Annotated in this window: 58 protein-coding genes (2 of these 58 running past the window's edge); 34 read left to right on the top strand and 24 right to left on the bottom strand. The window is 61.3% G+C overall.

The genetic code is table 11. The annotated features are described in order from the left end of the window. A protein-coding gene (gene amaB, locus ACR0LD_RS15570; protein ID WP_480637858.1) for an L-piperidine-6-carboxylate dehydrogenase crosses the window boundary here: on the top strand, positions 1-543 show its final stretch. 957 nt of this gene lie to the left of the window's left edge; only the last 543 of its 1,500 coding nucleotides appear in the window; its start codon lies off the left edge, out of view; the stop codon is at positions 541-543. A gap of 44 nt (positions 544-587) precedes the next feature. Here the strand turns inward: amaB and ACR0LD_RS15565 are convergent, their stop codons facing one another. Then, entirely contained in the window at positions 588-2,165 is a 1,578-nt protein-coding gene (locus tag ACR0LD_RS15565; RefSeq protein ID WP_170359820.1) for a DUF5928 domain-containing protein, read from the bottom strand. A gap of 143 nt (positions 2,166-2,308) precedes the next feature. Between ACR0LD_RS15565 and ACR0LD_RS15560 the strand changes: the two genes are divergently transcribed. Then, positions 2,309-3,127 (top strand): sulfotransferase family protein, encoded by an 819-nt coding sequence (locus ACR0LD_RS15560; RefSeq protein WP_170359822.1) that lies wholly within the window; start codon positions 2,309-2,311, stop codon positions 3,125-3,127. 199 nt (positions 3,128-3,326) lie between these two features. On the opposite strand, the gene ilvD is transcribed toward ACR0LD_RS15560, so the two are convergent. Continuing rightward, positions 3,327-5,159 (bottom strand): dihydroxy-acid dehydratase, encoded by a 1,833-nt coding sequence (gene ilvD / locus ACR0LD_RS15555; RefSeq protein ID WP_170372521.1) that lies wholly within the window; start codon positions 5,157-5,159, stop codon positions 3,327-3,329. A 105-nt stretch (positions 5,160-5,264) separates the two neighbouring features. On the opposite strand from ilvD, the gene ACR0LD_RS15550 reads away from it, so the two are divergent. The 4 genes from ACR0LD_RS15550 to ACR0LD_RS15535 all read left to right on the top strand — a co-directional run bounded on the left by ACR0LD_RS15550 (position 5,265) and on the right by ACR0LD_RS15535 (position 8,239). Then, positions 5,265-5,828 (top strand): helix-turn-helix domain-containing protein, encoded by a 564-nt coding sequence (locus ACR0LD_RS15550; RefSeq protein WP_480633911.1) that lies wholly within the window; start codon positions 5,265-5,267, stop codon positions 5,826-5,828. A 22-nt stretch (positions 5,829-5,850) separates the two neighbouring features. Further along, a complete protein-coding gene (locus tag ACR0LD_RS15545; protein ID WP_170510287.1) occupies positions 5,851-6,120 on the top strand; it encodes a CBU_0592 family membrane protein in 270 nt (89 codons plus the stop codon). 80 nt (positions 6,121-6,200) lie between these two features. After that, positions 6,201-7,055: a 3-mercaptopyruvate sulfurtransferase gene (gene sseA / locus ACR0LD_RS15540; RefSeq protein WP_170365657.1), complete on the top strand. Its 855-nt coding sequence runs from the start codon at positions 6,201-6,203 to the stop codon at positions 7,053-7,055. Continuing rightward, positions 7,055-8,239 carry an amino acid aminotransferase gene (locus ACR0LD_RS15535; protein ID WP_480637814.1) on the top strand — a complete coding sequence of 395 codons (1,185 nt, stop codon included), beginning with the start codon at positions 7,055-7,057 and terminating at the stop codon, positions 8,237-8,239. Before sseA ends, ACR0LD_RS15535 begins: the two co-directional genes overlap by 1 nt. Positions 8,240-8,308: 69 nt before the next feature. On the opposite strand, the gene ACR0LD_RS15530 is transcribed toward ACR0LD_RS15535, so the two are convergent. Then, on the bottom strand, positions 8,309-9,637 hold the full coding sequence (locus tag ACR0LD_RS15530) for an ammonium transporter (protein WP_170359834.1): 1,329 nt from the start codon (positions 9,635-9,637) through the stop codon (positions 8,309-8,311). 34 nt (positions 9,638-9,671) lie between these two features. Next, positions 9,672-10,010 carry a P-II family nitrogen regulator gene (locus tag ACR0LD_RS15525; RefSeq protein WP_093963790.1) on the bottom strand — a complete coding sequence of 113 codons (339 nt, stop codon included), beginning with the start codon at positions 10,008-10,010 and terminating at the stop codon, positions 9,672-9,674. A 255-nt stretch (positions 10,011-10,265) separates the two neighbouring features. Between ACR0LD_RS15525 and ACR0LD_RS15520 the strand changes: the two genes are divergently transcribed. After that, positions 10,266-12,452: a transglycosylase domain-containing protein gene (locus ACR0LD_RS15520; protein ID WP_480637811.1), complete on the top strand. Its 2,187-nt coding sequence runs from the start codon at positions 10,266-10,268 to the stop codon at positions 12,450-12,452. 48 nt (positions 12,453-12,500) lie between these two features. Here the strand turns inward: ACR0LD_RS15520 and leuB are convergent, their stop codons facing one another. Beyond that, positions 12,501-13,604 carry a 3-isopropylmalate dehydrogenase gene (leuB, locus tag ACR0LD_RS15515; protein WP_480637809.1) on the bottom strand — a complete coding sequence of 368 codons (1,104 nt, stop codon included), beginning with the start codon at positions 13,602-13,604 and terminating at the stop codon, positions 12,501-12,503. Between the two features lie 143 nt (positions 13,605-13,747). Further along, positions 13,748-14,641, bottom strand: a complete 894-nt coding sequence (locus ACR0LD_RS15510) for a LysR family transcriptional regulator (protein ID WP_480637808.1) — start codon at positions 14,639-14,641, stop codon at positions 13,748-13,750. Between the two features lie 96 nt (positions 14,642-14,737). Here ACR0LD_RS15510 and ACR0LD_RS15505 point away from each other — a divergent pair, with 96 nt between their 5' ends. Further along, positions 14,738-15,649: a Rossmann-fold NAD(P)-binding domain-containing protein gene (locus ACR0LD_RS15505; RefSeq protein WP_480637806.1), complete on the top strand. Its 912-nt coding sequence runs from the start codon at positions 14,738-14,740 to the stop codon at positions 15,647-15,649. Here ACR0LD_RS15505 and ACR0LD_RS15500 read toward each other — a convergent pair. The 5 genes from ACR0LD_RS15500 to leuC all read right to left on the bottom strand — a co-directional run bounded on the left by ACR0LD_RS15500 (position 15,644) and on the right by leuC (position 20,495). After that, positions 15,644-16,690 (bottom strand): endonuclease/exonuclease/phosphatase family protein, encoded by a 1,047-nt coding sequence (locus ACR0LD_RS15500; protein ID WP_480637804.1) that lies wholly within the window; start codon positions 16,688-16,690, stop codon positions 15,644-15,646. The two genes, ACR0LD_RS15505 and ACR0LD_RS15500, sit on opposite strands and share 6 nt — an antisense overlap. Then, positions 16,687-17,517 carry a hypothetical protein gene (locus ACR0LD_RS15495; RefSeq protein ID WP_170359843.1) on the bottom strand — a complete coding sequence of 277 codons (831 nt, stop codon included), beginning with the start codon at positions 17,515-17,517 and terminating at the stop codon, positions 16,687-16,689. Before ACR0LD_RS15495 ends, ACR0LD_RS15500 begins: the two co-directional genes overlap by 4 nt. 332 nt (positions 17,518-17,849) lie before the next feature. Further along, positions 17,850-18,455, bottom strand: coding sequence for a 3-isopropylmalate dehydratase small subunit (leuD, locus tag ACR0LD_RS15490; protein WP_170461225.1), 606 nt, complete (start codon positions 18,453-18,455; stop codon positions 17,850-17,852). Positions 18,456-18,498: 43 nt separating this feature from the next. Then, positions 18,499-19,053, bottom strand: coding sequence for an HdeD family acid-resistance protein (locus ACR0LD_RS15485; protein ID WP_170343176.1), 555 nt, complete (start codon positions 19,051-19,053; stop codon positions 18,499-18,501). Positions 19,054-19,091: 38 nt separating this feature from the next. Continuing rightward, a complete protein-coding gene (gene leuC, locus ACR0LD_RS15480; protein WP_480637802.1) occupies positions 19,092-20,495 on the bottom strand; it encodes a 3-isopropylmalate dehydratase large subunit in 1,404 nt (467 codons plus the stop codon). Positions 20,496-20,761: 266 nt separating this feature from the next. On the opposite strand from leuC, the gene ACR0LD_RS15475 reads away from it, so the two are divergent. From ACR0LD_RS15475 to ACR0LD_RS15460, 4 genes are all read left to right on the top strand, one after another. Further along, complete coding sequence (locus ACR0LD_RS15475; RefSeq protein WP_170510290.1) at positions 20,762-22,123, top strand: mechanosensitive ion channel family protein; 1,362 nt, start codon at positions 20,762-20,764, stop codon at positions 22,121-22,123. 164 nt (positions 22,124-22,287) lie between these two features. Continuing rightward, on the top strand, positions 22,288-22,647 hold the full coding sequence (gene rsfS, locus ACR0LD_RS15470; protein ID WP_093963679.1) for a ribosome silencing factor: 360 nt from the start codon (positions 22,288-22,290) through the stop codon (positions 22,645-22,647). Positions 22,648-22,691: 44 nt separating this feature from the next. Next, the gene (rlmH, locus tag ACR0LD_RS15465; RefSeq protein WP_480637799.1) at positions 22,692-23,162 is read left to right on the top strand and encodes a 23S rRNA (pseudouridine(1915)-N(3))-methyltransferase RlmH; all 471 of its coding nucleotides are present in this window, start codon (positions 22,692-22,694) and stop codon (positions 23,160-23,162) included. A 5-nt stretch (positions 23,163-23,167) separates the two neighbouring features. Next, positions 23,168-23,653 (top strand): flavodoxin family protein, encoded by a 486-nt coding sequence (locus ACR0LD_RS15460; protein WP_480637797.1) that lies wholly within the window; start codon positions 23,168-23,170, stop codon positions 23,651-23,653. Between the two features lie 3 nt (positions 23,654-23,656). Here ACR0LD_RS15460 and ACR0LD_RS15455 read toward each other — a convergent pair whose 3' ends face one another. Together ACR0LD_RS15455 and ACR0LD_RS15450 are read right to left on the bottom strand one after the other, a co-directional pair. Then, entirely contained in the window at positions 23,657-24,004 is a 348-nt protein-coding gene (locus tag ACR0LD_RS15455) for a hypothetical protein (RefSeq protein ID WP_480637796.1), read from the bottom strand. A 35-nt stretch (positions 24,005-24,039) separates the two neighbouring features. Further along, the gene (locus ACR0LD_RS15450) at positions 24,040-24,750 is read right to left on the bottom strand and encodes a DUF599 domain-containing protein (RefSeq protein WP_170421054.1); all 711 of its coding nucleotides are present in this window, start codon (positions 24,748-24,750) and stop codon (positions 24,040-24,042) included. Positions 24,751-24,831: 81 nt separating this feature from the next. Between ACR0LD_RS15450 and ACR0LD_RS15445 the strand changes: the two genes are divergently transcribed. The 6 genes from ACR0LD_RS15445 (at position 24,832) to ACR0LD_RS15420 (ending at position 31,051) form a co-directional block, all read left to right on the top strand. Beyond that, on the top strand, positions 24,832-26,280 hold the full coding sequence (locus ACR0LD_RS15445) for an FAD-linked oxidase C-terminal domain-containing protein (protein WP_480637794.1): 1,449 nt from the start codon (positions 24,832-24,834) through the stop codon (positions 26,278-26,280). A 25-nt stretch (positions 26,281-26,305) separates the two neighbouring features. Further along, the gene (locus ACR0LD_RS15440; protein ID WP_480637792.1) at positions 26,306-27,406 is read left to right on the top strand and encodes an FAD-binding protein; all 1,101 of its coding nucleotides are present in this window, start codon (positions 26,306-26,308) and stop codon (positions 27,404-27,406) included. 4 nt (positions 27,407-27,410) lie between these two features. Continuing rightward, positions 27,411-28,733 carry a glycolate oxidase subunit GlcF gene (gene glcF, locus ACR0LD_RS15435; RefSeq protein WP_480637790.1) on the top strand — a complete coding sequence of 441 codons (1,323 nt, stop codon included), beginning with the start codon at positions 27,411-27,413 and terminating at the stop codon, positions 28,731-28,733. Between the two features lie 119 nt (positions 28,734-28,852). Beyond that, entirely contained in the window at positions 28,853-29,644 is a 792-nt protein-coding gene (locus ACR0LD_RS15430) for a trypsin-like serine peptidase (protein WP_342355391.1), read from the top strand. Beyond that, the gene (locus ACR0LD_RS15425) at positions 29,641-30,459 is read left to right on the top strand and encodes a trypsin-like serine peptidase (protein WP_170359854.1); all 819 of its coding nucleotides are present in this window, start codon (positions 29,641-29,643) and stop codon (positions 30,457-30,459) included. Before ACR0LD_RS15430 ends, ACR0LD_RS15425 begins: the two co-directional genes overlap by 4 nt. A gap of 124 nt (positions 30,460-30,583) precedes the next feature. Continuing rightward, the gene (locus tag ACR0LD_RS15420; protein ID WP_170342492.1) at positions 30,584-31,051 is read left to right on the top strand and encodes an Hsp20 family protein; all 468 of its coding nucleotides are present in this window, start codon (positions 30,584-30,586) and stop codon (positions 31,049-31,051) included. A gap of 141 nt (positions 31,052-31,192) precedes the next feature. On the opposite strand, the gene ACR0LD_RS15415 is transcribed toward ACR0LD_RS15420, so the two are convergent. Then, positions 31,193-32,668 (bottom strand): NAD-dependent succinate-semialdehyde dehydrogenase, encoded by a 1,476-nt coding sequence (locus ACR0LD_RS15415; RefSeq protein ID WP_170367515.1) that lies wholly within the window; start codon positions 32,666-32,668, stop codon positions 31,193-31,195. Between the two features lie 289 nt (positions 32,669-32,957). On the opposite strand from ACR0LD_RS15415, the gene ACR0LD_RS15410 reads away from it, so the two are divergent. From ACR0LD_RS15410 to ACR0LD_RS15380, 7 genes are all read left to right on the top strand, one after another. Then, complete coding sequence (locus ACR0LD_RS15410) at positions 32,958-34,037, top strand: hypothetical protein (protein ID WP_480637787.1); 1,080 nt, start codon at positions 32,958-32,960, stop codon at positions 34,035-34,037. Between the two features lie 251 nt (positions 34,038-34,288). Then, the gene (locus ACR0LD_RS15405) at positions 34,289-35,407 is read left to right on the top strand and encodes a hypothetical protein (RefSeq protein WP_170367517.1); all 1,119 of its coding nucleotides are present in this window, start codon (positions 34,289-34,291) and stop codon (positions 35,405-35,407) included. A gap of 21 nt (positions 35,408-35,428) precedes the next feature. Next, positions 35,429-37,360: an AAA family ATPase gene (locus tag ACR0LD_RS15400; protein WP_480637785.1), complete on the top strand. Its 1,932-nt coding sequence runs from the start codon at positions 35,429-35,431 to the stop codon at positions 37,358-37,360. Continuing rightward, positions 37,357-37,725: a hypothetical protein gene (locus ACR0LD_RS15395; protein ID WP_170367519.1), complete on the top strand. Its 369-nt coding sequence runs from the start codon at positions 37,357-37,359 to the stop codon at positions 37,723-37,725. Before ACR0LD_RS15400 ends, ACR0LD_RS15395 begins: the two co-directional genes overlap by 4 nt. A gap of 55 nt (positions 37,726-37,780) precedes the next feature. Next, positions 37,781-39,118: a DUF6638 family protein gene (locus tag ACR0LD_RS15390; protein WP_480637783.1), complete on the top strand. Its 1,338-nt coding sequence runs from the start codon at positions 37,781-37,783 to the stop codon at positions 39,116-39,118. A 1-nt stretch (position 39,119) separates the two neighbouring features. Further along, a complete protein-coding gene (locus ACR0LD_RS15385; protein ID WP_093963662.1) occupies positions 39,120-39,386 on the top strand; it encodes a hypothetical protein in 267 nt (88 codons plus the stop codon). A 10-nt stretch (positions 39,387-39,396) separates the two neighbouring features. Beyond that, on the top strand, positions 39,397-40,041 hold the full coding sequence (locus tag ACR0LD_RS15380; RefSeq protein ID WP_093963661.1) for a DUF1523 family protein: 645 nt from the start codon (positions 39,397-39,399) through the stop codon (positions 40,039-40,041). Positions 40,042-40,091: 50 nt separating this feature from the next. Here ACR0LD_RS15380 and ACR0LD_RS15375 read toward each other — a convergent pair whose 3' ends face one another. The 6 genes from ACR0LD_RS15375 to ACR0LD_RS15350 all read right to left on the bottom strand — a co-directional run bounded on the left by ACR0LD_RS15375 (position 40,092) and on the right by ACR0LD_RS15350 (position 47,334). After that, positions 40,092-41,186, bottom strand: a complete 1,095-nt coding sequence (locus ACR0LD_RS15375; RefSeq protein WP_093963660.1) for a flagellar basal body P-ring protein FlgI — start codon at positions 41,184-41,186, stop codon at positions 40,092-40,094. After that, on the bottom strand, positions 41,183-42,190 hold the full coding sequence (locus tag ACR0LD_RS15370; RefSeq protein WP_480637780.1) for a flagellin: 1,008 nt from the start codon (positions 42,188-42,190) through the stop codon (positions 41,183-41,185). Before ACR0LD_RS15370 ends, ACR0LD_RS15375 begins: the two co-directional genes overlap by 4 nt. Positions 42,191-42,192: 2 nt before the next feature. Continuing rightward, on the bottom strand, positions 42,193-43,632 hold the full coding sequence (flgK, locus tag ACR0LD_RS15365) for a flagellar hook-associated protein FlgK (RefSeq protein WP_480637778.1): 1,440 nt from the start codon (positions 43,630-43,632) through the stop codon (positions 42,193-42,195). A 38-nt stretch (positions 43,633-43,670) separates the two neighbouring features. After that, positions 43,671-44,966, bottom strand: a complete 1,296-nt coding sequence (locus ACR0LD_RS15360; protein WP_170343156.1) for a flagellar hook protein FlgE — start codon at positions 44,964-44,966, stop codon at positions 43,671-43,673. A 97-nt stretch (positions 44,967-45,063) separates the two neighbouring features. Further along, a complete protein-coding gene (locus ACR0LD_RS15355; RefSeq protein ID WP_170343155.1) occupies positions 45,064-45,903 on the bottom strand; it encodes a flagellar motor protein MotB in 840 nt (279 codons plus the stop codon). A gap of 93 nt (positions 45,904-45,996) precedes the next feature. After that, the gene (locus ACR0LD_RS15350) at positions 45,997-47,334 is read right to left on the bottom strand and encodes a FliI/YscN family ATPase (protein ID WP_475145770.1); all 1,338 of its coding nucleotides are present in this window, start codon (positions 47,332-47,334) and stop codon (positions 45,997-45,999) included. 87 nt (positions 47,335-47,421) lie between these two features. Here ACR0LD_RS15350 and ACR0LD_RS15345 point away from each other — a divergent pair, with 87 nt between their 5' ends. From ACR0LD_RS15345 to ACR0LD_RS15305, 9 genes are read left to right on the top strand one after another with little or no spacing between them, the layout of a single operon-like run. Further along, positions 47,422-47,811 (top strand): FlgB family protein, encoded by a 390-nt coding sequence (locus ACR0LD_RS15345; protein ID WP_170367772.1) that lies wholly within the window; start codon positions 47,422-47,424, stop codon positions 47,809-47,811. Between the two features lie 10 nt (positions 47,812-47,821). Next, entirely contained in the window at positions 47,822-48,208 is a 387-nt protein-coding gene (gene flgC / locus ACR0LD_RS15340; RefSeq protein ID WP_170367525.1) for a flagellar basal body rod protein FlgC, read from the top strand. 12 nt (positions 48,209-48,220) lie between these two features. Then, the gene (fliE, locus tag ACR0LD_RS15335) at positions 48,221-48,511 is read left to right on the top strand and encodes a flagellar hook-basal body complex protein FliE (RefSeq protein WP_170367526.1); all 291 of its coding nucleotides are present in this window, start codon (positions 48,221-48,223) and stop codon (positions 48,509-48,511) included. A 3-nt stretch (positions 48,512-48,514) separates the two neighbouring features. Beyond that, the gene (locus tag ACR0LD_RS15330) at positions 48,515-48,787 is read left to right on the top strand and encodes a flagellar biosynthetic protein FliQ (protein ID WP_093963653.1); all 273 of its coding nucleotides are present in this window, start codon (positions 48,515-48,517) and stop codon (positions 48,785-48,787) included. Continuing rightward, positions 48,787-49,497 (top strand): flagellar hook-basal body complex protein, encoded by a 711-nt coding sequence (locus tag ACR0LD_RS15325; RefSeq protein WP_480637773.1) that lies wholly within the window; start codon positions 48,787-48,789, stop codon positions 49,495-49,497. The genes ACR0LD_RS15330 and ACR0LD_RS15325 overlap by 1 nt, the downstream gene beginning before the upstream one ends. Before the next feature lie 24 nt (positions 49,498-49,521). Continuing rightward, a complete protein-coding gene (gene flgG, locus ACR0LD_RS15320; RefSeq protein ID WP_093963652.1) occupies positions 49,522-50,307 on the top strand; it encodes a flagellar basal-body rod protein FlgG in 786 nt (261 codons plus the stop codon). Continuing rightward, positions 50,307-50,723 (top strand): flagellar basal body P-ring formation chaperone FlgA, encoded by a 417-nt coding sequence (gene flgA / locus ACR0LD_RS15315; protein WP_480637771.1) that lies wholly within the window; start codon positions 50,307-50,309, stop codon positions 50,721-50,723. Before flgG ends, flgA begins: the two co-directional genes overlap by 1 nt. Before the next feature lie 2 nt (positions 50,724-50,725). Then, the gene (flgH, locus tag ACR0LD_RS15310; RefSeq protein WP_170369927.1) at positions 50,726-51,454 is read left to right on the top strand and encodes a flagellar basal body L-ring protein FlgH; all 729 of its coding nucleotides are present in this window, start codon (positions 50,726-50,728) and stop codon (positions 51,452-51,454) included. 9 nt (positions 51,455-51,463) lie between these two features. Beyond that, positions 51,464-51,985 carry a flagellar basal body-associated FliL family protein gene (locus ACR0LD_RS15305; RefSeq protein WP_254437120.1) on the top strand — a complete coding sequence of 174 codons (522 nt, stop codon included), beginning with the start codon at positions 51,464-51,466 and terminating at the stop codon, positions 51,983-51,985. 29 nt (positions 51,986-52,014) lie between these two features. On the opposite strand, the gene ACR0LD_RS15300 is transcribed toward ACR0LD_RS15305, so the two are convergent. The 4 genes in view from ACR0LD_RS15300 to flhA are tightly spaced (each overlapping or abutting the next) and all read right to left on the bottom strand, a layout consistent with a single transcriptional unit that may run on beyond the window. Next, entirely contained in the window at positions 52,015-52,401 is a 387-nt protein-coding gene (locus ACR0LD_RS15300; protein WP_174819821.1) for a hypothetical protein, read from the bottom strand. Beyond that, entirely contained in the window at positions 52,398-53,486 is a 1,089-nt protein-coding gene (flhB, locus tag ACR0LD_RS15295; protein ID WP_480637768.1) for a flagellar type III secretion system protein FlhB, read from the bottom strand. Before flhB ends, ACR0LD_RS15300 begins: the two co-directional genes overlap by 4 nt. Continuing rightward, positions 53,483-54,256 (bottom strand): flagellar biosynthetic protein FliR, encoded by a 774-nt coding sequence (locus ACR0LD_RS15290; protein ID WP_170367529.1) that lies wholly within the window; start codon positions 54,254-54,256, stop codon positions 53,483-53,485. The genes flhB and ACR0LD_RS15290 overlap by 4 nt, the downstream gene beginning before the upstream one ends. Next, positions 54,253-55,243: the 3' end of a flagellar biosynthesis protein FlhA gene (gene flhA / locus ACR0LD_RS15285; protein WP_480637855.1), read on the bottom strand. Its footprint extends 1,037 nt past the window's final position; only the last 991 of its 2,028 coding nucleotides appear in the window; its start codon lies beyond the right edge, outside the window — the gene reads right to left on this strand; it ends in the stop codon at positions 54,253-54,255. The genes ACR0LD_RS15290 and flhA overlap by 4 nt, the downstream gene beginning before the upstream one ends.

The raw sequence follows: 55,243 nt of genomic DNA, 5'->3' as shown, positions 1-55,243 counted from the left end.
CTGGCTGACGGCACGCTGGTCGGGCCGCTGGTGGATGCGGCCTCGGGTCAGGCGATGGAGGCCGCACTGAAGGCGGCAGAGGCCGAGGGCGGCACCGTCTTTGGCGGCAAGCGCGTGATGGACGGCGTGCCCGAGGGCGGTGTCTACATGCAGCCCGCGATCGTCGAAATGCCGGGCCAGACCGAGATCGTAAAGACCGAAACCTTTGCGCCGATCCTCTATGTGATGGGCTATGACGGTTTCGACGAGGCGCTTGAGATGCAGAACGACGTGCCGCAGGGCCTGTCGTCTTGCGTGTTCACGCTGAACATGCGCGAGGCGGAACAGTTCCTGTCGCCCGCCGGGTCCGATTGCGGCATCGCCAACGTGAATATCGGCCCCTCGGGCGCCGAGATCGGTGGCGCGTTCGGCGGTGAGAAGGAAACCGGTGGCGGACGCGAAAGCGGCTCGGATGCCTGGAAGGGCTATATGCGGCGCCAGACGAACACCGTGAACTACTCGGCCGAGTTGCCATTGGCGCAAGGCGTGAAGTTCGACATCTGAAAACCCGGCCCAGCGGCCTAGCGCGGCCGGGCCAACACATGCGTTCAGTCCGTGAACAGGTAATCAAGCTGCATGATCGACTGGGCGGTTTCCTCCGAAACTCCAAGGAACCCCGCGATCGCGGCCACGTTCTCGGCCGGGTCAGCGGTTTCACGCAATCGGAAGAACCTCTCGATCTCGGCACCGCGCAGCTGTTCGTATTCATAGGCCAGATCGCTGCGGATCGTCGGTAACAGGCGTTCGACAGTTGCGGCTGGGCTGTTTTCTCCGGCCAACCCGACCCTGTGGGCGTGGCCGACAAGATACGCGTCCGAATAGGTGCACTCGATTTCAAGAACATGCGTGCGCGCCTTGTCCGAGCAAAAATCCTGTACGATATCCAGACTGGCGGGATCGAGGCAGATCAGCAGCCGGTCGGCGCCGAAGTGATCGTACAGCATCCGGGTGACCGCCCTGCGATGCCGGGATCGTTTGACCAGCGTGGTCTCCAAGCCCCCAAGATCGGGCAGCGGGGCGGTTTCCTCGTTGAACAGGTACTCGATGCAGGGCAGGTTGGTCTCAGAGGCGATCTGGTCGATCAGCCGCTTGGCCACATGCCACTTCTTGCAGACGACCATGTACAGATCGCGATCGGCGCCCAGCGTGTTGGCGGTTTCCCAGAAGCGGGGTGCATACCGGCGTCCCACGCGGCCACGGCCGGTCAGAAATCCGTGCAGATTCCGACCCTCGTTCGAGATCTGGAACGCGACCCCTTCGCTGGCATAGAGCGCACCCAATTTCTGCTTCAGCAACTGCGCCTCGGGGCTGATCTTGCGGGCGAACAGGTAATCTTGGGTCAGCAGCAGGTCGTAGTGATCGTTGTAAAACGTCACCGGCATCCCGTAGTCCGAGAACATCAGGAAAGTCAGCGTACGGTTTTCGATTTCGATTTTCGGGATCAGGTGGCGCACGAGGGTCTGAAAGAACGTCTCGTCCGGAATCCAGGTGGTCGAGAAAAAACGGACCACGTCCCGGCGCTGGCGCAGGAAATCCAGGATCATCTCGATTGTCCGGCGGCGAAGGCACCACCACTGGCTGCCGATCATGATCTGGAGATCCTCCGGGATCTCGCGGGTCAGGCCGAGACGTTTCTGGGCCTCGTAGGCGGCATAGAACAGTTTGCTCTGCGTGCGTTCGTTGAAATAGTGGCGATAGATCAGCCGGTCTTCCTTCATGCCGGTCTTGATCCAGTCGCTTTCGAAAAAGTCGTGGCTTTCGATGAAATCCTTGTCGGTTTCATCCAGAAACCGATGCGCATATTCCGCGGTCTTTATCGCCATGCAGTCGCCCGACAGCATGTAGAAATGGGTCGCTCGCGGGAAGGCCTCGACCGCAGCTTGCACCGCGTTCAGTGTTGCCTGCACCAGCGACCATTCCCCCCAGCCACATTTGATCCGCCTGGCCGCGAAGGTCACATTGGGATTGCTTTTCAGGGCCGTCTGGATCCGGTCAAAGTCTCCTGCGGATGCGCTGGCGTCGAAATGGATGGCCATGCAGTCCCCTGCGGCCGTCAGCCGTTCGGCCTGTGCGATAATCGCGTCAGGGTCTTTGTGACACAGCAGAATGTAGGCGATCTTGGCCATTGGCGTTGCATGAAGTCCGTTACTGCCCGGTTCCAACCGTGATACTGAGGATGAGCGATTGAATAAACAGAATATTTTTGCTTCTCTGGCGTCAAAAGCTGGCGCATCACCTTGAGACTCGGCCGGCTAAGGAGGCATGGCAGATGGGATTTCCCGGTACATGGATGACCGAAAGCGAAAGCATGGTCTATCGCGTCGTGCCCAAATGCGCCTGCTCGACCATCGGGCAGATCATGTATTACTCCGATCACGGTCGGTTCTTTGACGGCGATATCCACGACGCCAAAGACGGGATGCACAAATGGGCGTTTGACCACAGCCAGGATGTGATCTCGGCCAATGTGCGCGGGCACAAGTCGTTCGCCTTCACCTGTGTGCGCAACCCCTACACGCGGATCCTCAGTTCGTTCTTCGACAAGATCTGCGGCATTCAGCGCAACGGGAAACGGTACCGGGGCAATCTGGTGCCGACGCTGATCTACAATTACGGGATCGAGGTCGGGGGCGAGGACGGCAAGGGCGAATTCGACCAGATTGCCAGTTTCCGCCGGTTTCTTCTGTTTGCCCGCGACACGATCCGTTGGCGGCGGCCAATGGACCCGGACATTCACTGGTCGGCCATGTCGGGGCATGTGTCGACCTTCATCGTGAATGGCGGACGCTATGACCGGGTTTTCTGGACCGAGAAATTCAACGACGGGATGCAAGGCGTGCTGGACGCGCTGGAAACCCCGCATCCCGTGACCCTGTCCGAAATTCCGCGCTTCAACGAATCCGAGGGCCACGGCCCCAAACGTGCGCACCCGGTCGAGGACTATTTCGACGACCTGTCGATGCACCTGGTCTATGAGATCTACAAACAGGATTTCGAACTGTTCAAATACGATTTCGAGAACCCGGCCAACAAGATGCCGACAGGTGAAATCGACCTGGATGAGATTCACGCCAAGCTGGGTGATTGATCCCACAGGCAGGGGCGCTCCCGCCCATCGTCGAGGTCTCTGGCGAGACATCTCCTCTGGTTGGGCCGGGCGCCGCGCACAGCGCGGCGCCCGGCCCAAGACTGAAGGAGGCAGCGGCGCAGCCGATGGGTCCTGTCAGGCGCGGGAGCACTTCGGTTTCAGGCAACGGACCGGCCCGCATGACGCGGGCCGTCAGCGTTCAGACCTGACGCACCGCGCCTTTTGCAGCGCTGGTGGCCAGCTTGGCATAGGCCTTCAGTGCTGTGGACACCTTGCGCTTGCGCGGTGCAGCGGGAACCCAGCCTTTTTCGTCCTGGACTTCCCGGCGGGCTGCCAGCTCTTCGTCGGACACGGCCAGGTGGATCGAGCGGTTTGGGATGTCGATTTCGATCGTGTCCCCGTTCTGCACCAGACCGATCTCACCGCCTTCGGCCGCCTCGGGCGAGACGTGCCCGATCGACAGACCCGAAGTGCCGCCCGAGAAGCGACCGTCGGTCAGCAGCGCGCAGGCTTTGCCCAGACCTTTGGATTTCAGGTACGAGGTCGGGTACAGCATCTCTTGCATACCAGGCCCGCCGCGTGGGCCTTCATACCGGATCACGACCACGTCGCCTTCCTTGACCTTGCCAGTCAGGATGTCGTTCACCGCCTGGTCCTGACTTTCGCAGACATAGGCGGTGCCGGTGAATTTCAGGATGTTCTCATCCACACCTGCGGTCTTCACGATGCAGCCGTCGCGCGCGATGTTGCCGAACAGAACGGCCAGACCGCCATCCTGACTGAACGCATGGTCCTTGGATCGGATCACGCCGTTTGCCCGGTCGGTGTCCAGTTCCTTGTAGCGGTTCGACTGGCTGAACGCCTGGGTCGTGCGCACGCCACCGGGGGCGGCCTTGAACAGCTCTTGCGCTTTGGGGTTGTTGGTCACCGTGATGTCCCAGTTGGCGATGGCCTCGGCCATGGTGGCCGAATGCACCGTGCAGCAGTCGTCATGCAGCAGACCGGCGCGGCTCAACTCACCCAGGATCGAGAAGATGCCACCCGCGCGATGCACATCCTCCATGTGGACGTTTTCGGTGTTGGGCGCGACCTTGCACAGGCAGGGCACCTTGCGGCTCAGCCGATCCATGTCGGACATGGTGAAATCCACCCCGCCCTCATGCGCGATGGCCAGCAGGTGCAGCACCGTGTTGGTCGAGCCGCCCATGGCGATGTCCAGGCTCATGGCGTTTTCGAAGGCCTCGAAGGTCGCGATCTCGCGCGGGAGGAAGCCTTTTTCGTTCAGCTCATAGTGGCGCTTGGTGATTTCGACGATGCGGCGGCCGGCCTCCAGGAACAGCTCCTTGCGGTCGGCATGGGTGGCTAGCGTCGAGCCATTGCCCGGCAGCGCCAGACCCAGCGCCTCGGCCAGGCAGTTCATCGAGTTCGCGGTGAACATGCCCGAGCACGATCCGCAGGTGGGGCAGGCGTTTTCTTCGATATGTTTGACCTGCTCGTCGGTGTATTTGTCATCGGCGGCGGCGACCATGGCATCGACTAGGTCGATCTTCTTCACATCCAGATCGGCGATGTCGATCTTGCCGGCCTCCATCGGCCCGCCCGAGACGAAGATGGCCGGGATGTTCAGGCGCATCGCTGCCATCAGCATGCCCGGGGTGATCTTGTCGCAGTTCGAGATGCAGACCATCGCATCGGCACAGTGTGCGTTGACCATGTATTCGACGCTGTCGGCGATGATCTCGCGCGAGGGCAGCGAATACAGCATCCCGTCATGGCCCATGGCGATGCCGTCATCGACGGCGATGGTGTTGAACTCTTTGGCCACGCCGCCGGCGGCCTCGACCTCGCGGGCGACCATCTGACCCAGATCCTTGAGGTGGACGTGCCCCGGCACGAATTGCGTGAACGAGTTGACGATGGCGATGATCGGCTTGCCGAAATCGTCGTCGCCCATCCCGGTGGCGCGCCACAGGCCGCGGGCACCGGCCATGTTGCGGCCATGGGTCGAAGTTCTGGATCGGTACATTGGCATGATGCTGTTTCCCTTTTGCCCGGTTGCAAAACCGGGGGTGCGTGCGTTATAGCGCACGTAGCACATGTGCGTTATAACGCACAAGGTAAATCGCGGGACGTGGCCATGGAATCGGATGACATCACCCTGAAACTCAGAGACGTCCGTGCGGCATCGGGGCTGAGCCTGGCCAAAGCGGCCGAGTTGACCGGAGTCAGCAAGGCCATGCTGGGCCAGATCGAGCGCGGCGAATCAAGCCCCACCATCGCGACGCTGTGGAAGATCGCCAAGGGGTTCCAGATGCCGCTGAGCGCGCTGATCGGCACCAGCGCCCTGCGCGATCCGGCGGATGAGGCCCGGTTCCGCACCGTGACCTTTCCGGGCAGTCTGAAGGTCAAGATCGTCTTTCCTTTCGACCCGGTTCTGGGGGCCGAGACCTTTCACGTCGAACTGGACCGCAACCAATGCCACGAATCCCCCGCCCATGCCGCCGGCGTAACCGAGGAAGTCTTTGTGCTGAGCGGCGCGCTCGAGGTGCTGCGGAACGGCGAATGGGTGCCGCTGAGCGCGGGCCAGGGGTTGCGCTTTCCGGCCGACCTGCCGCATGGCTATCGCGCCGGGCCCGAGGGCGCGGCGTTTCTGAACATGCATCACTACGGACATCGGCCCGCCACCGCCGCGGCCGGTTGATACGGCAGAAGGAGATGACCCGATGACGGACTTCCTGAACGCCCTGACGTTGGCCGATGGCATCGGGTCCTTCGGGGCGCTGATCGTGGTCGCGGCTTATTTCGCCACCCAGATGCGGATGATGAATTCCGACGATCTGGCCTTTCCGGTGGTCAACCTGGTGGGGTCGGTTCTGATCGTCTATTCGCTGCTGCAGAACTTCAACCTGGCCTCGATGCTGATCGAAAGTTTCTGGATCGCCATCAGCTTGATCGGCATCATCCAGCATTTCCGCCTGCGACGGGCGCGATAGGGCCGCAGGGACCCGATCCAGCCTTGAACCAGCACCTTTGCGCGTATAGGGAAATCCCTGCGCGTAAAGGGGAGGCTTTGATGCTGGACGATCCAAAAACCCTGGTTTCCACGGAGTGGCTTGCCGCCCACCTCAAGGACCCGGATCTGAGGATCCTCGACGCCTCGTGGTATCTGCCGCAGCAGGGGCGCGACGCCCGCGCCGAATACGAGGCCGGACATATTCCCGGCGCGCGGTTCTTCGACATCGACGAGATCTCGGACCACCGTTCGGACCTGCCGCACATGGCGCCTCCGGTCGAGAAATTCATGTCGCGCCTGCGGGCCATGGGCGTGGGCGACGGCCATCAGGTCGTGGTCTATGACGGCGCGGGCCTGTTCTCGGCGGCGCGGGTCTGGTGGCTATTCCGCCTGATGGGGCAGGAGAACATCGCCGTTCTGGACGGCGGCCTGCCCAAATGGGTTGCCGAGGGGCGCGAGATCGAGGACCTGCCCCCCGTCATCCGCGATCGCCACATGACCGTGCGAGTGCAGAACCACCTGGTCCGCGACGTGACCCAGGTCTCAGCCGCCGCCAAGCTGGCCGATCACGAAATCATCGATGCCCGCGCCGCCGACCGTTTTGCCGGATCGCAGCCCGAACCGCGCGAGGGGCTGCGGGCGGGGCACATCCCCGGTTCGCGCAACGTGCCCTTCGGACAATTGCTGAATGCCGATGGCACCATGAAATCGCCCGAGGACTGCCGCGCGGTGTTCGAAGCCGCAGGCGTCGATCTGTCGAAACCCGCCATCACCACCTGCGGGTCAGGCGTGACCGCCGCGATCCTCAGCCTTGCGCTCGAGCGCATGGGCAAGAAAGACCATTCGCTTTATGACGGCAGCTGGGCCGAATGGGGCGCCTTCCCGACCCTGCCCGTCGCAACCGGAGACTCCTGATGTTTGAAAACCTCAAGCCGCAGCCAGCCGACAAGATCCTGGCCCTGATGCAGATGTATCGCGAGGACCCGCGCGAGCAGAAGATTGATCTGGGTGTCGGCGTCTACAAAGACGCCAATGGGGTGACCCCAGTGATGCGGGCGGTCAAGGCCGCCGAGCAGCGGATCTGGGAAGAGCAGGACTCAAAGGCCTATACCGGGCTGGCCGGTGATCCGGTCTATGCCGATGCGATGATCAGCCTGATCCTCGGCACCAGCGTGCCGCGCGCCAACATCGCCGCCGTGGCCACCCCGGGCGGCACCGGTGCCTGCCGGCAAGCGTTCGAGTTGATCCGCATGGCCAACCCCTCGGCCCGGGTGTTCGTGTCGAACCCGACCTGGCCGAACCACATCTCGATCCTGAACTACCTGGGCATCGAAACCGTCGCCTACCGCTATTTCGACGAGGAAACCCGTGGCGTCGATTTCGACGGCATGATCGAGGACCTCAAGACTGCCAAGGCGGGCGACGTCGTGCTGCTGCACGGCTGCTGCCACAACCCGACCGGCGCCAACCTGAACATGGTCCAGTGGCAAGAGGTGGTGAACCTGATCAACGACCGTGGTCTAGTGGCGATGATTGACATCGCCTATCAGGGCTTTGGCGACGGTCTGACCGAGGATGCGCAGGCGACCCGGCTTGTCGCTGCGTCGGTCAAGGAATGCCTGATCGCGGCGTCCTGTTCGAAGAATTTCGGAGTCTACCGTGAGCGGACCGGCCTGCTGATGGCCGTCAGTGCCGATGCGGGCCAGACCGCGTTGAACCAGGGCACGCTGGCGTTTCTGAACCGCCAGAACTACTCGTTCCCGCCGGATCACGGTGCGCGCGTGGTGACCGCGATCCTGATGGATGAGGGTCTGCGCGCCGACTGGATGGCCGAACTGGAAGAGGTGCGCCTGTCGATGCTCGGCTTGCGCGGCCAACTGGCGGACGAGCTGCAGCGACTGAGCGGATCGGACCGGTTCGGCTTCCTGGCCCAGCACCGCGGCATGTTCTCGCGCTTGGGCGCCGCGCCCGAGCTGGTCGAGAAGCTGCGGGTCGAGCACGGCATCTACATGGTCGGCGACAGCCGCATGAACATCGCCGGGTTGAACGAGGCCACCGTGCCGATCCTGGCCAAGGCCATCATCGACGTTGGCGTCTGAGCTCAGGCATTTCAAAAAAAGAAACCCGGGCACGAATGCCCGGGTTTTTTTGTTTGGTTTGTAGACGGCTTAGCCCTTCGAGAACTCGGGATAGGCTTCCATGCCCAGCTCGCCCATGTCGAGGCCGTTGATCTCTTCTTCCTCGCCAACCCGCAGGCCGACAGTGGCCTTGAGGATCGAGAACAGGATGTAGCTGACCACGAAGACGAAGATCCCGATGGCCGCAAAGCCGATGATCTGGGTCACGAAGGACGCGTCGCCGTTGGTCCAGGCCACGATGAAGGTGCCCCAGAAGCCCGCGATCAGGTGAACCGGGATGGCGCCGACCACGTCGTCGATCTTCATCTTGTCCAGCAGCGGCACGGTGTAGACCACGATCACGCCACCGATGCCGCCGATGATCAGTGCCTGGAATAGCGAGGGTGCCAGCGGTTCGGCGGTGATCGAGACCAGCCCGGCCAGCGCACCGTTCAGCACCATGGTCAGGTCGACCTTGCCGTACATCACCTGGGTCAAAATCAGGGCAGCTACTGCGCCGGCGGCAGCGGCCATGTTGGTGTTGGCGAAGATGCGGCTGATGTCAGCCATGTCGCCGATCGTGCCCATGGCCAACTGCGAGCCGCCATTGAAGCCGAACCAGCCCAGCCACAGGATGAACGTACCCAGGGTGGCAAGCGCCAGGTTCGAGCCGGGGATCGGAACGACCTTGCCGTCCTTGCTGTACTTGCCGATCCGGGGGCCCAGCACGATGGCTCCGGCCAGCGCGGCAAAGCCACCTGCGGCATGCACCAGGGTCGAGCCCGCGAAATCGCTGAAGCCCATTTCGGACAGCCAGCCGCCGCCCCACTGCCACGAGGCTTCGATCGGGTAGATGACACCGGTCAGGACGATCACGAAGATGAAGAAGGGCCACAGCTTGACCCGCTCGGCCATGGTGCCCGACACGATCGAGGCCGTGGTGGCGCAGAACATCAACTGGAAGAAGAAGTCCGAACCGACCGACGCATAGGAAAGATCGGTTTCGACACCATCAAGGCCGACCGGTTCCAGCGAGGTGGGCGAGAAGGCGCCCAGAATGCCGGTTATGGTCCAGCCGTCGCCCGGATACATCAGGTTGAAGCCGACCAGCCAGTACATGATGGCGGCAAAGGAAAACAGGCCGATGTTCTTGACCAACTGCATGGCCACGTTCTTGGAACGCACCAGACCGGCCTCGAGCATTGCAAAACCCGCGGCCATCCAGAACACCAGGAAGCCGCCCATCAGGAACAGCAGCGAAGTCAGGATGTATTGCGTATGCTGCGCGGTTTCGCCGGATGCGGCGGCCTCCTGCGCCAGGCCCATCTGCGGCAGCGCGACGATCGCGGCGGCAGGGATGAGTGATTTCATCAGGTTCATGTTCAGTCCTCGAATGATTGTCGGTCGCGGCGCCTTACAGCGCCTCCTCGTTGAGTTCCCCGGTCCGCACGCGCAGGGCCTGCTCGACATCGAGGACGAAAATCTTGCCGTCGCCGATCTTGCCGGTCTTGGCGGTTTTGGTGATGGTCTCGACGATCTGGTCAGTCATCGCGGCGGGCACCACGATTTCCAGCTTGATCTTGGGCACGAAGTTCACCGCGTATTCGGCGCCCCGATAGATTTCGGTGTGACCGGATTGCGAGCCGAAGCCCTTGATCTCGGTCACCATCATGCCGCGCACGCCCGCCTCGGTCAGTGCCTCGCGCACCTCCTCGAGCTTGAACGGCTTGATTGTCGCAATGATCAGTTTCACGTCTTTCCCCTCTTCTGTTCCGGTGGGTCCGGCTTTGCACCTGCAGAAAAAGAGCCCGACATGGCCGCGCAAGGAACGATTTCGGCAAAAAGACGCTGGGGAAGAGGGGCAATGTTGCACATTTTTTGCACAAAAACGGCAAAGTGATTAAAAAATGCGCAAGTGTGAGAGGGGAATTCGCGCTATTTCACACCTCTACATGGGCGCGACAGCGCGGTATGGTGCCACAAAAGTAAAAACGGGCAGAGTTTGAGCATGACTGAGTCCAAGCGTCGAAAACCGCTGGTGGCGGACAAACGGTATCCGTCCGGAGGCCGCAAGACCTCGTCCGCCAAGCGGTCGGCGAAACCGGCGGGCAAGAAGGCGACGGCGCGCAAGACCACGACCCGAAAGACCAGCCGCAAGGCCCGGCGCAAACGTTCGGGAGGCGGGCAGGGCGGCTTCTTTCGCCGGCTGTTCCGCTGGATAGGGCGCCTGATCTGGGGGCTGACCTGGCGGGTGGGTGCGATAGCCGCTCTGCTGCTGGCGCTTGCCGTTGGGGTTGTGTACTCCACCCTGCCCGAGGTCGATGCCCTGCTGGACGGGCGCGCGCGCGGGTCGGTCACGCTGCTGGACCGGGACGGCAAGGTCTTTGCCTGGCGCGGGGATCAGTTCGGCGGCGTTATCACCACCGACACCGTGTCGCCGCATCTGAAGAATGCGGTTGTCGCGACCGAGGACAAGCGCTTTTACCGTCACTTCGGCGTAAGTCCGCGCGGTATTGCCAGTGCGGTGAAAATCAACCTGTCCGAGGGGCGTGGCCCACTGTCGGGGCATGGCGGTTCGACCATCACCCAGCAGACGGCCAAGCTGCTGTGTCTGGGCGTCCCGTACGATCCGACCGAGTGGGAATCGGAAGCGGCGTATGAAGCCGACTGCCGTCAGGGCTCGCTGTGGCGCAAGGCCAAAGAAGCGATCTACGCGATGGCGATGGAGGTCAAATACTCCAAGGAAGAGATCCTGACCATCTATCTGAACCGGGCGTTTCTGGGGGCCGGGGCCCGCGGGTTCGAGGCGGCCAGCCAGCGCTATTTCGGCAAGTCCGCGGCCGAGGTGGACCCGGCCGAGGCGGCGATGCTGGCGGGGCTGCTGGTGGCGCCCACGCGTTATGCGCCCACCAACAACCTGCAACGCTCGCAGGACCGGGCCAAGGTGGTCATCAGCCTGATGGAGGATCAGGGTTACCTGACCACGTCACAGGCAACCGTGGCGCGCAACAACCCGGCCGAGCTGTCCGAGGCCGCCGCCGCCCGCGCCGGGGGCTATTTTGCCGACTGGGTCATGGCCAGCGGCCCCGAATTCTTTACCCGCAACACCACCGAGGACGTGGTGATCAAGACCACGCTGGACCAGCGGATCCAGCAGGCGGCCGAAGCGGCGCTGAAACAGGTGTTCGACGAAAAGGTCAGTGAAGGCTCAAAAGCGCAGGCCGCGATCGTGGTGATGTCGGCCGATGGTGCGGTCCGGGCCATGGTGGGTGGACGCAAGACCAAGGTGTCGGGTGCGTTCAACCGCGCGACGCAGGCGCTGCGCCAGACCGGGTCCTCGTTCAAACCCTTTGTTTATGCCACCGCGCTGGAACTGGGCTATTCGCCGCTGGCCACGGTAGTGGACGAGCCATATTGCATCGACATCCCGGGGTCCGGCCAGTGGTGCCCAAAGAATTACACCAACAAGTTCTACGGTCGCGTGACCCTCGCTGATGCGCTGAAGAACTCGTTGAACATCCCGGCCGTCAAGGTGGCCGAGGTTGCTGGGCTGGAAAATGTGCGCACCGTTGCCAGCGGGTTTGGCATCGAAAGCGATCTGGCGGCGGGCCCAGCCCTGGCGCTGGGCGCCTCGGAAAGCACACTGATCGAAATGACCGGCGCCTATGCCGGTATCCTGAATGGTGGCTCGTCCGTGGAACCTTACGGCCTGACCGAGTTGAAACTGCTGGGCGATGATGCCCCGATGATGGTGACGACAACCGGAATCGGCGAGCGAGTAATCCGAGACGAAGCTGCCAAGCAACTGACCTGGATGATGGAGCGCGTGGTATCCGAGGGAACCGGACAACGCGCCAAGTTGTCGGGATGGCAGGTTGCAGGCAAAACAGGCACGACCCAGGCCGCCCGGGATGCTTGGTTCATCGGCTTTACCGCGGACTATGTGGCCGGTGTCTGGATGGGCTATGACGACAACACGCCGTTGTCGGGCGTGACCGGCGGTGGGCTGCCAGCCGAGATTTGGAAGGAAACCATGGTGCGGGTCACCGAAGGCATGACTCCGACCCCTCTGCCGATGCTGGCTCCGGCCGCTCCGGTCCAGACGACTCAGCAATCCCAGCCACGCCGCAGGCAGCAGGGTGGCTTTGCCAAGGCCGTCGACAGTCTGTTGAAGGATCTCTTTGGCGGCAACTAAACCGCAGATGATCAGACGGGCGGCGCTGGGCGCCGCCCGGATCGGTCGTTACAGGCTTTCGTCCAGCGCGGCGACGATCGCATCGCCCATTTCGCTGGTCGAAACCGGCTGAACGCCTTCTTCGGCCAGCAGATCAGCCGTGCGGACACCATCGGCCAGAACCTTTTCGACCGCGGCTTCCAGACGATCGGCCTCGGCGCCTTGGTCAAAGCTGTAGCGCAGCGCCATCGCAAAGCTGAGGATACAGGCGATCGGGTTGGCCTTGCCCTGACCGGCGATGTCGGGGGCCGAGCCGTGGACGGGCTCGTACAGTGCCTTGGGCCGGCCGTTGGCCATCGGCGCGCCCAGCGAGGCCGAAGGCAGCATGCCCAGCGACCCGGTCAGCATCGCCGCGCAGTCCGACAGGATATCGCCGAACAGGTTGTCGGTCAGGATCACGTCGAACTGCTTGGGTGCGCGCACCAGCTGCATGGCGCCGTTGTCGGCATACATGTGGATCAGCTCGACCTCGGGATAGTCCTGGCCCACGCGGGTCACCACTTCGCGCCACAGGATGCCCGATTCCATTACGTTGGCCTTTTCCATCGAGCACAGCTTCTTGTTGCGGCGCATCGCCAGTTCAAAGGCCGAGCGCGCGGCGCGTTCGATCTCAGATTCGGTGTAGCGCTGGGTGTTGATGCCCACGCGCTCGTTGCCTTCCTCGAAGATACCGCGCGGCTCGCCGAAATAGACGCCCGAGGTCAGTTCGCGCACGATCATGATATCGAGACCGGCAACCACGTCCTTTTTGAGCGACGAGAAATCGGCCAGCGCGTCAAAGCACTGCGCCGGGCGCAGGTTCGAGTACAGGTCCATCTCCTTGCGCAGGCGCAGCAGGCCGCGCTCGGGCTTCACGCTGAAATCCAGATCGTCGTATTTCGGGCCGCCCACGGCGCCCAGCAGAACCGCGTCGACCTCTTGCGCCTTGGCCATCGTCTCGTCCGACAGGGGCTTGCCGTGCACGTCATAGGCGGCACCGCCGACCAGATCCTCGCTCACGTCGAATTCAAGGCCGCGCTTGGCGCCGAACCAGCCGATAATCTTGCGCACTTCGGCCATGACTTCCGGGCCAATTCCGTCTCCGGGCAGGATGAGGAGCGAGGGGTTGGACATGAACGGTCTCCTTGCGTTTTTCAGCATCGGGCCTAGCGTTTGCGGTGCATCTGGTCAATGAGGCGTTCTGGTCAAAATGCGCGGAATCAGGGCCGTACAGCGCGAAAAACGCCGCTGAACATGCGCCGGGCACCCGATCTGGGTCACAGGCTGGCTTTCAGCCCTTCTGTCAGAAGGTCCCAGACCCGGCGAATGCGCGGTGTCTGCCGCATGGCCTGCGGCGCAGCCAGCCAGACCGGCAGGACTGGTATGTCCACATCCAACGGCAGAATTTCGACCGCAGGATCAGCCTCGGCCACTTGAACCTGGCTGAAACCGATGCCGCAACCCGCGCGGATCAACTCCCAATAGGCGCTTTGAAGATCGCAACGGGTGGCAAAGTCTTCCTTGCTGGCAGGCCAACCCTTGGCCTGCATTTTCGAGATGATCAGGTCGTTGGAGTCGAAACCCACCAGGTCATGCTGAAACAACTCTTCGGGGGTGGTTGGCCGACCGGCGCGGTCCAGATACGACCGGGCTGCGCAGAAACACAACGGTACGTCGCCCAGATGCCGGGTCACGATATCGACCTGCTCGGGGCGATACATGCGAACTGCGATATCAGCTTCGCGGAACAGCAGGTTTTCGCTGGTGTCGGTGGCGACCAGTTCCAGCTGGATTGAAGGTTCTTGCCTGCGGATGTCCGCCAGAATGGACGGCAGGATATGGTGCGATGCGAAGACCGAGGCGGTGATGCGGACCGTACCGCCCAGCTGTTGCGACTGCCCGGCGGCGGCCAGGCTCAGCTGGCGCATGGCCGTGTGCATCTGTTGCGCCATCGGCAGCAATTGCTGGCCGGCTGCGCTGAGCTTGAGGCCTCGCGCATGGCGATCGAACAGCGACACGCCCAAATCCGTCTCGAGCGCCTGAACCTGGCGACCAAGCGTCGGCTGACTGCGCCCCAGTTCCCGCGCAGCCGCCGACAACGATCCCGTTTCCGCAACTGCCAGAAAGCTCTGCACCAAAGACCAATCAGAAAGTGCCAAGGTTTTATCCATGCGCAGATGAATACATGCTCTGCCTTTTTCGGCAATTCCCAAAGGTGAGTGAATGGATATCTTTTGTTCAACCGCCAGGGCTGACAGGAGGTTGCGATGACGGGAAAGGTGCTGATCCTGGGATCTTCGGGGCGTTTTGGCCGCAATGCCGCAGACGCGTTTCAAGCGGCCGGATGGACGGTGCGGGGATTTGACCGCGCGAGGGATGATCTGTCCACCGCAGCCCGGGGTGCGGATGTCATCGTGAATGGCTGGAACCCGCCATACACCGAGTGGGCGCGGCAGGTGCCGGACTTGCACGCTCAGGTCATCGGTGCGGCGAAGGCAACCGGGGCGACCGTGATCGTGCCCGGGAACGTTTATGTTTTTGGGGCCGACACGCCCGGGCCGTGGGCGGCAGATACGCCGCATTTTGCAACCAACCCTCTGGGCCAGATTCGGATCCGTATGGAGGAGGCCTATCGGTCGTCGGGCGTGCGCACCGTGATCCTGCGCGCCGGGGATTTCCTTGACACGCAAGCCTCCGGCAATTGGTTCGACCAGATCATGATCAAGCCCCTGGCCAAAGGGCGTTTCGTCTATCCCGGTGACCCTGACATTGCCCATGCCTGGGCCTACCTGCCGGATCTGGCCCGCGCTGCGGTTCAGTTGGCCGAGATGCGGCATGACTTGCCGCGCTATTGCGACATTCCTTTTGCCGGATACACGTTGACCGGCCGCCAATTGGCACAGGCCTTGTCGGAAGTGACCGGGGCTCCGGTGCGCTTGAAGCAGATGAACTGGTGGCCAATTGTTCTGGCCCAGCCGTTCTGGAAACTGGCCCCGCATCTGCTTGAGATGCGCTATCTGTGGGACACGCCGCACCGCTTGGATGGCTCGTTCTTCGACTCGTTGATCAGCGATTTCGCATCCACGCCGCTGCACGAGGCATTGAAAACCGCTGTGCTGTCCGTGTCGCATGATAGCCCGCGAACCACAGACGTGGATCGGGTTCATGGCCTGTCATAGGCCCGGCGGCAGGTCCGGGTGTGACAGGTCAACCCAAATCAGACGATGTCGGCTGGCCTTGCGAGCCGCAGCAAGGGGCACACCGTTGGCGTCGTTCCAGTGGATGCCGGCGTCTTCAACCACCCAGTCGACCGATGGCAGCAGATAGTCAACACGCCGTTCACCCACCGCCTTCCAAACCACCGTTACAGCCGAGCCTGCGCCATCCACGGGTCGCGGATCCTGCAGGCTAGGGTGCTGTAACAGATCGCGGATGGCTTCATTGCGCCCCTCGCCCAGGTTCGGGTCAAGATTGGCGTCACCGGCAATGATGAAACGACTTTTAGGGGCTGGACCCAGCCCGCCGTCCAGCAACACCGACCACAGCCGGATCTCATCGCGATTGCGCAATCCGTTGCGATCCTCGGGCCCGTCGAAGACAGGAGGGGTGGCGTGAAAGGTCATCAGGTTCAGGCGGCCTTGAGGTGTCTCCACCGGCACGATCCAATGGGCGGTCGACGACAGGCGCTGAACAGCGTGGGCTTGTTCGGACGGGAAAGGCAACCCGCCAAGGGTGGGTAGCGTCGCGCCGGGCAGGTCCTTCCAAAGCAGCGCTGAAAGGTCACGAACCTCATCCTTTGCGATCGGATAACGGGACAGCACGGCCAGCCCGCCATTTCCGGTGAAACGGCCCCATCCCTGGGCGTCTCCGGGTCCGCCCCGTTCTCCGTCCCCGTCCAGATCGAGCGACGTCATCAGCCCCGAGTTGGGCTGACCAGCGAAGAGATGCGGGTAATCCAGCCCTGCCGCGCGCAACCGATCAGCCAGCGCGGACAGGGCCAGGTTGTCATGGTCCCAGTCGATGCCTTGCAGGGCCAGAACATCGGGGGCAGCGGCGGTCAGAACCTCGATCACGGCCTGCACCTGGGGATCATCACGCCGAATATCCCGCAGCAGCAGGCCCGGACCTTTCCGGCCTAGCTCAGCATTGAAGCTGGCAACGCGCACTGGCTCTGCCTGCGCCACAAACGGCAGCAACAGCAGAACAAGAATACGGATCATGCGGTTTGGGTCGTCTCGGTGGTCGAGTAGGCGCGGCGTTTTTCCACGATCAGCCCGGCAATGCGCAGGGTTGCCATCCCGCGCATGATCATGCTGGCCGGCAGGAAAGCCCACGCGCTCATGGTCCAGATCAACGTCTGCGGATTGGACAACGACAGCGGATCAATGAAATCCGTGAGCAGCTTGATCAGGGCCGGAATCAGGAACGGCAGCAGAACGCCGACCGAGATGTTCAACCGACCGTCGCGCTGCAGGCGAGTCACCACGTCTCCGCCCTTGGTGGGGTCGAACAGGGGCAGGTTGGTCCAGACATTGAACGCCCCGTTGCCAGTGGGCCACCCACGCAGTTTGACCGCATAGGCAAAGCTGGCGATCGTGACCAAAGCGGCGACATAGGCGACACTTGCCGTGATGCGTACCAACTCGACCAGGGGTTGGCTCGCGTCAGCAGGCAGCATCAACACCACCAGGCGGACAGGTGAATAGGGGAAGTCCACGACATTCGCGACGGCCAGGCCGACCGAATACACGGTGCTGGTCAGTTCCGTCGGCGCATAGGCGTTCTTGCAGATCAAGGTCAGGAAAGAGATCATCGACATCAGGCCGACAAAGCGCAGCCTGTTCACGGGCGGCGCATCGCGGAATTCGATAAAGCTGGGAAAGGCCGAGTTGTATTCGGCGAAGGTCAGGATGAATGCCAGGATTGCCAGAAAGACAACGATCTCGGTCCCGTTGGACGTTGATGCGGGCAGATACAATGCGGGTGTCAGCACCAGAAGTGCCACCAACAATCCCCGTATCGCAGCCCCTGTTGTGCGAGCAATCACTATCCGAACCCTTTCCAAACCGGACCAGTCGATTCTTTGCCGACTTGGTTCCAACTTGATGCCCGCCAATCTCGATATTTGGCGGATGCCCCTTTAGCGCCATCATTGGCGATAAGCGGCATTTCGCTCAAGCCGAGGTGCAGAAAACACGTGATTTCAGGCAAAAAGATGGCGAAACTGGTGCGGCTTTGCATCATTCACGTCGCAAATTCGACGTGTAATGGAAATGGTTCTCTACATGTTGTGGTTGCTTTGACTTTAACCCCAAGAATGCGAACGGGGCCGCCTCGGCGACCCCGTCAGGTTGAGTATCCACAGTTACATCCCCAGAATCACACCCAGGGGCGCGCCTGTCCGGCGTGGGATTCGAACGAGTCGATGTGGTGATCTTTTTCCATCGTCAGGCCGATATCGTCCAGACCGTTCAGCAGGCAATGCTTGCGGTGCGGGTCGATATCAAACTCGATCACGACGCCGTCCGAGGTGACGATCTGCTGATCTTCCAGGTGCACGGTCATACGTGCGTTCTCGCCCTTGTGGGCATCCTCCATCAGAATGACGTGGTGGTGTTCTTCGACCACGATGGGCAGGATGCCGTTCTTGAAGCAGTTGTTGAAGAAGATGTCGGCGAAGCTGGTCGAGATGACCACCTTGATACCGAAATCCTTGATCGCCCAGGGCGCGTGTTCCCGAGATGAGCCGCACCCGAAGTTGTCGCCAGCCACCAGAATCTCGGCGTTGCGATAAGCGGGTTTGTTCAGGACGAACTCTTCGTTCTCGCGCCCGTCATCGTGATAGCGCATCTCGTCGAACAGGACGACGCCGAGGCCGGACCGTTTGATCGTTTTCAGATGCACCTTGGGAATGATCATATCGGTGTCGATATTGATCAGGGGCATGGGGGCTGCCACACCGTGGACTTTTTCAAACTTTTCCATGTTCACACTCCTGCGGGAGAGGTCAGGCCCCATGCCCCGCGTTTCAAGCTTGTTGAGCTTCTGTTGTTTCGTCTTTGGGCGCGTTCTTGACGAAGAACGCCATGAAGACCAATCCGAACCCGTTGAACAGCATCTCGATGCCCAGCAGGATGCCCAGCAACTGGAACAGCACCGCCGGTTCCGAGCTTGCATAAGACCAGATGATGCCTGCCAGGATGATCGACAAGATGCCCGAGATCAGGGTTGGCCAGAAAAATGACGTGCCTCGCATCTGAAACGAGAGAATGATCCGTGCGATCCCGCCTGCCATGAACAAGATAAGCACCACTGTTGCCAGCGTCAGAGTGCCTGCCAGCGGATGGTCCAGAAACGACCAGCCCAGGAACAGCATGACCGCACCCATGATGAAGGCCAGGATCTTGTTTCCGGTTCCTTCGACGGTGAAACCGCCGACAACCTGCAGAACGCCGGACACCAGCAAAAGGACGCCGGTGACCACGGTCACTGCCACGGATGCCACAACCGGTGCGCCCAGCACGAATATGCCGAACACGATCGATAGAAGCCCCATCAGGAGCCATTTGACCCATTCACTCATTTCAGTCTCTCCCTCAAATATCTAGATATGAGGGGACCTTACATCAATTCACGCACATCTGTCAGCTTTCCCGTGATTGCCGCAGCGGCAGCCATCGCGGGGCTCAGCAGATGGGTGCGTCCGCCGCGGCCCTGACGACCCTCGAAATTGCGGTTCGACGTGGCGGCGCAGCGCTCGCCCGGGGTCAGCTGGTCGGGGTTCATCGCCAGGCACATCGAACAACCCGCAAGGCGCCATTCGAACCCGGCCTGCTTGAAGATCTCGGCGATGCCTTCCTCTTCGGCCTGCGCGCGCACGAGGCCCGAGCCGGGCACGACCATGGCGCGGATGCCGTCCTTGATCTTTTTGCCCTTCAGTATCTCGGCAGCGGCGCGCAGGTCCTCGATCCGGCCGTTGGTGCAGGAGCCGATGAAGACCGTGTCGATCTCGATGTCGCTCAGTTTCTGGCCCGGCTTGAGCCCCATGTATTCGATCGAGCGGCGCGCGGCCTCGACCTTGCCGCCCTCGAAATCCTCGGGGTTGGGCACGGTCGCGGTGATCGGCAGAACGTCTTCGGGGCTGGTGCCCCAGGTAACCACGGGGGCGATTTCTTCGCCGCGGATGGTGACGACCTTGTCCCAATGGGCGTTGTCATCTGAATAGAGCGTCTTCCACCAGGCCAGGGCAGCCTCCCACTGCGCGCCCTTGGGAGCGTGCGGGCGGCCCTTGACGTATTCGAACGTCTTTTCGTCCGGCGCGATCAGGCCGGCGCGGGCGCCGCCCTCGATGGCCATGTTGCAGACGGTCATGCGGCCTTCCATCGACAGGTCGCGGATCGCTTCGCCGCAATATTCGATCACATAGCCGGTGCCGCCGGCGGTGCCGGTTTCGCCGATCACGGCCAGAGTGATGTCCTTGGCGGTCACGCCCGGCTGCAGTTTGCCGGTGATCTCGACCTTCATGTTCTTGGACTTTTTCTGGATCAGAGTCTGGGTGGCCAGAACATGCTCGACCTCGGAGGTGCCGATGCCGTGGGCCAGCGCGCCGAACGCGCCGTGGGTGGCGGTGTGGCTGTCGCCGCAGACCACGGTCATGCCCGGCAGGGTCCAGCCCTGTTCGGGGCCGACGATGTGGACGATGCCCTGACGGATATCATTCACCGGGTAGTAGTGAATGCCGAATTCGCGGGCGTTCTTGTCCAGTGCTTCGACCTGGATGCGCGATTCGGGGTTCTCTATTCCGTTCACGCGGTCGGGCGTGGTGGGCACGTTGTGGTCCGGCACGGCGATGGTCTTTTCCGGCGCGCGCACCTTGCGGCCCGCCATGCGCAGGCCTTCGAAGGCCTGCGGGCTGGTCACTTCGTGCACCAGGTGGCGGTCGATATAAAGCAGGCAGGTGCCATCGTCGGCTTCGTGCACGACATGGGCATCCCAGATCTTGTCATAGAGTGTTTTGGGGGACATCGGTCCTCTCCCGTCTGTATTGAGAAATGCTGGCGAGTGGCTGGGCGCCGATTATAGGCGGGCCAGAACCGTGCGGGCGGCCCCGAAGAACCGTTCACGCAGGCGCGCGCGGTCTTGCAGGTTGGGAGCAGGGGCCTGATGGAATCTCATGCGATCCAGATATATCGCGCCCCCTCGTCAATCAAGGCTCAATCCGCGTCCCACGACAGGTCGGTGGGCCTTGCAAGCCGCCACATTGCTGTTCAATCTGGCGGCAGGAGACGCGCATGGACAATGATTTGATCCCAAGTTCGATTTCAGAACTGTTCGACAACATGGCCGAGGCCTTTCTGTTGCAGCTTGGGAACCTGGTCGAGTTGATCGTGACTCCGGGGTGGCGGCAGTATCAGATCGCCATCATCCTGGGGCTGGTGGCGCTGTCCTTCCTTTTGACACTGCTGACAAAAGGCCGGTGGGAAGCCTGGGCACGGGCGCGCAGTGGATGGCCCAAATGGCGGTTGCGGGTTCTGGTTCAGCTGATGCAGCGGATGACGCTGGTCTACTTCGTCGTGCTGGCCTGGGGCGTCTATCTGGTGATGCAGCAGGTCACCTGGCCATCGCGCAGTTACATCATCGGTGTTCTGGCAACGCTGGCAGCCGCGTGGCTGGCGATCGCGCTGATTTCGCGACTCGTCCGCAACCGGACGATTCGGCGCATCTTCCGCTGGTCGATGTGGATCTACGCCACGCTGGTCGCGCTGAGTCTGACCGATGACGTCGCCGAGTTCCTGGACGGCGTGGCGATTTCGATCGGCAGCCTTCACATCTCGGTATTGGGGATTCTCAAGGCCATTCTGCTGATCGGCACGTTGTTGGTGCTGGCGCGGCTTGGCACCCGGGCGGCGGAACGCGGGCTGAAAAGCAATGACGACATCTCGCCCTCGATGCAGGTGCTGCTGGCCAAGGGGATCCAGGTGGCGCTGTACGGGCTGGTCTTTCTGGTCGGGATCCGGACGCTGGGATTCGACCTGACCGGGATCGCGCTGTTGTCCGGTGCGGTTGGCGTCGGTATCGGCTTCGGCCTGCAGAAGGTCGTGTCGAACCTGATCTCGGGGATCATCATCCTGATGGACCGGTCGATCAAGCCGGGCGACGTGATCTCGCTGGGCGATACGTTCGGTTGGATCAACGCGCTGGGCGCCCGCTACGTCTCGGTCGTTACCCGCGACGGGCGCGAATACCTGATCCCGAACGAGGATCTGATTACCGGGCAGGTGGTGAACTGGTCCCATTCCGACGAGTTCGTCCGCCTCGATCTGACCTTCGGCACCAGCTACGGCGACGACCCGCACAAGGTGCGCGAGTCCGCCGTGCGAACGGTGAAATCAGTCAAACGCGTTCTAAGCGGCGGCAAGCACGAACCGGTCTGCCACATCACCGGGTTCGGCGACAGCAGCGTCGATTACGTGCTGCGGTTCTGGATCCGCGATCCGACGGCCGGCCTGACCAACATTCGCGGCAATGTCTATCTAGCGCTGTGGGATGCATTCCAGGCCGAGGGCATCTCGATCCCCTTCCCGCAGCGCGAAGTGCGCCTGCTGGGGCAGGGTGCCACCGACACCGCTGTGCCACATCTGGACACGGATTGATCAACCCCGTGCCATCAACGGTTGCCGTTCATTGAAATGTTGCAATTGCCTTGCTACCTTAATAGTACCCCGGCGCCGGGGTTACACGGCGCTTTAGCAAGGAGGACCATGTCCTGTCTCTACACACACAGGCGGGTTTGCCCGCCGATGAAGGGGCCGCTGTGATGGCCCGCTCTCAGTCAATCAGCGACAAGCTGCTTGAACGCATCCTTTCCTCACTTTCCGATGACAAGGCCGAAGATGTTGTGCAGATCAACCTGCAGGGCAAGTCTTCGGTGGCCGACTACATGGTCATCGCTTCGGGCCGGTCGACGCGTCAGGTGTCGGCGATGGCGGAAAAGCTGACGGATCGCATCAAGCAGGAATTCGGTTTCACCTCGAAGGTCGAAGGCAAGGATGCCGGCGACTGGGTGCTGATAGATACGGGCGATGTGATCGTCCATATCTTCCGCCCCGAAGTGCGCGAATTCTACCAGCTGGAAAAGATGTGGCTGCCTCAGGGCGGCAGCGCCTCGGCGAACTGAGGCGCCATCCCGGCCCGTATTGAAGGGCCGGCGGCGAGAGCGACATGCGTATCAGCATTTGTGCGGTCGGGCGATTGCGTGCCGGACCGGAGAAGACCCTGCTTGACGACTATCTGACCCGTTTCGACCGGACCGGCCGCGGCCTGGGCTTGGGGCCTGCGCGCGTGATCGAGGTCGAAGACAAGAAAAACGCCGGTATGGGCGCCGAGGCCGCGTTGCTGTGCAAGGCGCTGCCCGCTGGCGCGGTGATCTGCACATTGGACGAGCGGGGAAAGGTGATGTCTTCCCCCGATTTCGCGCGGAAGCTGGCCGGGTGGCGTGACATGGGCCGGCAGGATCTGGCCTTTGTCATCGGCGGCGCCGACGGTATCGACCCGGCGCTGCGGGCCGAGGCCGATTTTTCGATTTCTTTCGGCGCCATGGTCTGGCCGCATATGCTTGTCCGGGTGATGCTGTCGGAACAACTCTATCGTGCCGCGACGATCCTGTCGGGCGGCCCGTATCATCGGGCCTGACCACTGTGGCCCGTCTACTGATCGTCTATCATTCGCGCACCGGCGGCAGCCGGCAGATGGCCGATGCGGCCGCACAGGCGGCCTGCGCCGAGGCCGAGGTCAGCCTGAAACCCGCCGAGCAGGCGGGACCCGACGATTTGCTGGCGGCCGACGGATACATCTTTTGCGCGCCCGAGAACCTCGCGGCGCTGTCAGGCGTCATAAAGGACTTTTTCGACCGCTGCTACTATCCGGTTCTGGGCCGGATCGAGGGGCGGCCCTATGCGCAGATGATCTGCGCCGGGTCCGACGGTCAGAACGCGGCGCGGCAACTGGCGCGCATCGCCACCGGTTGGCGCTTGAAAGAGGTGCAGCCGCCCCTCATCATCTGCACCCATGCCCAGACGCCCGAGGCGATATTGGCGGAAAAGACCATCCCCGAGGATGAACTGGACAAATGCCGAGAGATCGGCGCGGCGCTGGGCGCCGGGCTGTCGCTGGGCGTGTTCTGACGATCAGTCCAGCGTCACAAGCGTAGTGTCCGCGTTCCAGCCATCGACACTGCACCGGGCCTGCACCTGAACCTGACGCGCGCCTTCGGGGATCGCGACCCCGCCCAGCGACCGGGTAAAGGGCTGCTCGGTCTCGTGCGGGTGATGCAGAACTCGCATCCCCAGCTCGGTCCCGTCCATCGCCAGAACGCGCCAGCCATCGGCATAGTGGTCCCACCCGGTATCGGGATGGCGGATGGTCACGTCGAATCGCCAGGTTTCGCCCGTGCGCGTCGCGGTGACATTTTCGACCGTCGGCGGGTCGGCGAGGGCCGGGGCGGCCAGAAACAGGCAGGGGATCAGGTGTCGCATTGCGCCAGTCTAGGATCTGATCGGGCGGGGCGCGATCACGTCTGCGTGTCCGGCGGCAGGCTCAGCAGGATCGCGCGGGAATGCGAGGCAAACTCGCGCCGATAAAGAACCCCCAATGTCAGAAGCGTGCCGATGATCAAAGTGATCGGGCCCAGGATCCAGGCCAGCGAGGCTAGCGCGAAATAGGTGGCCCGCAAGGCACGGTTGAAGCTGCGCGCGGCGGTCACGCAGATCTCGGCCGCCTGTGCCGCGCGCGGATAGGCCTGCGGATCCTCGGGCTCGTTGGGCACCGCCGCCATCAGCACCGCGCAGTAGCCGAACAACCGGTGCGCCCAGACGTATTTCAGAAACGCATTCGACAGAAACAGCAGCACGATCAGGATCTTGACCTCCCACACCATGGCCGGCGCGCTGCCGATGGCCAGGTCCTTGGCGACGCCCGACAGTCGCTCGGTATTGCCCAGAAGGGCCAGCCCGCCCCCGATGGCGATCATCGTGGTCGAGGCAAAGAACGTACTGCCCTGACGCATCGTGCCCACGACCTGGGCGTCGAACATGCGGGGCTGACGGGTCACCATTTCGCGCATCCAGCAGCGGCGGAATTCGTCCATCATCACCGCGACCGAGCGCTTGCCGGGCGCGGGGTTCTCGATCCGCCATCCGATCCATTGCCAGGCGATCAGCAACAGCAGGACGGCGGCGTAGTCCAGGGGCGAAAACAGCAGGGCGCGTTCGGTCAATGTCATGGCGCGACAGTACGTCCGACGAAGGCAACTTGCCAGATGCAGAAATTGGTAATATTATTTTACCAAACTGGAGGATCCGCCATGGACATGCCACAGCCCAACCCCGACGTTTTGGCCCACAAGGCCAGCGTTCTTGCCCGTCTGCGGCAGGTTCTTCCCGAAGATGCCATCATCGCCGACCCGGCCGAAACCCGCGCCTATGAGTGCGACGCCCTGACCGCCTACAAATGCGCGCCCATGATCGCGGTTCTGCCGTCCTCGACGCAGGAGGTCTCGGACATTCTGCGCATCTGCCATGACGAAGGCGTGCCGGTCGTGCCGCGCGGGGCCGGGACCTCGCTGGCCGGTGGGGCGCTGCCCACCGCCGATTGCGTGATCCTGGGCGTGGCCCGCATGAACGAGGTGCTTGAGGTCGACTATGACAACCGCTTCATCCGCGTGCAGACCGGCCGCACCAATCTGAGCGTCACCGGCGCGGTCGAAGAGCAGGATTTCTTCTATGCGCCCGATCCGTCGTCGCAGCTGGCCTGCGCCATTGCGGGCAATATCGCGATGAACTCGGGCGGCGCGCATTGCCTGAAATACGGGGTGACCACCAACAACCTGCTGGGCGTGACCATGGTGCTGATGGATGGCCGCGTGGTCGAGATCGGCGGCGCGCATCTGGATTCCGGCGGGCTGGACCTGCTGGGCGTGATCTGCGGCTCGGAAGGGCAGCTGGGGGTCGTCACCGAGGCGACGCTGCGCATCCTGCGCAAGCCCGAGGGCGCGCGCCCGGTCCTGATGGGTTTTGATGACAATGCGGTGGCGGGCGAATGCGTCTCGGACATCATCAAATCCGGCATCCTGCCCGTGGCGATCGAGTTCATGGACCGGCTGTGCATCGAGGCCTGCGAGAATTTTGCCCATGCCGGCTATCCGAATTGCGAGGCGCTGCTGATTGTCGAGGTCGAAGGCTCGGACGCCGAGATCGACAGCCAGTTGGCCAAGATCGTCGAGATCGCCAAACGACACAACCCGGTCGAGCTGCGCGAAAGCCAGTCGGCCGAGGAAAGCGCCCGCATCTGGCTGGGCCGGAAATCGGCCTTTGGCGCGATGGGGCAGATCAACGACTATATGTGTCTGGACGGCACGATTCCGGTGTCGGCCCTGCCGGACGTGCTGCGCCGCATCGGTGAATTGAGCAAGGAATTCGGCCTGCCCGTGGGCAACGTGTTCCACGCCGGCGACGGCAACATGCACCCGCTGATCCTGTTCGATGCGAACAAGCCCGGCGATCTGGAAAAGTGCGAGGCCTTCGGGGCCGAGATCCTGAAACTGTGCGTCGATGCCGGCGGCTGCCTGACCGGCGAGCATGGGGTGGGCATCGAAAAACGCGACCTGATGCATCATCAATACGCGCCTCAGGACCTTGAGGCGCAGATGGCCGTCAAGGACGTGTTCGACCCGAAATGGCTGCTGAACCCCGCCAAGGTGTTCCCGCTGGACGCCAGTGCGGCCCGGCGCGTCGTGCCGATGGCGGCGGAATGACTCCCAAGACAGAACGGACCCCGCAATGAGACCTGAATCAGAGTCTGAACTGGCCGAAATCGTGGCCGGCCTGAATGAACCGGTACGCGTTGTCGGTGGCGGCACGCGCGGTGTGACCGGCCCCGACCGGATGCTGAGCACCGAGGGGCTGCGCGGGATCACCCTGTACGAGCCGGGGGCGTTGACGCTTGTGGCGCAGGCCGGAACCCCGCTGGCTGAGATCGAGGCCGCTTTGGAGGCCGAAGGTCAGCAGCTGGCGTTCGAGCCGATGGACCATCGCGCCCTGCTGGGATCCTCGGGCGCGCCCACGATCGGCGGTGTCGTGGCCGCCAACGTCTCGGGGCCGCGCCGGATTCAGGCCGGGGCCTGCCGTGATTTCCTGCTGGGCGTGCGCTTTGTCGACGGGCAGGGGCAGATCATCAAGAATGGCGGGCGGGTGATGAAGAACGTCACCGGCTATGATCTGGTCAAGCTGATGGCCGGGTCCTGGGGCACGCTGGGCGTGCTGACCGAGGTGTCGCTAAAAGTGCTGCCCAAACCCGAGGCCAGCGCGACGCTGGCCGTACCCGCCAAGGACGCCGCGACTGCGGTTCGCATCCTGTCCGAGGCGCTGAAATCACCCTTTGAGGTCACCGGCGCGGCCTATGATCCGCAGCAGCAGCGCGCCTTGATCCGGATCGAGGGGTTTGCGGAATCGGTCTCGTATCGCACCGGGCGCCTGCAGGAGTTGCTGGGCCAGTTCGGCGCGGTTGATCCGATCGAGCCGTCGGACGCCCTGTGGCAGACGATCGGCGATGCGGCCGATTTCGCCGACACGCCCGGCGATGTCTGGCGGATTTCGGTCAAACCCGGCGACGCGCCCGAAATCGCCGCGCGGGCCGAGGCTGATCGGACCCTGTTCGACTGGGGCGGCGGGTTGATCTGGGCGCTGGTGCCCGCAGGCACCGACCTGCGCGCGCGCATCGGCGCGTTTTCCGGCCACGCCACGCTGGTGCGGGCCGGGGCCGATACCCTTGCCCGGCTGGGCCGGTTCCAGCCGGAACCGCAGGGAATTGCGTCTCTGACACAGGGGATTCGACAGAAATTCGACCCGCGCGGCGTGTTCAACCCCGGGCTGATGGGATAGGGCGATGCAGACCACATTCACCGAAGACCAGTTGAAAGACCCCGGCACCCGCCGCGCAAACGAGATTTTGCGCAACTGCGTGCATTGCGGGTTCTGCACCGCCACCTGCCCGACCTACCAGGTGTTGGGCGACGAATTGGACAGCCCCCGCGGGCGCATCTACCTGATCAAGGACATGCTGGAAAACGAGCGTGTGCCGGATGAAAAGACCGTCAAGCATATCGACCGCTGCCTGTCCTGCCTGGCCTGCATGACGACCTGCCCGTCGGGCGTGCATTACATGCATCTGGTCGATCACGCGCGTGAATATATCGAAAACCGCTACAAGCGCCCCTTCTCGGACCGGGCGCTGCGGTGGATTCTGGCACGGATCCTGCCCTATCCGATGCGGTTTCGCTGGGCGTTGATCGGAGCCAAGCTGGGGCGGCCGTTCCGCTTTCTGATGCCCGACGCGCGCCTGAAGGCGATGCTGGACATGGCGCCGAAACACATCCCGCCGGTCAGCCGCAATGACGACCCACAAAGCTTTGCGCCCAAGGGGCAGGCGATCAAACGCGTGGCTCTGATGACAGGCTGTGCGCAAAAGGCGCTGAACACCGACATCAACGATGCCACGATCCGCCTGCTGACCCGGCTGGGCTGCGAGGTCGTTGTGGCCGAGGGCGCTGGCTGCTGCGGGGCGTTGACCCATCACATGGGCAAGACCCGCGAAAGCCATACCACCGCCGCCGCCAATATCCGCGCCTGGACGCGCGAGATGGACGGCAAGGGGCTGGATGCGATCGTCATCAATACCTCGGGCTGCGGCACCACAGTCAAGGATTACGGGCACATGTTCCACGACGATCCGCTGGCCGAGGACGCGGCGCGGGTGTCGGGCATTGCCATGGATGTCAGCGAGATCCTGATGCAGCTGGACTTGCCACAGGGTGACGACAAGGAGCTGACGGTGGCCTATCACGCGGCCTGCTCGCTGCAACATGGACAGCAGATCAAGACCTATCCCAAGAACCTGCTGAAAAAGGCGGGGTACACGGTGGTCGAACCCGCCGACAGCCACCTGTGCTGCGGCAGCGCGGGCACCTACAACCTGATGCAGCCCGAGATCTCGGCCAAGCTGAAACAGCGCAAGGTGCGTACGCTCGAGGCCAGGAACCCCGATCTGATCGCGGCCGGGAACATCGGCTGTATGATGCAAATCGGATCAGGTACTCAACTGCCCATCGTGCATACGGTCGAGCTGTTGGATTGGGCCACAGGCGGGCCTCGGCCCCCTGCGCTGGATCGGGCCGGACAGTCTGCGGATTCGGTTCCGATCCTGCGGTGATCGGGCCTGATGCGCCGACGCATCAGTCTGGTGCGGATTAGGCCCGGTCCGGCTCTGCCCTATTTTCGCCAAACGCCACGCGTAAGTAGATTGGCCGATACCTCATGCCGGAGAACCGCGTGCGCACATGGATCAGGGCGATAGCGTTATGTGTTCTGCCATTGGCAGCCACGGCGCAGGATACTGGGCTGCAAAGCCTTGAAACCTCGGATTCCGGACGCGAATGGATGGCGGTCGGACGGCTGAACATCAACGGCACCGGCTTCTGCACTGGCGCGTTGATCTCACCCACCCTTGTTCTGACCGCAGCGCATTGCCTGTTCGACCAAGCAACCCGCCAACGAATTGATCCGGGCCAAATCGAGTTTCTGGCGGGGTGGCGACATGGCCGCGCATCGGCCTATCGCACGGCGCGCCAGGCGGTCATTCATCCGGAATACGAGTATGACCGCGCCGCATCTGTCAGCCGCGTGCGCCACGACGTCGCGCTGATCGAGTTGTGGCAGCCGATCCGAAATACGACCGTGATCCCGTTTGAAACCGGCTACAGGCCAACGCGTGGCGAGGATGTCGGAGTGGTTTCGTACGCCCACAACCGCGCAGAAGCCCCTTCGCTGCAACAGGTCTGCTCGGTCATGGCGCAGCAATCGGGGGTGCTGGTCATGTCCTGTGACGTGGATTTGGGTGCGTCCGGCGCACCGATCTTCTCGTTCTCAGGGGATCACCCCCGGATCGTATCGGTCGTGTCCGCCAAGGCCGAATTGGAAGGCCGGCGGGTATCGTTGGGAACAGCGCTGGAAGAGTCGCTGGAGGTGCTGCGCACCGAGCTGTCCGCAGGGAATGGATTTGGCGCCTCCGGCAATACGCTCGAGCCTGGAAAGAACGTCGGCGCAAGGTTTGTCCGGCCATGACCTGCCGTATCGTGACATTGGCCCTGATTTTGGCCGGGATTGCTGCGTCGGCGGTGGCCCAGGACAGTGGCAAGCGCCGGCTAACCGATCGGGACGACCTGTATGGTTGGGAGGCGATCGGGCGGTTGGACATCGGAGACCGCTCGTTCTGCACCGGCACGCTGATCGCGCAGGATCTTGTTCTGACCGCAGCCCATTGTGCGACGGACAAGGCCACCGGCCGGACCTACGCACCCGGCGAAGTCACCTTTCGCGCAGGTTTGAGCGATGGACATGCGCTTGCAGAAGGCACGGTCGTGCAGATCGCCGTCCTTCCGGACTATGATCCACGGGTTGGCCTGTCACCCGAGATGGTCCGGGTCGATGTCGCCCTGATGCGACTGGATCAACCGATCCCGTATACCGTCGCCAACCCATTTGCATTGCACAGTGGCCGGGTCGCCGGGGATGAGATCAGCATCGCTTCGTACGGGCGCGGCCGATCCGAGGCAATCACGCGCCAGCGGTCCTGCCGGATTCTGGAGCGGCGCCAAGGTTTGATTACCTTCAATTGCGATGTCACGTTTGGATCTTCCGGTTCGGCAATTCTGGCCCGCAATGGGCCGCGTTGGCAGATTCTTTCTGTGGTATCTGCGGTTGGTACCGACGGCCGTCGGAAGGTCGGGTTCGGCATGGAACTTGAGGGGATCGTCTCGGACCTCAAGGCCATCATGCGGCGGGATGCGCCGCAGCCAAAGGCCAAGATCCGGCGGCTGCAGGTCGGCTCGGGCAAGTCCAGCTCAGGCGCGAAATTCATCAGCTCCGGCGGGTCTTGAACTCAGCCAGATCCTTTCCCATTTCATGTGTGTCGGGCAGCCAAACCGGGGTCCGACGATGACCAACGCCCGTCCAATCGGAGGGCAAAACTCGTAAATCGCTCTGAACATGAGGATAACGAACATGCGTAGCTTTGATTTTGCACCACTGCACCGTGCAACCGTCGGCTTTGACCAGATTGCCGACATCATGGATCGGGTCATGACCAGCGAAGTGTCACAACCCAGCTATCCCCCGTACAACATCGAAAAAACCGATGCCGATGCGTATCGCATTTCGATCGCAGTCGCCGGCTTTGCCGAAGATGACCTGACGATCGAAGTCAAGGAAAACGCGCTGGTCGTGGCCGGTAAGAAAGCCACCGAAGACACCAAGCGCACCTATCTGCATCGCGGCATCGCCACCCGCGCCTTCGAGCGTCGTTTTGCTCTGGCCGACCACGTCCGCGTGACCGGCGCCAGCCTGGAAAACGGCATGCTGCACATCGACCTGAAGCGCGAGGTGCCCGAAGCGCTGAAACCGCGCCGGATCGAGATCACCTCGACCAAGGCGATCGAAAAGGACGTGGTTGACGCCAAGCCCGTGAACTGAGGCTGAGACCGCCCAAGCGGCGATGATCGTCTCCTCCCTCGGTTGTCGCACAACCCCGCGTTCCTCCGGACGCGGGGTTTTTCATGACGGTTGCAAAGAAAAAGGGCGCCCAGAGGCGCCCTTGTCTCATGGTCCGTCCGATCAGACCGCCATGCAGATGTATTTCATCTCGAGATAGTCTTCCATGCCGTGGTGGCTGCCTTCACGGCCAAGGCCGGATTGCTTGACACCACCAAACGGGCCCAGTTCCGAGCTGATGATGCCGGTGTTGATGCCGACGATGCCGTATTCCAGCGCCTCGGCCACCTTGTACACGCGGCTCAAATCCTTGGCGTAGAAATACGAGGCGAGGCCGAAGATCGTGTCATTGGCCATGGCGATGACCTCGTCCTCGTCCTCGAACTTGAACAGAGGCGCCAGCGGGCCAAAGGTCTCTTCCTGCGCGACCTTCATGTCCTGGGTCACGTCGGTGATGATCGTCGGCTGGAAGAAGGTGCCGCCCAGATCGTGCGGCAGGCCACCGGTCAGGATCGCGCCGCCATTGGCCGTGGCATCGGCGATGTGCTCCTGCACCTTGGCCACCGCCTCGTCGCTGATCAGCGGGCCGGTCGTTGTGCCATCGGACAGGCCGTCGCCGATTTTCAATGCCTCGACCGCGGCCTTGAGCTTGGCGGCAAAGGCGTCATAGACACCGGCCTGCACATAGATGCGGTTGGCACAGACGCAGGTCTGGCCGTTGTTGCGGAATTTGCACAGCATCGCGCCTTCGACGGCGGCATCCAGATCGGCGTCGTCGAACACGATGAACGGCGCGTTGCCGCCCAGCTCCATCGAGCATTTCATGACCTGGTCCGCGGCCTGACGCAGCAAGATCCGGCCCACCTCGGTCGAGCCGGTAAAGGTCAGCTTGCGCACGCCGGGGTTCTCGCAGAACTCCTTGCCGATCTCGCTGGCCTGTGACGAGGGCACCACGTTGAACACACCCGCCGGAATGCCGGCCTGTTCGGCCAGCAGCGCCAGCACCAGCGCCGACAGGGGCGTTTCGGTGGCCGGGCGCGCGACAAAGGCGCAGCCGGCGGCCAGTGCCGGGCCCGCCTTGCGCGTGATCATCGCGTTGGGGAAGTTCCACGGCGTGATCGAGGCCGCCACCCCGATCGGCTGTTTCAGCACCATGATCCGCTTGTCGCGCTGATGGCCGGGGATGGTCTCGCCATAGACCCGCTTGGCCTCTTCGCCGAAAAATTCGATGAAGGAGGCGCCATAGGCGATCTCGCCCACCGCCTCGGCCAGGGGCTTGCCTTGCTCGGCGGTCAGGATCTTGCCCAGATCCTCGGCGTTTTCCATCATCAGGTCGAACCACCGGCGCAGGATCGTGGCGCGCTCCTTGCCGGTCAGCTTGGCCCATTCCTTCTGTGCGGCCTCGGCCTGCGCGATGGCACCGGCCACCTGGGCGCGGCTGACATCCGCGACCTCGGCGATCACGTCGCCGCGGGCCGGATTGGTGACGGCAAAGGTGCCGTTGTCACCATCGACCCATTGCCCGCCGATATAGGCCTTGGTGACCAGAAGGTCGGGGTTCTTCAAAAGCGATTTCAGGTCGGTCGTGGTATCCAGCATGGGTCGGCCTCCGGGCAGGGAAAGAATTTGCGCGTACCCAATCAGGTGGCGCAGAACATGTCTAGGGCCACCCGGGGGCGTCAATCAATCCAGATTTGATCAAAAAATAGATCGGCGTGCGATGCAAGGGCCGGAAAGCATCAAAAGCCAGCCAGCTGTTGGTTTTGACGCCTATCTTTTTCGATAGGGTTTTGCCAAAGTTCCGGTGATTTGAGAGACCCAGGGGGATGTAAATCGTTATAACATTTCCTATCTTGTTGGGTAGATAAGAAAAACAAGGATTGGACAGATGTCGAACCAGCAATTCGAAGCATTGATCGAGGAAACCCAGGCCAAGGTGCGTGAAAGCCAGTCGCAGATCGAAGGGCTGACCTCGCGGATCGAGGCCGCACGCGCCAAGATCGGAACGGCCGAAGCGGATATCGACATCGAAAATGCCACGCTTGAAGACGTGCACGCCCATACCGAGGTGATGAACGCAAACATCGCCGAACTGATCATGGGGCTGGACGACGTCACCAGCGCGTTTTCCAAGGATTTCGACGCGATGCGCTCCAAGACCGGGTGGGAATCGTTCGTGGGCATCTTCTCGAAGGGTAAATCCGAGTCCATGCGCCAAGAACGGATGCGCTCAGCCAATATCGACGACAAGCTGCAGGACCTGATCGCCAAATCCGACGTGATCGTGAAGCTGCTGGAAGGACAACTGGCCGTGCTTGAAGAGCAGCGCGTGAAGGTGGAGAACAACCTGACCGTCACGCTGGATGACCGCGAGGCGACCGTGGCGGAACTCGAGGCGCTGCGCGCAGAGATTCAGGGCATGGATCCGACGATCATCACGCTGGAAAACAAGATCAGCGTCGAACAGGACGCCGCCGCGCGCACCCAGTTTGAGTCTGAATTGGCCGAGCTGAACAAGCAATACAACGCCAAGGTTCAGGAAGAACAGGTGAAGCTGGCCAAGTCCCAGACGCTTGAGCGCTATATCGAAAAGGGCAAGACCTGGGTCGATTCACTGCAGAACCAGGCGGCGACGCAGATGGTTCTGATCAACAAGCTGCAGACAGACACGCAGCAACGCGTGGTGCTGTATGACGCCCTGACCAAATCGCTGAAAACCGCGCAGCAGCAGGACGTGGCCCACCGCATCAACGAGATCGGTGTGCAGACAGACCAAGAGGCGCAGACTGCCATGGCCGCCATCGGCACCGCGACCAATCAGAAAATGGCCGACATGCTTGAGGCGCATGAGGACCACATGGTCTTCGCCCGCGACGTACTGGAGAAAAAAGCCAAGGCAGACGAACGCTTTGCCCGCCGGTTCGCCTCGATTGTTGAGAAGCATGATAAGAATTTGTATGGGGGGTGAGGACGCGATCCGTTCGCCGCTAAAGATGCTAAGTTCAGCGGTGGGCGTTGCGCTCTTTGGGGCGCTTCTCATCCTGTTCGGGTACCTGACCCAATTGATTCCAGCATACCTTGGTCCCGATCTGAGATTGATGATGTTCTTCGTGCCATTGGTCTTCGCGCTCGGCTCATTTGGAGTTTCAGCCGTGTTCGCAGTCTGGGGCGCACTTTGGTTGGCATTCGAGGTATTCCTTCTATTGGTCGATAAGCTAAATGACTAACCCCACCCAAGACCATGTCGGCCTGACCGATACCTTTGCCTCGCGCCGCTATTTCCGCAAATTCGAGGTGATCACCGTCCACCTCCTGCGCGTGGCCGCGACGATGGAGGCCGAGGGCGCGATCAGAAAGCAAGAGGTGCGGATCGTGTCGCGCTACCTCTCGGGGTTGCTCTACACGTTCCGGGCGCTCAGCATGAAATACCTGCTGGTCGGGCGCGATACCGGGCGGTTCTTCGGCAGCCTCGCGATGGACAAGCGCGACAGCGGGTTTCCGGTGGCGGCTGAATTGCTGACCATGGCCAATGACGCGCAGCAGGCGCAGGTACATCTGGCGAATATGCCCTCGGAAGATGACCTGAAAACCGAGATGGTGCGGACGATCATCAGTGACAGGGAAATCCCCACCAAGCTGCAATTCGCGCTGTCCCAAAGGCTCTATTACGAGGAATTGTTGAAAGGTCAGCTGTTCTGGGCTCGCAATGACCCGGAATGCCATTGGATCGAGACCGAGGGCGAGCGGCGGAAATTCCTGATTCATTGGGCGGTCTATGACAGCCAGATCAACCTGCCGGTCATCTACCTGATGCAGTTGGAGGACAGCGGCAAAACGGCCCTGCCCAAGGACCAGCGTCGCTGGCCCGAAGTGCAGGCGCATCTGATGGCGCAGTCGCTTGGTGGCTTGAAACTGGTGACCATCGCCAAGGGGTTCGATCAGGATTTCGACGACCTGCACCCCAAACATTTGCGCCGCATCCATGTGGGCCCGATGTATTCCTCGGCCTATACCGAGCAATCCGGCCCCCTGCGGCAGGTGTTGGAGGACGCGCAAGCCCCCGAGGGGCAGGATTGGGCTCTGGCCTGGACCACCGAAGAACTGCACAGCGAAGAGGTCATCGAAGAACGCGCCGGATGGTTCTCGACCGTCGAGCGCGAGGTCTTTGCGTTGGACCCCTTCGGCGGACAGGGGGCCGAGACCGGGGCCACGCGTACCCAGCGCTCGATCATTCTTCCCCAGCGTCCGTTCCAGGTTCTGGCCGAACGCAATCCGCCAGGCTTTGCGGATGTGCGCAAGTTTGTGGTCAGCAAGTCCGGGCAGGTGTTGCGATATTGATAATACAAAGGCGATTTTGAAATGAGTTTGACGTCAGACCAGATGGAATTGCGCGAAGAAGATATTCGCAAGCACTATCCTGCCGCCACCGCGTTGCTGAACGGGTTCGAGCATGCGCCGCGCATAGCCAAACCCGCCGAGGCCGCCGTCGAACGGTCACCGGGTGTGTCGACGGGACGGCGGTTCCGGTCGACCACGCCGGGGTTGGTAACCCGCCGCACTGCGCGGGCCGATGGGGTGCAACTGGTCGAACGGATAGAGGCCGCGGATGACGGCGACGCGCTGGTGTCCCCGCAGCAGGCGACCACACAGCAGGCGATCCGCCGGGCGATTGCCATCGCTTTGGCGGTGGCCGAAACCTATGCGGACCAGACCCCGCTGGCCGATCTGAAACGCGCCAATCTGGCCGGAGATCTTGCCGCCGCGCGCAAGACCGAATTCTCGGATCTGCTGACCGCCGAAGCGTTGATCACCTTGCACACCTTCGGCAATGCGTTGGCCTATTTGATGTCCTCGCATCTGGGTGAGACCACGGTCGAAATCGGTGAAATCGATGAGGTCCTGACAGACAACGGCCAACTCGCCCTGCACGGTGCCCTTTGGGAGCTGGATCAGGTTCTGGCCAAGCACGCGCCCGATGATGCCCATCTGATCGCGGCCACCAGTGCCTATGCAGAGCAACTGATGGAAAAAGCTGCTCTGCGCGCGCAAACGGCTGGCCATCTGGCCCCGTTCCAGAACGCCGCCTGGCATATCGAGGCCGACGATCTGACGATCCGGGGATTTGAGCCCGCGTCGAAAGCCAAATCCACCACGCTCACCATGACGTTCAAGAAACCGAACGAGGTGGTGGGCAACCATATCGCCAAATATCAGGCCATGAAGCTGGCCAAAATGCTGATGGCTTATGATTTTGACCGTCGCCTGAACCCGTTCGCGGAGCTTGGCGGGTTTATCTTTACCTTCATGGGCGACGGCAAACCGGGCACCGGCAAGACCACTCTGATCCAGATGATGGCCGGGCTGATCAATGATTATTGCCAGAATGCAGGCTATCCGTTCCGCTATCAGAACCTGAGCACCGACAATATCGACAGCTATCAGGGCAAATCCGGCCAGAACGCCAAGGCGTTCATCAACACGATCATCGACCCCTCGGTCATCGGCTTTGGCACGATCGACGATATCGATCAGCTGGCCGGCAAACGCGGCGACCGGCAGTCGTCAGCCGGTCAGCTGGAAATCACCGCCGTGCTGATGGAGAGCTTTGCCGGCGCCAACACCGTGGTGCGCGGCAACTGCACCTTTGGCATGTTCTCTAACTACCCTGAAAACGTGGACGACGCCCTGCGCCAGCGGGCGGGTGCGCGGTTCTTGGTGGACGGGCCGCAAACGCGCGAGGATTACATCGACATCCTTCACCTGCTGATGGGGCGCAACCACGACATCCCGTTGGGCGAACACGACGCTTATGCCGCCCAAGAAATCAAAAAGGCCGTCGCCGCCAGCTTCGAAAGCCACTCCCGCCCGCATGAGGACGCTCTGCTGCAGGTCTATGACCGGGTCTCAGGCGAGATCGGCCAGATGGACACGATTGCGAAGCTGGGCACCTACCTCAAGGCGATTCAACAGGCCGATGAGCGGTTCACCGGCCGCGCGATCAAGAACATCACCGACGCAGTCAAGGTCCGTGCGATGGATTTCGAACTGCCCGACGAATGGATGGAGAACCCCGACCTGTTCCTGTTCCGCGACTACGACACAAAGAAGGCGATGATCGAGGACCTGCGCCAGCCGATCACTGTGGACATGGTGATCCAGGAGATCAATCGCTACGCCGACAGCGAGTTCCGATATGCCGACAAGAGCGACGAGGTCGCCATCGAAAACGCCGTCCGCGAGATGGGCCGGATGGAAGAGGCCAAGCGGCGATATCTGGAGGGGAAGGGGTGAGCTTTTGGAGCTTTTTCTTACCCTACTTCGTTGCTTTATTAGTACTTTCTCTATTGAGCTATATTTGTGTGTCTCTCTTTTGGCTCAAGCCGCTCGAAAGGCTACATATTCTTTTGGCGTTGGTAATCGATGTCGTGATCACGATCTCGCTTATGTCTGTATTGACGGTCATCGCCCTTCTTTATGCAACGGGTTTCGCTGTCTCGGAGACTTGTGGCGACCCCCTCACAAGCGGCTTACCTTGTCCGATTCTGGAAAAATTCGGTTGGTCAGTTTGGGCGATACTTATTTGGATTCCAGTGACTTTTTATGGTTTGGTACGAAGGCTCAAAGTGGCTTTCGTCGAGAACAGAGCTGCATCATGATGGATAGCTATCTGTCATCAATCGATTGGCTGCCAACTGAACAAAGGCTCGCTTCATGATTCGCCTCATCGAAAAAGGCCTGATGTTCGGCAATCTCGTCCACATCTCCAGCCCGGCTCTGGTCGAGCGGTATAACCGCGCGCTGCAACATCTGGCGGGCAAGACCACGGCGCTGACGGATTTCCATGTCGATATCTCGGGGTATTCGCCCGAGGTGGGGATTGAACTGGACGACCCGCTCTACCTCAACCCCAACGGGGTCAACCGGCAGTTCATTCTGCTGACGACCGAGCAGAAACGCGCGCCTCTGCTGAACGTCAAATTCTCGACCTCGCGCGATATCCTACGCGAATTCATCGAGATGAACGAGGCGCAGTTGTTCGCCCTGACCGCCACCGATGCGGTGGCCGGAGAGCTGGTGAACTCGGTCTTCAAACTCACGACGCCGCGCGACCTGCTGAACCTGCGCAATATTGAAATCGAGGCCGACACCGTGGGCGGCACCCTGCGCAAAGCCGAGCAGCTGGCAGGCATGGTCGAGCGGTTCAAGACCGAAGAAGACGCCTGGTTCGACGATGTGCTGATTGCGAAGATGATCGAAACGGCGAAAGAGACCGGAGATGTCACCCGCAACCCTGTCCGGCTGCGCCACACCGTGTTTGAACAGCACAACTTCTGGACGGCGCATTTCGGCGGCATGTATCTGTTCCCGGATCTGGATCACCCGGCGGCGATCTGCATGGGTGAAAGGCCAGAGGATTTGCCGATCAAATATGTCTTTGATCCGTCGCAGCGAAACCAGATTGCCAAATTTCTGAATTACAACGATCTGGTCGAGCCGATCGTCAAGGCCCGCGGCGTGGATGCCGCCGCGATCCTGCAACAGAAGATGGACTTTCTGACCGTTGACGCCGCCGCGGATGCGGGCATTGATCTGACCGGGCTGGACCGCAGCGACATGCGGCGTTTGGCGCGCAACCACGCGGATCGCTTGCCCGAAGCCTATCATGGCCTCGCGCAATTGTTGCGCTGGGCGACAGATGGCGGGCCTTGGCCGCGTATCACTTCGGATCATCCGGCCTATTTCTATTCGCTGCGCGCCGCCAATACCCCAAACCGCGATCTTGTGAATATGCTGCTGGCCGAGCTTGCCCCACTGGACCCGCGCCAGATGTTCATTTGCCACAAGGAACTGTTCTACCGAACGTATGGTGGCTGGCCGGAGCCAAAAAAGGCCTATGTGGCCGAGTTTCTTGCCCGTGAATATCAAGTGGACAAGGCCGGGGCCCGCGCCGCACTGTTCGGGCATGAGCCCGACATGAGTGGCGAGGACCGGGTCAGCGAGGCGGTGATCGCACGGGTCGGCCCTTGGGGCGCGGTAAGGAAAGAGTGATATGTTCGGAGCAATGCGCCTGTTTCTCGGTTTGCTTGTCGTTCAGACGATTGCCTACTTTGCCTTGTCACTTTACTCGCGTCGCGTCCGGCGGCAAAAGCTTGAGACGTGGTGGGAAGAGAAGGGCAAGACCGGCAACAAGGAAGCCTTTGTCGAACGCGGATTGCATGTCTATGACAATTCGTTCCGTCGCAAACTGATCCTGGGTGTTTATATCGTGCCTTGGGTGGCGATCGCCGCGCTGATCTATGTCGTGAACTACATGTGAGGTTTTGGGAATGGTCTACATCAAATGGGCGTTCATCCTGATTTTCTGGATCACGCTGGGTGCGATCCTGCAATACTCGCTGCCGCAGCACGACATTGTCCGCATCGTAAACACCTACGAAGAGCGGCAGGATCTGACGGATTGGACCCGCATTTTCTGGTCCGAGCCCGATGATCAGTCGACCAGCCTTTCGAACCGCGATGTGCAGTTCATCCAAGCCGTGCGGGCGAACGGCAAGCCGATCGTCTATCGGAACGAAGATACCAGCTGGGGCTGGCCACCCTATTTTAAGTTCGATACCGCCAACCTTTACACCGAAGCCAACGACGCGATCTCGGACAAGGATGATCCGGATTGGGTTGTCGTGACCCACTACGGCTGGCGCAACGAGTTTCTGTCGATCTTCCCGAATGCCATCTTCATCAAACATGTCGAAGGACCGGATGTCCGCATCATTCCCTGGTTCAACATCATTTTCCTGACCGTTTTTTTTGCCATCGTCTGGGCGCTTTGGGTGCGTTGGCGCAGGTTCCGCGAAGCCCGCATCGACCCCATGCTTGAAAGCGTCGAGGATGGTCTCTACGCCGCTGGGGATGCGATCGACGAACGAAGGTCCAGCTTCCGGCGCTGGCTGGACAGTTGGAAGTCAAAATAGAACGGAACCGGGAATTTGTCCGAAAGTCGGCTTCCTGCCTATGCGGACCGCTATCTGACGACAAACTCGGCGTGAAGGGCTCCGGCGGCTTTGATGGTTTTGAGAATGTCGATCATATCCCGCGGGGACACGCCCAACGCGTTCAGGCCGGCAACCACCTGCGACAGCGTCGTCGCTTCGGGGATTTCTGCCAACCCGGTGCCGGCGTCCTCCTCAATCCCTGCGATGGTTCGCGGCACAACAACGGTCTCCCCTCTGGCAAAGGGGTTGGGCTGAACGGCGATCGGAGATTCCTCTACCCGAAGTGTCAGGTTGCCTTGAGAAACCGCGACACGTGAAATTCGGACCTCCTGCCCCATGACGATCGTGCCGGAGCGCTGATCAACAACCACACGAGCCTTGGTTTCGGGTTCAATCAGGATGTTTTCGATCCGGCCGATCGCATGCGCGGTGGAAGGGGCCCGCGTTTCCGGGATGCTCAATTCCACCGTGCCCGAGTCGCGCATGACTGCAACGGCGCGATTGAACTCGCGATTGATGGCCGCTTCGATCCGGCCTGCGGTCGTAAAGTCCGGCTCGCGCAGGGCCAACCGCAATTGGGAAAGGCCTGACAGTTCAAAATCGATCTCCTGCTCGACCCGGGCCCCGGCGGGGATGACACCGGATGTCGGGACCCCTTGAACAACCGATGCAGCGTCACCTTCGGCGACTGCACCGCCTGCCAGAACGGTTCCCTGCGCAACTGCGTAGATCTGCCCATCCGCGGCGTTCAACGGTGTCATGACGAGCGTGCCGCCCAGCAGGCTTTTGGAATCTCCGATCGCCGAAACGGTCACATCGATCTGCCCACCCACCCTCGCAAAGGGCGGAAGGGTGGCGGTGACAAGAACGGCGGCGACGTTCTTGGGGCGAAAGTCCTCGCCAGTGACGTTTACACCCAACCGTTCCAGTATGTTCGACATGATTTCTTCGGTGAACGGAGAATTGCGCAGCCCGTCACCGGTTCCGTTCAGTCCAACGACAAGGCCATATCCCACGAGGTCATTGCCGCGCACACCGTCAAAATTCACTAGATCCTTGAGCCGGACAGCCCCGGAAACCGCCACCGAAGGCAGCATGATCAGAAGGAAGGCCAGAAGTCTCATCTCAGGAAATTCACCAATGATAGGGTCGAGTTGCGGACAGTGACCGAATAGAGGCTTTCGAGCTGGAACTGCACGGTCTGCAGGTGTGCCGCAGTTTCGTAGGGATCGGCGGCGACAAGTTCGTTGCGCGCGTATTCAAAACTGGTCCTGGCCGCCGCATTTCGTGTTTCGGTCTGTTCGATGCGGGCTTGCACCGCTCCGATCTGAGCGCGCATCGTCACGACGTCATCCTTGGTGTTGGCCAGAGCCACGCCCAGATCGGTGAACAAGGCAGTCTGCAGGTCTGGCGGCCATCCCAGCGCGCCCTCCGTCGCCAAGGCCGCAAGCGCGACATCACGTAATCCATCCCGAAGTTTCGGATCATTGGCCGTGAACTGCATGTTCACCCGCTCGGTCTCCGAAATCTGCATTGGTACGAGGGTCGTGTTGGACCCGTTGTACATGACTGCCTCGAATCCGGCAGGATCATTGAACCAATCTTCGGCCGCTTGGCGAATATCGGTCAGGGTTGTCAGCCCTGCCAATTCGGTTCGCAGCGCAGCCAGTAGCGTGTCCGTCGACTTCAACGGAGAGGTGTCCGTGGCGGTTCCCGCGAACAAGCTGCGGCCACCGACCCGCGTGTTCAGTGAAGAAATCATCGTGTCCAGTTCGTTGCGCGCCTGAGCCGAGGCCTGAGCATGCGAAGTCGCTTGGTTGGACGTCCCAAACGCGAGCAGAGAAGCCGAAACCTCGCCGATCGAGGTCTCAAATGTCTCGAGACTGATCTGAATGGCATCAGCAAACAGATTTGCCTCGGCGGTCGCCGTAGAGAAGGCGTCCAGCTGTGCAATTTTTCGATCCAGGTCCAGCAGATGCGAGTAATCGCCACTGAGACGCCCAGAAATGTCAGCGGTTTGACCCGTAGACATTTCATAGGACAGGGTTTCGATCTGCGTTTTGATCTCGGTGCTGCGCGCACGCAAGGTCAGACCGCGGGCCAGATCACCAATCGAGTTCAAGGTCATGGTTACATCCTCAGCAGCAAATCCATCAATTCGTCGACAACGGTGACGATCCGCGCATTGGCGGCATAGGCCTGTTCAATCTGCATCATGCGCTGCAATTCGGTGTCACTGTCCACGCCTTGCTCGGCCACTAACTGTTCCATTTGGAGTTGCGCGTTGGATGCGTAGCTTTGGCGTGATTGAGCGGTATGGGCAGCTGTGCCAGCTTTGGACAAAAGCGCCGCCGACACCTCACTGGCCCGCAGGGCCCCTGTGCCGAAAGCTGGGGCAGGGCGCGGCGTGGTCAATACGGCGCCAAAAGCCTGCAGCTGGGTTGCCTCGCCGGGGTCGTTGGGTGCAACGGCTCCCAACCCCGCGCGCAGTTTCCAACTGTCGCCGCCGGCATCTGGATCGACAATCGGGTTGAGCTCAAGACGGGACGCGAGCCCCGCCGGCGCCGCGGCATCGAAACGCGAACCGGCATCGGTGAACAAGCCTGGATCAGTCGGCATCGCGGTCGGGTCCAGGCCGGCAGTTTCGAACCGTTCGATCAGATCGCGCGCAACTGCGTCCAGGTCCTCATGCGCGTCGATGGCCAACACGTCGCGAATGTCAAACTGGGCTGCCAGAGCGCCGCCGCGGATATGTGCGGAATCACCGGATGTGCGGACTGGCCGTCCATTGAGTTCGAGCCCGGACAGCAGTCCGTTTCCTACGGTCATGTGCGGTTTGGTATTACCGGTGACCGAGAACGCGAACTCTGCGGCTGATCCTTCTAGAAGTATCAGCCCACCGTCGGAGTACAGCGAGACGCGGTTGTTGTCGCGCGCCACGACATTGACCGGAACCAGCTGGTTGACTTGGTCAATGAGAACCTGGCGTTGATCCAGCAACCCATTGATATCGCCGCCCGCGTTCTCAACAGCCGGGATCTTGGCATTCAACGCTTCGATATCTTTCAGGGTTGCATTCAGTGTTTCGACATACGTACCGATTGTTCGGTCCGCGTCAGAACGCATCTTGCTGAGGCCGTCGGACGCCTTATTCAAATCGGCAACCAGATCCCTAGCTGCGCGCGCCGCCAGATCCAGACGCTCGACCGAGCCGGGATTGCTTGCGGCCGTGATCAAGCCGTTCTCGAATGCGCTCAAAGATACCGCGATCGATCTGCCGTCATCGGGGGTACCGACCAATGCTTCGAATTGCGAGTAAAACTCCGAGATTGCCGAGGCCGCCGCGTTATCCGCCGTTGCCGCGCGCAGGTTCGCCATCAGAACAGGATCTTGATGGCGGGTGATTCCCACGACCCTGACGCCGTTGCCGGAAATAGAGTTGGTGGTCAGCTCCAACGTCCGCTTGGCGTAGCCGGGCGTCAGCGCATTGGCTATGTTGCCCGAGACGACGGCGGCGCCGCGGCTTGCCGCGCCCAGCCCACCCAGCGCGTTATTCAGGGCCGTTGACATGCTCATGAGGCCGTTCCTTTCCGCTTTGCAGGTTCAGATCAGCGCTTGATGTTGGTTGTTTCCTGCAACATCTCGTCGACTGTCTGGATCACCTTTGCGCTTGACGAATAGGCGCGCTGGGTTTGGATCATCGACGTCAGTTCAGTCGCAACGTCGGTCGTCGACTCTTCGCGCGCGAAGGAAATCAATTCGCCCGTCGGACCTTCGCCGGCATCCCACAGGAAATAAGTTCCACTGTCGCGAGACGGCGCATATGTCTGGCTGTCGAGTGCGGTCAACCCATTCGGGTTGGGGACGTCCGCCAGCGGTATCTGGTACATCCGACGGGTGACGCCCGTGTCATACAGCGCGTAGACGTATCCGTTTTCATCGACCTGAACGCTGGACATGGTCCCGACTGCGGATCCGTCCCGGGTGATCGAAACCGGCGCAAACGTGTCGGACAGTTGAGTGATTCCATCGCTGTCACCGATCAGACCGATATTGACCTCCATCGGGCCGCCGGCGACGTTGACGACAAAGCTGCCGGTGGTCGGATCATAGGTGCCACCGGACACGGTGGTCACACTGGCAAGGGTACCGCCTGCGGTTCTGCTGTCCGTAAATGTCAGCGTATATTCACCGATCACGGCACCGCCCGAAGCGGAGTCGCGCAAGATCATCGTCCATTCGTTGCTGGACCCGGCGGCCGGCACCGTCGGGACAAGCTCGATATCGACATTCTCGGGTTTGCCCAAATTGTCGAAATATTCGACGGACAAGGGCTGCGTGTCACCAGGTGCGCCGGCATCGGTGGCCGTGGCGGGCAGGTTCATGCGCAGGTTCATTGCGGTGGTCGGCGAGCCGGACAATTGATTGACGCTGAGTTGAACCGGCTGCAACGCTGCGGGTGTGTCGCGCGAAACGTTGGGAATGGACCCATCGGCGTTGGCGGGCCAGCCCAGCAGCACAAGTCCGGACTCGGTAACCAGATACCCTTCCGCATTGGTTCGGAAGGATCCGGTGGTGGTCAGAAGCATTTCGTTTGAATCGGTTCCGATCTGGGAACTTGGGCGAACCGGCAGCATGCCCCGGCCGCGCACGGCCAGGTCGGTTGAGTTGTTGGTGGTAACCAGCGAGCCACGCTGATCGATCAGTCGCTGGCTGGTGGTCCGGACGCCGCCCGCCGAATAGCTTCCGCCCTGGCCCGACGTCACCATCGAATGAAAATCCGTCTCAACCCGCTTGTAACCGTAGGTCGAAGAGTTGGCGATATTGTCCGATATGGTCGCCAACCTGTTCGCGTTGGCCTTCAAGCTGGCCACACCGGCATTCAGCGAAGAGGAAATTGTCATCGGCACGCCCTTCTGTTGCGTAAATCGTTCCCGCAACAGCTAACGCGCTGGGCCTTAACAGCGCGCTAACAAGTAAAATGCCAGATATCCTCCGATCTCAGGGATTGCGTAGAAACACGATCTCGATCCGGTTGTTGCGGGCCGCCATCGGGTTTTTCACCGCCAGCTTGCGATCGGCATGACCCGTGACCCGTTCAAGCCGTTTGGCGCCGACCCCCTTGTCCTGAAGCATCTGCCGTACCACCTGCGCGCGCGAAGTCGACAGATCCCACGACGGATTTCGGGCCAGAACCACCGGAGAGGAATGCACGTGACCCTCGACCGAGATGGAATTCATCACCATGTCCGATGAACGTGCAACCAGCAGTACCAGTGCACGCATCATCTGCGTTGGAGAATCGGAACCTCTCTCGAACAGCGGCTCATCTTCGGTATCGAACAGCTCGACGATCAGACCCTCGTCCGTCACTCGAGTGACAATATGCTTCAAGGCCTTTTGGGACACCATGCTTTCGCCGGAGCGCCCCAGCAGCCGAGCCTCGAGAGACGAGAAGTCTTCGAACGCGCCGCGCCCGCCGCCATCGGCATCCACACCGGTCGAACCCCGCGCGCGCTTGGCCTCGGTCGGGTTCTTGTTCGTCGCTCCCGAGCCGTCCATCACCATGGTTTTCTCCGAGAACATATTGTCGCCCCCAAAGGCCCCGTCGCCCCCGCCGGAAACGGGATTGATCGGAATTGTCGGAGAGAAGTAGTCCGCCAAACCCTTGCGTTGCTTTTCTGTCGTTGCGTTCAACAGCCACATCAACATGAAGAACGCCATCATGGCCGTCACGAAGTCCGCATACGCGACCTTCCAGGCGCCGCCGTGATGGCCATCGCCACCCGAAACGCGCTTCTTCTTGATGATGATCGGCGCCGCATTTGATTGCGCACCCATCTAAACCACCCTTTTTCACCCACCCATTGGATTAACAGCGCGGGGATTAAGGGCGGCTTAATATCTAAAACTGTTCAGACCTTTGCCGACCCATCATTGGACCATCCCGGCGCTGGCCCGGCGCAGGATGACCGAAAGGCGGTTGAAACTGTTCTGGACTCCGTCCGGATCGAGTTTGCCGAAAAAGCCATCAAGCTCGTCATGGATGCGAACCGCCTGATCCAGGAGCGGGTCCGTGCCCGGCGTGTACAGACCCGCCTTGATCATCACTTCGGACTGCTCGTAGCTTCCGACCAACCGGCGGGCTTCGGTGATCAGCTTGTTTTCCTCGGGTGTCGCCGCAGCCGGTAAAGAGCGCGAGACCGAACGGCTGAGCGCGATGGCTGGAAAGCGCCCTCGCTCGGCGATCTCGCGACTTAGCACGATATGCCCGTCAAGAACGCCGCGCAGGATGTCGGCCACCGGTTCATCCATGTCCGAACCCGCGACCAGAACGCTGAACACGGCGGTGATGTCGCCCTGATCGGCGGTTCCCGGGCCGGCGCGTTCACAAAGGCCGGCGATCATCGGTGTGACCGAAGGCGGAAAACCCCGCAGGGACGGGGCCTCACCCATGGCGACGGCGATCTCGCGATGCGCCTCGGCGAACCGGGTGACAGAGTCGCACAGGAACAGAACGCTCAGACCCTGATCCCGCAAAAACTCGGCCGCTGTCATCGCAGACCAGGCGCAGCGCCGGCGGGCCAGAGCTGATTGGTCGGACGTGGCCGCAACCACGATCGAGCGCCCCATACCTTCGGCGCCCAACGCCGTCTCGACGAATTCATTCACTTCGCGCCCGCGTTCGCCCACCAGCGCGACGACCACTGCATCGGCTTGCATGGATCTGGCCAGCGTTGCCAGCAAACTTGATTTTCCCACACCCGACCCCGCAAAAAGGCCGACACGCTGCCCCTGGACGATCGGAAGCAGGGTGTTCAAAATCGCCAACCCGGTGGCCATACGGTCTCCCAGCGGTTTGCGGTCGACGGCCCGGGGGGGCGCGGACATCACGTTGCGGGCCTGCGTCCCGGGCAGAAGTGGTTTGCCGTCCAGCGGTTTGCCGAACGGATCGACCACGCGACCAAGCCAATGCAAACCGGGTGCAAAAACCGGAGTCGGCTCAAGATAGACCCTGTCCCCCAGGCGAACGCCGTCAGGGGCTGCGCCAGGCAGCATGTGAACGGCTCCGGCCTCGACCTGCAACACTTCGCCAGCCAAGGGCTGGTCGTCGCGTCGCCGCAAAATCAGATGGTCGCCGATGCGCGCGTGTTCCGCCAGCCCTTCGACCTCGATCACCCCACCGGAAACACCAGCGACCAGACCCATGTGCCGCACTGGAGAAAGCCGTTCGAACTGGTACTTCAGAATCGAGGGATCGAGGTCGGACATGGCGTCGGCTCCAATTGGTTTCTGAAAACGGTTTCTAAAGGAATCGGGGTTAAGCCTTGATTGAAATTGATCGAGGGAGAAGCCCCGATGTTCTCGGACCTGAACGTTTTTAAAGTTGCGTACGCCCTGGCAACCCACGCCGGACAACGGCAGGCCGTCATCTCGCGCAACATGGCCAATGCGGATACGCCCGGCTACCTGGCTCGCGATATTGAGCCTTTCGCGGAAGCCTTTGAAAAATCCAGTGCCACCAGCGCAATGAGCGCGACCCGCGAAGGTCATTTGAACGGCGTCGGGCCGGGGGGGATGACTTGGGCCGAACATATGCGCGGCGGCGCCGTCGATCCCAATGGCAATGGTGTTTCGCTTGAAGAAGAAATGCTGAATGCGGTCGAGGTCAAGCGACAGCATGAGCGCGCGCTGGCCATCTACAAGTCCTCGATCGGGATCCTGCGTACCAGTCTGGGCAAGGCGTGAGGAGGCCGTCATGAGCGATTTCTCCAAGTCCCTTGCCGTCACCGCCAGCGCGCTGCGGGCGGAGGCTGCGCGCCTACGCCATGTTTCGGAAAACATCTCGAACGCGGATACTCCGGGTTACCGGCGCAAATCGGTTCCTTTCGAGACGGTGCAGAAGGACGGCACTGATCTGGTTCAGGCCGGTCGGGTCAGGCTGGACCGGCGGGCGTTGCCCCGGATCTATGATCCCAGTCACCCGATGGCGGACGCCAGCGGATACTACGCAGGGTCCAATGTCGATCTTATGGTCGAGATCGCCGACGCGCGTGAGGCGCAACGCAGTTACGAAGCAAACCTCAAGATGTTCGACCAGACCCGACAGATGTCGGCCAGCCTCATGGAATTGTTGAGAAAATAAAGGAAAGCCAGAATGGATATCCGATCGATCACCGCGGCTCAGAGCTATGCGCATGCCCGCCCGGCCACCCAAGCGGATCCGGGAGCAAATGGCGCGGCACAAGGGCTACGCGCAACTTTTCAGGACTTTGCGGCAACCCTGAAACACAGCGAAGAGGTCGCCAATGCGGCCATGATTGGTCAGGCCGACCCACATGCCCTCGTGCAGGCACTGGCCCAGACCGAACTTGCGGTCGAAACAGCGGTTGTCGTGCGCAACAAGGTCGTTGAGGCCTACCAGGAAATTCTGCGGATGCCGGTCTGAACGATGCTCAGCGAAGGTCTGTTCTATGACGTCGTGCGTCAGGCCCTGTGGATTGCCGTGATCACATCAGTTCCGATTCTGACGGTTGCGCTGGTCACGGGTTTGGCCGTGGGCCTGTTCCAGGCCCTGACGTCCATTCAGGAGATGACCCTGACCTTCGTTCCCAAGTTGGTGGCCATCGTCATCGTGTTCTGGGTCTCGATGGGGTTCATGACGCAGACGCTGGTCACATTCTTCACCTCGACACTGGTTCCGCTGATTGCAGGAGGCCGCTGATGGATACAGCCTACGTCACCTTGTCCCGTCAAACCGGGCTGATGAACGAAATGCGCCTGGTCGCGAACAATATCGCCAATGCGCACACGACGGGTTACCGCCAGCAGGGTTTGGTGTTTTCCGAGTTTGTGCGGGACCTTCCCGGCAGCCCCTCTCTGTCCATGAGCCGTGCTCAGGCGCGCAACACGTCTTTTTCGCAAGGCGTGCTGACGGAAACCGGTGGGCAATTCGATTTTGCAATCGAAGGCAGTGGATTTTTCTTGGTTGAAACTCCGTCCGGCAACCGTCTGACCCGGGCGGGCAGCTTTTCACCGGACGCCAATGGCGATCTGGTGACGATGGATGGGCACCGCGTACTGGACAGCAACGGGGCCCCAGTCTTCATTCCACCGGACGCAGCAACCATTGATGTGGGCGGCGACGGGACGCTTAGCGTGAATGGACAGGCTTTGGGGCAGATCGGGGTGGTTCAGCCCGCGGAGGGCACCGAGTTGGTGCGGGAAGGCAGCACCCTGTTCAAACCGGAAGGCGAGGTCGAGCCGGTCGAGCAGCCGGTGGTTCTCAACCGGTTTCTGGAGGGTTCGAACGTCAATGCCATCGGCCAAGTGGCCCGGCTGATCGAAATCCAGCGTGCCTACGAGCTTGGGCAGAGTTTTCTGGACGCCGAAGATGAAAGGGTCCGCGGCGCCGTGAAGACCCTGATGCGCTGATCTGAAACTGCAGGAGAAACCGAAATGCGAGCCCTGAAAATTGCCGCGACCGGAATGGCGGCGCAACAAATGCGGGTCGAGACGATCTCGAACAACCTGGCGAACATGTCGACCACGGGCTACAACGCCCGGCGGGCTGAATTTGCGGATCTGCACTATCAGCAGATGGCTCGCGCCGGCACGGTGAACGCCGCGGACGGGACTGTCCTGCCGACGGGAATACAGCTTGGTCTGGGTGTTCGTCCTGCAGCCGTGACCGTCGAGTTGGCCCAAGGCGCGTTGTCCGCGACGGGCAGTGACCTAGACATTGCGATCGAAGGGCGCGGGTATCTCGAGGTGGTGCTGCCAAACGGTCAGTCGGCCTATACCCGTGACGGCAGTCTGAAGCGATCGGCCGAAGGCCTCATCGTCACGTCGGACGGGTTTGCGGTCGCCCCCGAAATCACTATCCCGGACGACGCGCGGTCGATTTCCATCAACGCGTCCGGCGAGGTCTACGCCTATTTTGACGACACCGCGGAAGGGCAACTGCTGGGGGAATTCACGCTGGCCAGCTTTTCCAATGCCAAGGGCCTCGAGGCCATCGGCAGCAACCTGTTCAAGGAAACCGAGGCTTCAGGCGCACCGATCGTGGGCACCCCAGGCGAGGACGGGCTCGGAATGCTGCGTCAAGGCTATTTGGAAGACAGCTCGGTTGATGCGGTACGTGAGGTGACCGATCTGATCGAGGCGCAGCGCGCTTATGAAATGAATGCCAAGGTGATTTCGGCCGTCGACCAGATGATGGGCGCGACGACACAGGTACGCTGATGCGGGTCGTGGGCTTCATATCCCTATGGCTTCTTCCGGTTGCCGCCTTCGCTGACATAGTCGTGCCGACCAGAACGATCCGGGCCAAGGAGATCATTGAATCCGCTGATCTTCAGGTGAAATCCGGTGAGGCGCCCGGCGCGGTAAATGATCCTGCAGACCTGATCGGGAAGGAAGCCAAAACCGCTTTGTATCCCGGTCGGCCAATTCTGAAGGCAAGTGTCGGCCCTCCCGCTCTGGTCGATCGAAACGATCTGGTGACGCTTGTCTTCGTGAAAGGTGGACTGTCCATCGCGGTCGAAGGGCGTGCGCTGGGCCGCGGAGCCGCCGGAGATCGCATCCGCGTCATGAACCTGTCGTCACGAACGACGGTAATCGGAAAAATCCGTCCCGACGGCCAAATCGAGGTGTTTTGATCATGAAACTGTCCAGATCCCTGTTGCTGGCCATCCTGTCCCTTTCCGCCTGCGGGCGTTTGGACCATCTGGGCAAACCGCCCAGCCTGTCGCCAACTACGGAAACTCCGGAACACGTGGCGATGTTGTGGCCGGGTTTGCCGTTGCACACTCAATCCCAGCGCGCGGTGGACCGCGCGTCTCTGTGGAGTGGGGGTCAGCAGTCTCTGCTGGGCGATCAGCGCGCCATCAAGAAGGGCGATATTCTGACTGTCGTGATCGAGCTGGATGAAAAGGCCGAAATCTCGAACGATACAAACCGGTCGCGCGGCAGCTCGGAAGATCTCAAGGTTCCCGGCCTCTTGGGATTACCCCAGCGCGCAGCGAAGCACCTGCCAGATGGTGCGTCACTGGACGAGGCGGTTTCGATCGATTCCGCGTCGGTCAGCAAGGGCAAGGGGTCGGTGAAACGCAAGGAAAAGCTGACACTGCGCGTCGCCGCAACAGTGATCGATGTCCTGCCGAACGGCGTCCTGTCGATTTCAGGAACACAGGAACTGAGGGTGAATTTCGAACTTCGCGAGCTGCTGGTGTCTGGTTATGTGCGTCCGCAGGACATCTCGCGCCAGAACGAGATTACCTATGACAAGATCGCGTCTGCACGGGTGTCCTATGGCGGCCGCGGCCAGATCACGGATGTTCAGCAGCCACGATACGGGCAACAGGTGCTGGACGCGCTGTTGCCGTTCTAAGGTGTTCAAATGATGAAGAAACTGCTCCCCGTTCTCTTTTTGATTGCAGGTCTCGGGGCCGGCGCTGCGGCTGGGCTATTTTTGACACCGGGACCAGCGGAAACCGTGGCCGATGCCAAAGCACCGGAGCCTCACGCCGAGGAGACCGCCAAGGCAGACAAGGCGAACAAAACCTCCGGCCATAGTGAGACATCGGGCAAGGCTGGTCCCTATGAGTATCTCAAGTTGACCAAACAGTTCGTCGTTCCGGTCGTCGAAGAAAACGAAATCTCTGCTCTGGTGACCATGTCGCTGAGCCTGGAAACCCGGCCGGGCATCTCGGAGGAGTTCTACAAAATCGAACCGAAACTGCGGGACGGGTTTCTTCAAGTGCTGTTTGATCACGCGAATATTGGTGGGTTCGACGGCGAATTCACGCAATCGGACAATCTTGAGGTGCTGCGAAGGTCTCTGTTGGAGGTTGCCCGAAAGGACCTTGGCGATGACGTGTCCCGTGTTTTGATCATGAGCGTGAGCCGCCAGGGCACCTGACGCCAAAAGGGCGGGCTTCAGCTTTCGGTTTACTGGTTCATCAGTTTCCTGGCGCGTGCAATGCGCAGCGCGGTTTCTTGATCGCGCTGCAACGTCTCAACCGCCTGCTTGCGGCCGAATGCTTGGCGAAGGTCCTCCATCATTGCCAGTTTCCGGGATCTGACGCGCGCCAATTCAGTGTTGAGGTCACGCCGGGTTCTGGACTCCCACCCGTGCCACAAGACGTCCGCGCCAGCGATCTGGTACCCAGGGGTTTGCGCGGCGTCCGACGCCGTTTGGGCGACCTGCGCGTTCAGTGCGCTGATCTGTGCCTGAATGCGGCTTTCGGCCTCAAGTATCGGTTTCAGTTTCTGAAACTCTCTTTCGAATGAAGCCGCCGTGACCGCCGCTAGATCCCCTAGTTTCGTGCGTGTCATCCGACCGTTCCCTTCGCGCGTTTTCGCATGGCTTCGGCAAATCGGATGGCGGCAGCGACCGGACGATACAGGTCTTCCGTTATCTCCTTTCCGATTTCGACGGTCGCATGCAGGGCTCGCGCCGTCGGCGGATCCGAATGAATCGGAACTCCTGACTCCATCGCTGTTCGGCGGATTGTCGCGGCAACTTCGTCAACGCCCTTTGCGACGCAGACGGGTGCGGTTCCACGGGCGCGGGTCCATTTCAATGCCACTGCAAAATGGGTGGGGTTGACGATGACCACGTCGGCCTTTGGAACCTCGGCCATCATCTGGTTGGTCGCAATCTCTTGCGCGCGCTGGCGTCTCTGCTGTTTGACATGCGGATCGCCTTCCGAGTCCTTCGTCTCGTCCTGCAGTTCTTTGCGCGACATTCGATTTTTGCGCATGTGCTCGGAATACTGCCACAGGTAGTCGATGACCCCGATGGTCAGCGTGACGGCGACGACGATGAACAGGAACCGAAACAGTAGGTTCATCATCAGCGGGATGGAGGCTCGTGCGGGGCTGGCTGCAGCCGTCAGGATGTCCGCCAGGTTGGATTTCAAAAACACGGCAAGGCAGATGCTGTAGATCACCAGCTTGATGAAGCTTTTGAGGAACTCAAAAAGTCCGGCACGACCGAACTTGTTCTTGGCATTGGATGGGATTGAAATGCGGGATATCTTCGGCGTCAGTTTGCTTGGGGCAAACACCAGGGCGCGCTGTGCCAAGAGGTTCAGCAACACAAACGCCGCTGGAACCGCCAACAAAATACCCGCGGAACCGGCAACCTTTTCCATCAGCCCGCCGACCGGTGCAGCCGCGCTGCCAGACGTCAACAACCGTGACAGTTCCGGGGCCTGATCAATCAGAACCATCAGGGATGATCCCAAATGTTCGGTCGAAAACTGTCCGACCGCCAAAAGAGCGATTGTCAGGCCGGAATAGGCGGCAACGGCGGACAGGTCATTTGACTTGACGACCTCACCCTTTTCCCGAGCCTTCTGCAGTTTCTGTGGTGTCGCCTCGAAGGACTTGTCAGTGTCGTCGTCTGTGCTGCTCATTCCGGTGCTCCGGTCGGATCAAGCAAGTACTGGAACAGGACGTCAGACCAAACCGCAAGGATGATCGGCGTTCCCGCGAACAAAAGGAACAAACCGGCAAAGGTGATTGCCGGCGCGCCCACAAAGGCGACCATCAGTTGAGGCATGGCCCGGTTGATGACACCCAGGGCCAGGTTGTAGATCAATGATGCAATGACAAACGGCATGGCCAGCCCAAAGGCCAATGCAAAGCTGCGCGATACCTGCGACACCCCCCAACGTGACAGATCGGTCGCCATCGGGGCGGCACCCACCGGGAATAGTGAATAGCTGTCGATCAGGAATTGGGCCGCCCGGATGTGAACGCCCATCAGTGTGGCAAGGGCCAACCCGGACAGGGTCAAGAAATGACCCATCGCCGGGGCCGGGTCCGCAGCGGCGCCACCCAGGATCTGCGATAACGACGTGGCTTGCGCGGCCATCGACCCGGCGGTTTGAAGGGCGAGTACCAGTAGCCGAAGTCCGATCCCCAAGGTCAGGCCGATCAGGATTTCGGTCAGTATCAATTGAACCAGCGGCATCAGGCCACTGTCGGGCTCGGCAACGGAAACCGACGGCGCGACGACCAGCGTGAATGCCATTGCGACCCCCAGCTTTACGCGGGTTGGAATGCTGCGCTCCCCGAAAGCTGGTAGCAGGGAAACCAGCGCTGAAACCCTGAGAAAAACCACAAATGAGGACCACAGCACGCCCCCCAGCTGAGCCAGCAAGTCCGGCGGCAGCTCAATCACGCCGGCACCGTTCCGACCAGAGCCGGCCGCGCTTCGAGCCCAATTTCCTCGAACGACAGGACTGGATTCGAGATTCCCCGCGCGTGTATGATGGTACGCAGCAACCTGCGCCGCCGCGTCGAGGTTACCAACGCCGGGAACACACCCTGATCCGCGCTGCGTGTTATCGTCGTGACGACGCCATCGGCCAGTTTGTTGAACAGATTGGGGGGCAGCGCCACATCCAATCCAGCATTCGGAGTGTCGATCTGGTAGGTGGAGAACGTCTCCTCCCATTCCGGCGCCAACTGGATCAGGGGAATCGAGCCGTCGCCACGCTTCAGGTCCGCCACCAGCTGGAAGCCCAGTCGCTGGCGCACGATCTCACAGATCGCCTCAGGCTGCGTCGTGGTCATCCGCGCTTCGGCGACGCTCTCCAGGATCAGCGCCATGTTGCGGATCGAAACCCGTTCTTCTAGCAGCAGACGCAAAACCGCGTGCAAGGTGTCGATCGGAACCTTGTCGGGAATCAGCTCATCCAGCAGCTTTCGGTTTGCTTCGGCCCGGACCGGGTCGCTGAGGCGGGTCATCTCGGACAGCAGGCGGCGCAGGGATTTCAGGGTCAGCAGGCGCGGGAAGTTCTGCTTGATGATTTCCAGCAGATGGGTGGCCAGAATCTCGGGCGGGGTTACGATGGTTGCGCCGCTCAGCGCGGCGGCCTCTTGATCCTTGGGCAGGATCCATCGGGCGGGTGCGCCGTAGACGGGTTCGGTGACGTCATTGCCTTCCGGCAACAGATCCAGCCCGTCCTGCACCAGCGCCAGGATCAGGTCGGGGTGAAGCACCCCCCGGGCCTGTTCGACGCCCTGAACACGAATGACGTAAGTGCCCGTCGGCAAGTCGGCCCGGTCTGTCAGCCGGATCTCCGGCAGGATCAATCCAAAGCTCGACGCGACGTAGGTCCGCATGTTGGTGATCCGAGCGTCCAATCCGGTGCCGGGGTTCAAC

Source organism: Ruegeria sp. BF8 (assembly GCF_056538625.1).
The sequence above is the reverse complement of the archived record's forward strand: the minus strand, read 5'-3'. Positions and strand labels throughout refer to the sequence as shown.

Excerpts from the sequence above, each read along its gene's own strand:
- leuC (WP_480637802.1), bottom strand. The coding sequence starts at position 20,495 with ATGTCCCCCAAAACACTCTATGACAAGATCTGGGATGCCCATGTCGTG.
- leuB (WP_480637809.1), bottom strand. The coding sequence starts at position 13,604 with ATGTCCAACCCCTCGCTCCTCATCCTGCCCGGAGACGGAATTGGCCCG.
- ACR0LD_RS15385 (WP_093963662.1), top strand. The coding sequence starts at position 39,120 with ATGTTCGGAGCAATGCGCCTGTTTCTCGGTTTGCTTGTCGTTCAGACG.
- ACR0LD_RS15355 (WP_170343155.1), bottom strand. The coding sequence starts at position 45,903 with ATGGGTGCGCAATCAAATGCGGCGCCGATCATCATCAAGAAGAAGCGC.
- ACR0LD_RS15475 (WP_170510290.1), top strand. The coding sequence starts at position 20,762 with ATGGACAATGATTTGATCCCAAGTTCGATTTCAGAACTGTTCGACAAC.
- ACR0LD_RS15425 (WP_170359854.1), top strand. The coding sequence starts at position 29,641 with ATGACCTGCCGTATCGTGACATTGGCCCTGATTTTGGCCGGGATTGCT.
- leuD (WP_170461225.1), bottom strand. The coding sequence starts at position 18,455 with ATGGAAAAGTTTGAAAAAGTCCACGGTGTGGCAGCCCCCATGCCCCTG.
- rlmH (WP_480637799.1), top strand. The coding sequence starts at position 22,692 with ATGCGTATCAGCATTTGTGCGGTCGGGCGATTGCGTGCCGGACCGGAG.
- ACR0LD_RS15560 (WP_170359822.1), top strand. The coding sequence starts at position 2,309 with ATGGGATTTCCCGGTACATGGATGACCGAAAGCGAAAGCATGGTCTAT.
- flgH (WP_170369927.1), top strand. The coding sequence starts at position 50,726 with ATGAAACTGTCCAGATCCCTGTTGCTGGCCATCCTGTCCCTTTCCGCC.
- ACR0LD_RS15410 (WP_480637787.1), top strand. The coding sequence starts at position 32,958 with ATGTCGAACCAGCAATTCGAAGCATTGATCGAGGAAACCCAGGCCAAG.
- flgA (WP_480637771.1), top strand. The coding sequence starts at position 50,307 with ATGCGGGTCGTGGGCTTCATATCCCTATGGCTTCTTCCGGTTGCCGCC.
- ACR0LD_RS15405 (WP_170367517.1), top strand. The coding sequence starts at position 34,289 with ATGACTAACCCCACCCAAGACCATGTCGGCCTGACCGATACCTTTGCC.
- ACR0LD_RS15390 (WP_480637783.1), top strand. The coding sequence starts at position 37,781 with ATGATTCGCCTCATCGAAAAAGGCCTGATGTTCGGCAATCTCGTCCAC.
- ACR0LD_RS15520 (WP_480637811.1), top strand. The coding sequence starts at position 10,266 with ATGACTGAGTCCAAGCGTCGAAAACCGCTGGTGGCGGACAAACGGTAT.
- ACR0LD_RS15300 (WP_174819821.1), bottom strand. The coding sequence starts at position 52,401 with ATGACACGCACGAAACTAGGGGATCTAGCGGCGGTCACGGCGGCTTCA.
- flgK (WP_480637778.1), bottom strand. The coding sequence starts at position 43,632 with ATGTCAACGGCCCTGAATAACGCGCTGGGTGGGCTGGGCGCGGCAAGC.
- ACR0LD_RS15545 (WP_170510287.1), top strand. The coding sequence starts at position 5,851 with ATGACGGACTTCCTGAACGCCCTGACGTTGGCCGATGGCATCGGGTCC.
- flgC (WP_170367525.1), top strand. The coding sequence starts at position 47,822 with ATGAGCGATTTCTCCAAGTCCCTTGCCGTCACCGCCAGCGCGCTGCGG.
- ACR0LD_RS15565 (WP_170359820.1), bottom strand. The coding sequence starts at position 2,165 with ATGGCCAAGATCGCCTACATTCTGCTGTGTCACAAAGACCCTGACGCG.
- ACR0LD_RS15455 (WP_480637796.1), bottom strand. The coding sequence starts at position 24,004 with ATGCGACACCTGATCCCCTGCCTGTTTCTGGCCGCCCCGGCCCTCGCC.
- ACR0LD_RS15400 (WP_480637785.1), top strand. The coding sequence starts at position 35,429 with ATGAGTTTGACGTCAGACCAGATGGAATTGCGCGAAGAAGATATTCGC.
- ACR0LD_RS15530 (WP_170359834.1), bottom strand. The coding sequence starts at position 9,637 with ATGAACCTGATGAAATCACTCATCCCTGCCGCCGCGATCGTCGCGCTG.
- ACR0LD_RS15485 (WP_170343176.1), bottom strand. The coding sequence starts at position 19,053 with ATGAGTGAATGGGTCAAATGGCTCCTGATGGGGCTTCTATCGATCGTG.
- ACR0LD_RS15550 (WP_480633911.1), top strand. The coding sequence starts at position 5,265 with ATGGAATCGGATGACATCACCCTGAAACTCAGAGACGTCCGTGCGGCA.
- ACR0LD_RS15440 (WP_480637792.1), top strand. The coding sequence starts at position 26,306 with ATGAGACCTGAATCAGAGTCTGAACTGGCCGAAATCGTGGCCGGCCTG.
- ACR0LD_RS15380 (WP_093963661.1), top strand. The coding sequence starts at position 39,397 with ATGGTCTACATCAAATGGGCGTTCATCCTGATTTTCTGGATCACGCTG.
- ACR0LD_RS15510 (WP_480637808.1), bottom strand. The coding sequence starts at position 14,641 with ATGGATAAAACCTTGGCACTTTCTGATTGGTCTTTGGTGCAGAGCTTT.
- flhB (WP_480637768.1), bottom strand. The coding sequence starts at position 53,486 with ATGAGCAGCACAGACGACGACACTGACAAGTCCTTCGAGGCGACACCA.
- rsfS (WP_093963679.1), top strand. The coding sequence starts at position 22,288 with ATGGCCCGCTCTCAGTCAATCAGCGACAAGCTGCTTGAACGCATCCTT.
- fliE (WP_170367526.1), top strand. The coding sequence starts at position 48,221 with ATGGATATCCGATCGATCACCGCGGCTCAGAGCTATGCGCATGCCCGC.
- glcF (WP_480637790.1), top strand. The coding sequence starts at position 27,411 with ATGCAGACCACATTCACCGAAGACCAGTTGAAAGACCCCGGCACCCGC.
- ACR0LD_RS15360 (WP_170343156.1), bottom strand. The coding sequence starts at position 44,966 with ATGACAATTTCCTCTTCGCTGAATGCCGGTGTGGCCAGCTTGAAGGCC.
- ACR0LD_RS15500 (WP_480637804.1), bottom strand. The coding sequence starts at position 16,690 with ATGATCCGTATTCTTGTTCTGCTGTTGCTGCCGTTTGTGGCGCAGGCA.
- ilvD (WP_170372521.1), bottom strand. The coding sequence starts at position 5,159 with ATGCCAATGTACCGATCCAGAACTTCGACCCATGGCCGCAACATGGCC.
- sseA (WP_170365657.1), top strand. The coding sequence starts at position 6,201 with ATGCTGGACGATCCAAAAACCCTGGTTTCCACGGAGTGGCTTGCCGCC.
- ACR0LD_RS15375 (WP_093963660.1), bottom strand. The coding sequence starts at position 41,186 with ATGAGACTTCTGGCCTTCCTTCTGATCATGCTGCCTTCGGTGGCGGTT.
- ACR0LD_RS15445 (WP_480637794.1), top strand. The coding sequence starts at position 24,832 with ATGGACATGCCACAGCCCAACCCCGACGTTTTGGCCCACAAGGCCAGC.
- ACR0LD_RS15535 (WP_480637814.1), top strand. The coding sequence starts at position 7,055 with ATGTTTGAAAACCTCAAGCCGCAGCCAGCCGACAAGATCCTGGCCCTG.
- ACR0LD_RS15330 (WP_093963653.1), top strand. The coding sequence starts at position 48,515 with ATGCTCAGCGAAGGTCTGTTCTATGACGTCGTGCGTCAGGCCCTGTGG.
- ACR0LD_RS15350 (WP_475145770.1), bottom strand. The coding sequence starts at position 47,334 with ATGTCCGACCTCGATCCCTCGATTCTGAAGTACCAGTTCGAACGGCTT.
- ACR0LD_RS15450 (WP_170421054.1), bottom strand. The coding sequence starts at position 24,750 with ATGACATTGACCGAACGCGCCCTGCTGTTTTCGCCCCTGGACTACGCC.
- flgG (WP_093963652.1), top strand. The coding sequence starts at position 49,522 with ATGCGAGCCCTGAAAATTGCCGCGACCGGAATGGCGGCGCAACAAATG.
- ACR0LD_RS15325 (WP_480637773.1), top strand. The coding sequence starts at position 48,787 with ATGGATACAGCCTACGTCACCTTGTCCCGTCAAACCGGGCTGATGAAC.
- ACR0LD_RS15505 (WP_480637806.1), top strand. The coding sequence starts at position 14,738 with ATGACGGGAAAGGTGCTGATCCTGGGATCTTCGGGGCGTTTTGGCCGC.
- ACR0LD_RS15345 (WP_170367772.1), top strand. The coding sequence starts at position 47,422 with ATGTTCTCGGACCTGAACGTTTTTAAAGTTGCGTACGCCCTGGCAACC.
- ACR0LD_RS15370 (WP_480637780.1), bottom strand. The coding sequence starts at position 42,190 with ATGACCTTGAACTCGATTGGTGATCTGGCCCGCGGTCTGACCTTGCGT.
- ACR0LD_RS15420 (WP_170342492.1), top strand. The coding sequence starts at position 30,584 with ATGCGTAGCTTTGATTTTGCACCACTGCACCGTGCAACCGTCGGCTTT.
- ACR0LD_RS15305 (WP_254437120.1), top strand. The coding sequence starts at position 51,464 with ATGATGAAGAAACTGCTCCCCGTTCTCTTTTTGATTGCAGGTCTCGGG.
- ACR0LD_RS15415 (WP_170367515.1), bottom strand. The coding sequence starts at position 32,668 with ATGCTGGATACCACGACCGACCTGAAATCGCTTTTGAAGAACCCCGAC.